Here is a 57,111-nt window from a genome sequence, read left to right as displayed (position 1 = left end):
GCGTGGAAAACTTAAAAAAAGGAGATTTTGTGCATATATTCGGAAAAGAAAAAATCAGTCAGGGAAAGGACGGGAAGGAATATATGTCCCTTAAAGTGTACTCTGCGAAGCTGTTAAAAGCCAAAGAACAGGTCAAAACAAATCAAAAGACAAAGGAAACAAAGAAATCTTCAGCACTTGGCAAGTTAAAGGAATATAAGGAAAAGGCAGGCGAAAAATCAAGAGAACAAAGCGGTATCAAGAAAGAGAAAAATGTAGAGCGATAAAATTATAAAAAATTAAAATAGTGGGTAAATAGCTGATATGGCTGTTTATCCACTATTTTTTTTATTTCTCCAAATGATTATCAAGATACAAATCTGTATTTTTCTTTGCCTGTTGCAGGCTATGAAGCATAGAGTTTTGAGAGGAATATTTTTCCATAAGTGTAGCTTTTTCCTGTTCTAAAAGCATATATTTATCAGATAAATTTTGAATGCTTAATAGTTTATGCTTGGAATTTTCAATCCCTTTCATAGCCATTTCATAGGCGATTATCTGCGGCTTATACTCCTCATGAAAGGCTTTATTTTCCTTATCTTTCCTATACATATCATAGATTAGTTGATTTTTAGAGATTGTATTTTTATTTTCAATGGCAGAATAGATTTCTTTCATAGAGCTTTCTATTTGCTTGATTTTACCTAATGTATCTTGCCTTTTGGAAGCCGTTTCTTGCAGTTTTTTATCAAGCTCATTATAAGAATTTACACCATAGTTTCTCATTTCATTTAAGGCATCTGCCATAGTTTTCATATTATGTTTGCCTGCCCATATTTCATAGCCCTTAGAGGATTTTACCTTTTCATTGTTTTTCATATCTACAATAGTATCCGGTTTCTTGTAGAAGCATTTTTCATAATGCCGTTTCTTATTGGCATAAATCTGATATTTATTCGGCTCTTCGATGCGTTCCTTGATTCTCTCTTTTGTATAATCTTCCCCTAAAGTAGATGCTTTGGCACGAGTAAATCTTCCCTTATCTCTTTTATCTTTATGCCGAAAGGAAAGATACTTGCCAATCTTAATTTCATAACCGAACTCTTCCATTGTCTTTAGAAATTCCTCGTAGGTTTTGGCCTTTAAAACAGCTTTATCAATCGCAAGCTGTAGCATATTTTTCCAAGAATTTCCCCTCTTAAATTCCGTATATTCCATATAGCTTTTGCCATTTGTAGAGTATCTGCTTTTGAATTTTTTGTAGTTTTCATCAATAACGGATAAGCCATTTTCTCTACATAAATCATCACTGACCGTTCGGATTTGATGATAGCTTCTTTTGTTACTTTGATATGCCTTGCCTGTTTCAAAGCTGACATTGTTAAACAGAATATGATTGTGCAGATGTCCTTTGTCGATATGGGTAGTAAGTACATACTCATATTTTCCTTGCAATACTCTCTCGCATAGTTCCAGCCCTATTTGATGTGCCTGCTCAGGCGTAGTTTCACCCGGAGCGAATGCTTGGATTAGATGCCTTGCCAAGATTTTTGCTTTGGAATTACATTCTCTTTTTGTCTGTTCAAACTCAAGATGGGCTGTTTTAGGATTGCAGCCAAAAGAGGAAATAAGGATTTTTCCATCGGTTTTATCCTCATTCATAATATAGTCTAAGGCTAAATATAGTGTTTTTTTAATCGGATGAATTTTTGTAACTGCCATTAGATCTCCTCCGTGGGATTTGTTCATAAGTTCCCTAATTCATACAGCTTTTTGCGAAGAAAATAGATGTCTTTTCCTTGCTTTTCCAAAAGTTTTTTTAAATCATTGATGTCATCTTTGTAGATTACAGCTGTTGAATTTACTCTTTTTGCAATTTGATTGATACTGCCTGTAATTCTTCCGATATTTGCGGACATCTCCTTAAACACTTTCATATCCAGTACAAAAATATCTTTTTCCAATATACATTTCATCATAAACTGACGGAGAGTTTTACAACCGGACAGTTCATATTTTTTGTTCAAAATTTCAAGTTCATCATCGGAAAGCATAAGGTATATTCCGTTTTTTCTTATTCTGTTTGCCATATCATATCCCCCAATTCATAGATGTATTAAAAATTTACAAAAGAAAAAAACCTGCAAAATCAAGTCCAAACTCGATTTACAGGTTTCATTTATCTATATATTTCTTTGTCAAGAAATCTCCTGCTAAGAGATAAAATTATCATATAAAATTACAAGGATAGTATATCATTTTTTGAAGAAAAATTCAATAAAATAAAGGCATCACACGACTGAATTTTTGAAAAAATTTCGATAGAAAAATAAAAAATATTGTATTTTTCATAGGGGTTTGGGGACTTCCCCAACAAGCTGAAATGGACGAAAAGAGCAGTTCTCTTGTGGAACGCTAAAGTCCATTTTTTCGTAAGTGCATATGCACTTACTGTGCTTGCTCATTTTCCATTTTTAGAGTATAATTCTTTTATATAAAACAGCATTTTACTTTATGTTAAATAGATACCCTTATGAAAAGAAATCAAGCATACTCAATCTTACTGTATAAGAACGCAAATATTTTGAGATATAGACTGATAAGAGAAAAGAGTTGATAAACATGAACATAGCCATTATAGATGACAGGAAAGAGGACAGAGAAAAGCTTGGCGGCATTCTCTTAAAGTACGCTGCCGATAGCGGAGAAAAACTGAATATAGAGCATTTTGACAGTGCAGAGGCTTTGCTTGACAACTATCAGCCTTTCCTCTATACGATTCTTTTTCTGGACATCTATATGGATGGGATGAGCGGAATGCAGGCGGCTGAAATTATTCGTAAAACAGATTCCGATGTCATTTTGGTTTTTCTTACAACCAGTGAGGAGCACCATGTAGAAGCTTTGCACAATCATGCCTTTGATTACATAGAAAAACCTGCCGATCCGGCACAGGTTTGTCGGATTATGGACGATATTTTAAAGAGAAAGACAGATTTAACTCAGAGCCTTTCTTTTTCTGTAAATAGGACTAAGTATCACCTTGCCCTTAATGATATTGTGGCAATCAGTGCATCTTCCCACAATATTGAAATTTATGATAAGCATAGCAATACCTATGCACCCCGCTTGACCTTTTCAAGCGTTTGTGATGAGATTTTTCAGGATAAAAGATTTCTCCTCATCCTACGGGGCGTGATAGTCAATATGGATTTTATACAGAGCTTTAAAAGCGGAGTCTGCTACCTTGAAAGCGGGATTGAATTTCCCTGCAATCTCAGAAAAGAAAAGCAGTTTGTATCCACTTGGCAAAATTATACCTTTCAGAAATTAAGAAAAGAAGCTATGGAAAGGAGGCACAAGGCAAAACAATGAATGAACAGCTTGCCCGAAACTTATTGGAATATTTTGTGCTAATCCCGGCGGCTATCCTTTGTTATCTTCCGATGAGAAAGCAGATTAGATACCCGCTTCGCCGGCTTTTGATAATGGCAGTCCCTGCGTTCCTTATCCTTTCTGTTTTAGGCTCTTTTACGGAGATATATTTTCCTTCCGATGCCAATGTCATCCTGTTTCCTGTACTGATAGGGTGCTTTACTTTTTATGTCCACAGTATAAGAGCATCTATCAGCAAGGCAGCTGCAATATTTGTAAATGTGATGGCGGTGATGTCCATACTGGCAAATTTTGCCGCCTGTTTTGATGCGGCAAAACATCCGAATCTCGGTATCAATTCTGCGAGTATGGACTACACCTTTTTCCTCTTAGCGGCAAGTACGATACTGGCAATTCCTGTCGGATTTTTCTTTGGAAAATATGGGAGTAAACTGGTGGAACGACTGCATATTGCAAGGGTATATCTTATGACACTTCCCTTTTCAGGCTCTATCTTGATGATTAATCTTTTTATGCGTCCGCTAAAATACGAAACCTTTTATGTAAACAGGGTCGGAACGGTAGTACGGATTATCCTTTCGATTGTCTTTTTTATCTGGATGGTCATGAATGTCGTGTTTTATTTCATTGTAAGTATATTGCTGGATGCGGCAAAGTCCGAGCAGGAAAGAAAAATCCTGAAAATACAGGAAAAGCAATACGATACCCAGATGAAATATATTCATGACTCTGCAAGGGCAAGACATGATTTCAGACAGATACTGATAACCTTAAAAAATATGGCAGAATTGGGCAATACAGATGCCGTCAATGCCTACCTTGCAGACTATATGAGAGAGCTTCCGACAAACGAAACGCTTATCTATACCAAAAACAATGCCGTAAATGCCGTTTTGAATTTTTATGCGGCACAGGCAAAAAACGAGGGAATAGATGTCAGTTTCAGCATTGACATTGATAAATGGCAGATACTTTCCGATGTTGAGCTGTGTACGATGATTGGCAACCTTTTAGAAAATGCGATAGATGCCGCGAAAAATGCTGACGACAAAGAGCGTTTTATTGAACTCACTATGACGACACACGGAGGCTGTTGGCTCTATATTGTGGAAACCAACGGCTTTGACGGAAATATAAAGAGGAAAAGCGGAGAATATTATTCCACAAAAAGAAACGGCAGAGGTCTTGGGATTGCCTCTATCAAATCCACAGTGGAGAAATACAACGGGCAAGTGGAGTTTTCCCATGACGAACAGGAATTTTATGTCAATATCGCCATTCCGCTTAATGAAGATTAATTTGTCATCTCGTGCCGTTTTGATTGCAACTCATGCCGCTTTTCTTGTATAATTTTCAATTTTATGTTTTAAATAGAATAGACAAATTATGTAGAAAAGGAGTTGACATCCATGGCAAGTAAGAATAGAATTTTCACAGCACAGCACAGCACAGCACAGGGATAATTGCGTCTATTTTTACACTACAATTCCATATAGATCAGGGTAAACGCTGCATTTTCTGAATCATTCGATTCAGGATGCGGCGTTTTTGCGTGCAAAAAAACAGATTGGCTGAACTATATTTTGGTTTAGTTTGAATATTGTTGCAAGGATTGCGAGAAGCGTAAGCCGTAGCAATCCTGTATCAATTAGCTGTAATATTTAAGATAGGAGATGAAAAAATATGGAAAATAACAAAAGGCGAAGAATGTATCAAAACAGGAGAAGTCTGCCGACCCGTCTGCTTTCTTTTACCCTGTGTATGGTATTGACTTTGACCTATTCGGGGGTGAATACTTTTGCCATGTCAGGCGATACAAGAGGGGATAGCGAAAAGGAAATTATCGCCTTTTCTTCCCTACCTGACGGCGTGCGGGAACAGGAAATCCGGCAAGGTGAGGACTTATCGGCAGTAACATTTCCCGATACCTTGCAAATCTTAGTGGAAGAAACTGCCCTTGTAGATAAAAACAGTATGAGCAAGGATAAAGTGCTTCCCAAAGCAACACAAAGCGAGCTTCCTTTAGTAGAAACAAAAGAGGAAGAAGCGGAAAACTCTGTAAAAGCAGATGTAGAGGAAACAGCAGAACCGGCAAAAGATAATACATCGGCAGAAGAATCGGTAGAAGCAGAAAAATCTGATACATCAGCAGTAGAGCCGGCAAAAAACAGCGATGAAAATGAAGTGATAAAAGAAACTACATTAAAAGATGTAACTCTCCAAAATGTAAGATGGGAGATAGACGAGGAAAACAGCAGCAAATCGGTCTTTTCATCCGAAAATGCAGGAGACAGCTTCATATTTGAGCCGGTTATCCCGGAGGAATACTCCATAGCAGCAGATGTCGAGCTTCCTAAGATTCATGTGGCTATTAAGAACAAGGAAACTGCCAAAACAGCCTTTGAAGCCTCAGCAGTTGTAGACGGTGTTAAGATTTCCGTCAAGGCTAACGACGGCGTATTTAAGGACGCGAAGACATTAAAAGTCAGGAAAGTAAGTAATTTAGAGGAAGAAAAGGTCAAAGAAGCCGTCGAGGACAAAAGAGAAGGAGACAGAAAAGTCGCCGTCTCTTATACCTTTGATATTTCGGTATTAGACCATGAGGGCAATGAAGTGCAACCCGATACGACAAAGGGCGAGGTGTCTGTCAGCTTTCAGATGGAAGAGGCAAAAAACCAAAACCTAAGTGCAGACATCTACCATGTGGATGAGGCCAGTCAAGCAGAAAAGCTTGAGACCGAGGTAGAAGGGGAAGAAGTCAGTGCCAAAACAGACGGCTTTTCTTTTTATACCGTCGAGTTCACTTATGGGAATATGCAGTATGTCCTTCTTGGAGATAGTACAATCAATTTATCCGAGATTTTGGCAAAAGTGGGTCTTAGTGGCGAGGTGACAGCAGTCTCTGTCAGCAATAGCGCCCTCTTTTCCGCCGAAAAAACCGCCGACAACAAGTGGCTGATTACAGCACATCAGGCTTTTGACACCAAAGAGTGGATGAAAGTCACGATAAATGGTGTGGTACACGAGATTGCCGTCACAGATAGCCAACATCCTCTAACCGTAACCGGCGGAACGGAAGGCGTAGACTATAAATGGGAAGATTACGCTTATTATCTGAATGGTGACACTGTTGTTAAAGAACCGGTTGGAAAAAAGTATATGCTTCATATTTTAACCTCGAAAGCCATGGTGATTGAGGGCGATGCCACTCAGTTTAAAGACGCAGACGGCACGCCGGACGGAAAAGGCGGTGCCATTGTTATACCTGAGGGGGTAGAAGCAAATCTCACCTTAAGAAACACAAAGATATTCCCCATGAAGTTGATTCCGCCAATGAATGTGATGAAAGATGCTGAATGTAATCTTACCCTTGAGGGAGAGAATACCCTGACCCCGAGGATTATCCACATAACTGCCGGTCAAGGAGCAAAGTTTACAGTGCCTGCCATCTGGGTGCCGGAAGGGGCAAAGCTTACCGTTAGCGAAGCAAGCACCGGTGTGCTGACAGCGAGCTCAGCTTATGAAAATGCCGTTATCGGTGGCTGGAAAGAACACCATTCGGGAGATATTACGATAGATGGCGGAATATTAAAACTAGAGAATTATGGTGCTTTGGAAAGCAGTACTTATGTATCAGGACCCTGTATCGGCGGATATAACAATTGTGGCAATATCACCATCAACGGCGGCAAAATAGAGGCGACCTGTGTACAGAGTGCCCCTATCGGGATGAGTTTCAATAAAGTACCCTACCTAGATGCAGAGGGAAATGTTATTGTAAACGGCGGCACAATTGTGACAAGACATCAGAACTATTTTGGTCCTATTTCTTATTATGCGGATGGCATAGGAGATACGCAGCATAAGACAGCTGTAAATGTTAAAATAAACGGCGGCAATGTGGATACGGATTTTGACAGGACAAGACCAAGAAATGGCTATGCCTATGTCTATAGAGCAAAGATAACTTTGTTAGGTGCAGGGGAAGGACAGACGGTTACAAGTTATACCATGTTTAACGGTGAAACTGTCTATCTGCAAGATACCAAGACCCTGCCCAATGGAGAGCTGTATCTCTGGTTGTCTCCTGCTCAGAATCAGATAATAACCAGTGTTCACTGTGGCGGACAGGACTATACAGGTGTGGTAAAAGCGGTAGATAATGATAATGACGCACAGGCAGTCTTTAGGATAGGCACTACAGGCACAGGTACATTGACAGCAAATATGAAAGCGGAGCATGTTCAAGGGGGGAAGCTTAGCCAGACCACAGGCTTATCCGCAGGGGATACGGTCTATTTGTCTTTTAGTGGAGTAGAGAGCGGATATTTGTTTAAGGGGATGTGCTTGTATAAAGGAACAACTCTTCCCCCTGCACCGAGAGAGGTATCCTCAGATTTCACAAAGATAACTGATAAACTATACAGTTTTACAATGCCGGCAGAAAATGTTACAGTCTATCTAAATGCCCCCAAAATCCGCACAGTAAGTGCAGGAGAACAGACCCATATTGAAAGCGTAAGTTTCAACCCGACAGCTAATTTGACAGTCGGCGATACGGTGAAGCTGTCCTATGTTACAGAAGCTGGCTGGAAAGTATCGGGTATGGCACTGCGCAAGGCGACAGACCCTGTCACCAATCCGCAGGATATCAGCACTGCCTTTACAAAGATTACTGACAACAACTATCAATTTATAATGTCGGACTACGATGTATGCGTAGACTTTAAATGTAAGGAGGTAGCGCCAAGTGGAGCCGAGGCAGGTGATTTTATCATCAGTGATGCGACCTGCACATATCGCTTTGATGAGAGCAGGCATGAGCTTGAACTGTCAGGCGCTGGCAAAGCAACCATATCAATGAAGTCCGGCGTATCCTCCACTACAGACTGTATCAAAATAAAAGAAAATTCAAGAATTACCCTGACAATTAAAGACCTGACCGTTTCCGCTCCCCAACAGGGCGTATCAGGACTAACTTTCTCTAATAATATCGGAGATTGTCGGCTGATTTTAGAAGGAAGGAATACATTTACCTCTGATAAGGGAAATACACCGGCTGTACGCAAACAAACATTCGGTAAGCTGACCATCTCAGGAAAAGGGAAACTAATAGCGATTGCAACAGGGGCTAATAGTAACGGGATAGGGTCAGGTGATTGTGGAAATTTGTATATTGAGGGCGGAACCATCTATGCCAAAGCGAGCCATGATAATATGGCGATTGGACATGCAAAAAATGGTTCTGATTTTGTCGTATATTATACAGGAGGCACCGTAGAGGGCATATGCGAAAACGCTCAACTCTACGGCGGACTGACAGGAAAGGATGCAAAGGTAACTATTACAGGTGGCAGTATCCATTCTATGAATCATGGCTTTTCCAGCCTCTCTGTTCATGATCATCCAACCAACGGTTCTGCCAAAGTATATTGTTCAACTATTACCTTAGGTGAGGGGGCGACCCTTGCCAAACAGGCATATGTAACCGCCTTGACCGGAGCCGGCTCTTACGGTATTAACCATATGCACACCGATGATGAGGGCAAGCTTTATCTCTGGCTGCCGGAGAATACAACCGTTACCAAAGTAGAAACAGATCAGGGCATATATGTAGGCTCGGTTACAACCAATACCGCAAACTATTTTGGAACTGCCCATGCGGTATTTACTTTGGCAGAAAAGCAAGAGGGCAGTGGAAGCGTAGCGATTGAAGGCTGGACTTATGGGGAAAGTGCCAAAGCCCCTGTGCCGACCAGCACGACCAATGGCACGGCTAACGTCAGCTACACCTATTTTACCGATGAGGCTTGCACGATAAAGACCACGACGGAAAATAGCGGTGCAGAAAGCACAGGCGGCGTACCGAAAAACGCAGGCAATTACTGGGTGCAGGCAACCTTTGCCGAAACCCCACGCTATAAAGCGGTGACGGCAAAAGCCGGCTTTGCAATCAAAAAGGCGACGGTATCCTTTACCGCACCAACCCCAAAAACAGGTCTTGCCTATACAGGTGAGGCGCAAGCGCTTATCACTGCCGGCATAGTAGATTCTGCTATAGGAAAAATGCAGTACAGTCTAAGCGAAACGGGAACTTATAGCGAAACGATACCGAAAAAAGAGAATGCAGGCTCTTATAGTGTATATTACAAAGTCGCAGGAACAAATGCCAACTATGATTACACGAATGCTAAGGGCAATGTCAATGTATCAATTGCCAAAGTATCAATCACGCCGACAGTGGCGATTACCGGCTGGACTTATAAAGCAAGCCCAAATGCACCGACTGTTACAGGAAATAAAGGAAACGGTGCGGTAACATACGAATACTTTACCGATGAAAATTGCACGACTAAGACCACAGCGGCGAACAGCCTTTCAAACAGCGAGGGCGGAGTGCCTAAAAATGCAGGTAAATACCGGGTTAAGGCAACGATAGCAGAAACAGAAAATTATAATGGTGCTACTGCGAAAGCAGGCTTTGAAATAAAAAAAGCAAATCAGACGGCACTTAGTATTAAGAGTGTTACTGATAAAAAATACGGCGATGCGGATTTTACACTGGAAACAACAGGCGGCAGCGGAAACGGAGCGGTCAGCTACAGCGTGCCTATGGGTAACGGCATACTGGAAATAACCGGCGACACGGCAAAAATCGTCGGAGTCGGTACGGTAACCGTTACGGCAGTAAAAGCCGGCGGCAATAACTACAACGAAACAAGCGCGACCCTTGATATAACCATAGCCAAAGGCGATGAACCTGCGATTGCTTTCCCTACGGCAAGTGAATTGACCTACGGACAAGCATTATCCGAAAGCACGCTTACAGGTGGAAGCACCCAGTATGGAACATTTGCGTGGAAAGACGGCAGTACCATTCCTACGATAGATAATACAGGCTATGATGTGGTATTTAAGCCAAATGCTACGGCATTAAAAAACTATAATATTGAGGAAAAAACAAGAACAATAGAAGTAAAAGTAAAGAAAGGAAATCAAACAGGCTTTGCAATTACAGCAATACCTCAAAAGACTTACGGCGATAGCGAATTTAAGCTGACCACAACAGGCGGCAGCGGAAACGGAGCGGTAAGCTACAGCGTATCTGCAAATAACGGCGTGCTTTTCATTGCCGGCGATACTGCAAAAATAATAGGAGCCGGAACCGTAGAGATAACAGCCGTAAAAGCAGCAGATGCTAACTACAATGAAGCAAGCAGTAGTATCAGCATTACCATAGCCAAGAAAAAGCTGATAGTAAGAGCCGATGACAAAATGATTGCAAGGAATGACCCGATGCCAACCTTTACAAGTACGGCAGAGGGGCTTGTAAACGGAGATACCTTGATAAATCCAACTTTTACGACAACTGCCGCAAATACAGGCACTAACGGAAAATATGAGATCATAGTAAATGGCGGTACGGTGAAAAATACAGCAGAGGCAGAGGTAACAGGCAACTATGAAATCACCTACCAAAAGGGAGAACTGACAATCGTAGAGAAGCTCTACGAAGCAGAAGTCATAAATGGAAGCGGCAGCGGCAGATACCTTGACGGACAGACCGTTCATATCAAGGCACTTGACAAGTCCGGCTATACCTTTAGCGGCTGGACAAGCCCTGACGGAGTCGTTTTTGCCAAACCATTAGAAAAAGAAACCGACTTTGTAATGCCTGCAAAAGATGTTAAAGTAACAGCAACTTACCGGTCAAACAGCAGCGGTTCCTCGTATGGATATGACAGCAGCGATCCGAAAGACGACGACAGCAGTATAAGCATAAAAACCGAAAAAGCACCGGATTTACCGACAATAGCGGAAATCACTGTCAAAGCCAAAAAAGGAGAGGACAAAACAGCAACGGCGAAACTTTCCGAAAAGACGACCGAAAAAGCCATAAAAAAAGCAAAAGAAGAAGCAAAGAAAAAAGGTAAGGAAGCAAACGGAATAGCCCTTGAAATAAATATGACTATGCCGAAAGGCACAGATAAAGTACAAATGCACCTTTCTGAAAGTACTTTGGAAAAAATGGTAAGTGGTGAAGTAAAACACCTTACTGTAAACGGCTCTTTTGCAAAAGTGGTATTTGATAAAAACGCCATGTTTGAAATCCAAAAGCAAAGCAGTGGAAATGTTACAGTAAATGTCATTCCTGTTAAAAAACTTTCCAAAGCAGCCGAAAAACTCATTGGCAAAAGACCGGTCTATGACATCAGTCTAAGAAGTGGAAACGGCAAGAAAATAACCGCTTTTGGAAACGGCACGGCAACCGTCTTTCTTTCCTATAAGGCAGAGAAAAAGGAAGCAATCGGCGGACTGTATGCAGTGTATGTGGACGAAAAAGAAAAAGCTTCCAAAATAGAGGATTCCGCATATGATGTAAACAGCAGCTCGGTGATATTTAAGACCAATCATTTATCCGTATACGGCGTAGGCTACACCGCACCTTCTGAAAGATTTGATGACATCAAAAACCACTGGGCGAAAGACTTTATCGACTATGTGGCAGGCAGAGGGCTTATTACCGGAAGCACGAAAACCACATTTTCACCGGATGAGAACATGACAAGAGGAATGCTGGTAGCGACACTTGGCAGACTTGCCGGAGTAAATGGTAAAAATTACGATACAAACAGTTTTTCCGATGTGCAAAAGGACAGCCCATACAGACCATATATCGAATGGGCGTACAGCAAGGGCATTGTTTACGGAATCGGAGACGGAACATTTGCACCGGATAAAAGCATAACAAGAGAAGAAATGGCAGTCATTTTTGAAAGATATGCAAAGGCGACAGGCTATCATATTCCCGTAAATCGTCAGGCAAACATCTATGCAGATAAAGAAAACATAGGAAGCGAATATAAAGAGGCAGTTACAGCTATGCAGCAATCAGGAATTATGATGGGCGTAGAGGGAAACAGATTCAATCCGAAAGGAACTGCTACCCGTGCGGAAGTATCTGCAATGCTCGGCCGCTATATTAAGCTGACGATTACACCCGAAACGGCACAAGGATTTGCCATAGACGATGCCGGAAAATACCACTGCTACAAAGACGGCAAAGCTATGACCGGCAAACAGACCCTTAACGGCATGGTATATTTCTTTGATGAAAGCGGAGTGCTTCAAACAGGCTGGGTCAAAGACGGAAACCGCTGGAGATACTATGACGGAGCTAAGGCACATAAAGGCTGGCTTCACTTAAAAACAGACGGAGAAGAAAAAATCTACTATCTGAATAAGGAAGGACTGCTCGAATCCGGCAAATGGGTAAAGATAGACGGAAAATGGTATTACTTCTATCCCGACGGCACACTTGCGGTAAATACCAAAATAGACGGATACGAGATCGACAGTAAAGGAGTGAGGAAAGAAAAATAGCGATAGTAAAAAAGGCGTTCTACGGGATTTATTCCTAACATAAATTAGCTAAACGCATTAGCGGCTGTTTTTGCACACAGGTGCAGGGATAGCCGCTATTTTTTTATGTAATAGAGAATTTCTCTGAAATTCCCTATTACATAAAAAAATCACATTGCGGCAGAACCTGATAATTTTCTTATACGACCCGCCACAGGCGGAAAATCCGGCAAGATTGATTATTTGCTTCTTGAGCAAAACCGTAAACAAGTTGAGGTGCGCAATAAACTTTTGAATGTGATTGGAAAACTTTCGTCAATAACAGAATATAATAAAAATCAAAGAACTTTTCATTGTTTACATCAAAGAGGATTTCGCATGTCAAAATGCCGAGGTCCTCCTTTTTTTGTTCAAAACAGGAATTGCAAAGGTTTGAACAATAAGGAGGATTTTGCAAATGACAGATGAGAACAAATACATTTATGTCAGAGGTAAGAAGATAAAGGTATCTGACGAGGTGTATAAGGCATATAAAAAAGAATTAAATCACGAAGCTCATTTAAATAGACAAAGCAGAAAGCATAAGGTTTATGGATTTGAGGACTATAAGCTCGATTTAAATTCCATTGCAGATGAACATGTGGATATTGAAAAAATCATTGAAACAAAGATGAGGATTGAGGATCTGTATAAAGCACTGGGAAAGTTAAATGATGGAGAGAAAGAATTGATTTATGCAATCTACTTTGAAGAAAAGACACTCAAAGATATTGCAAATACACATGATACCAATCTGATGAAGATCAGCCGTATTAGAGATAAGATTTTAAGAAAGTTGAGAGATATGTTGGACAGGTAGTTTTTGTGGGGAAGGCAAAGAGATTTATGCTCCTTGCCTTTTGTTCTCTTAAAAATAAAATTTTCAAAAAAAGTGTTAAAAGCACTTCTGAAAGTAAGGTTTATATATAGGGGGAAAATTTTACCTTGGAAAAATTGAATATATTCTTTTGAAATATAAGAGCGTTGTTCTTTGACAATTTCATAGACCAAAACAGGACGTTAACCATTTATGGAGCAACCTATCTTAAAACGCCAAGACCTTTCTGCTGAGAAAAGATGTATCATAGCAAACGGATATATCCGTTAAAATCTCGGTTTTAATGAATACTTGCAAATGCAGAGGATAAAAGAAAGTGAGCGACAAATTGCAAGGTAAAAAATAGGTGTGGCAGCCTATGTGCGAAGATATAAATGGGGATAATGATACATCTACAGTTGATTGCCGGCTCATCTGGAAAAGGGGCGGAGGTGAAATTCCTATGTTGTCAGCCAAGACACCTGTTAATGTCATAAAACTTAAAGAAAATGGAAGGAGAAATTTCTTATGAAAGAAAATAACAGAAATCCCACAAAAAAGAAAGCAGGAATGGGACTGCCATATAAAGATAAGCAGAAGATAAATCAAATAGAGGGATATACCGTAACCGTAAGATTTTCCGATAGCGGACTTCACTTAGAATCCTTAATTGACGCATATATCAAAGAAAAACTTTTTGTAACATGATATTAAATCATAATAAAAAGAAAGATATAACGGAAAATAACGGAAACTGACGGAAAATAGAGGAAATTAACGAAAAAGCAGAAGCTTCAGCTTAAAAATCGGTATTGCAATCATTTTTAAGGAGCGGTATAATAAGTGCGTGGAAGCCTAACCTTTGTTTGGTTTATTGTATAAATCAAATTGAAGGAGGCTTTTTTATGTTTAAAAATAAGGCTTGTATGTATTTAAGGCTATCAAAAGATGACGGTATGAATAGCGAAAGCAACTCAATTACCAATCAAAGAGAGTTGATACAAAGCTATGCAAAAAACAATGAAATCGAGCTTGTCAAGGAATATGCAGATGACGGATATTCTGGCACAAACTATGACAGACCGGCACTAAAAAATATGTTGGAGGAAATCAGCAAAAAAGACAGGGCATTTGACATCATCCTTGTAAAAGACCTGTCCAGATTCGGAAGAGATTATATCGGAGCCGGAAAGTATATTCAAAAAATATTTCCGCAGCTTCATATCAGATTCATCTCCATCAATGACAACTACGACAGCAAAAATGCGGATATGAGTGATAGTAACCTGATCTTGCCGATTAGAAACTTTATCAATGACAGCTATGCCAGAGATATATCCAATAAGATAAAAAGCTCACAGAAGATTAAAAGAGAAAAAGGAGAGTACATCGGCTCTTTTGCACCCTACGGCTACAAGAAATCGCAGGAAAATAAGAATAAGCTGATCGCAGATGAAAATGTCAGGGATATTATCAAAAGTATCTTCGATATGAAACTAAAAGGCTATTCTTCTAAAGCCATTGCAGAGGAATTAAATGATTTAGGGATAGATTCTCCTAAAGTATACAAGGAAAAGCAAGGACTAAACTATAAAGGCGGATTTAAGGTAAAAAAGGGAAGAAACTGGTCGGCTAAGTCCATTAACCGAATCATCGAAAATGAAGTATATATCGGTACCATGCTGCAAGGCAAAAGTGCCACAATCAATTACAAAAATAAGAAACAAATTGAAAAAGACAAAAGAGATTGGGTTAAGGTGGAAGATACCCACGAAGGAATCATCAGTAAAGAAGTATTTTACATTGCAAACCGTATGTTAAAAAGAGATTTTTATAATACAAAAGAGAAAAAGACAGACCTTTTTGGCGGAATGCTGTTTTGTAAAGACTGCAACTCTCCGCTTGTAAGAAGGGTTGTCAAATATAAAGAAAAAGAGCAGGTGTTTTATATCTGCTCAAAGTACAACAAAGAAAAATCCTGCACAAGACACAGCATTAAAAACGAAGATTTGGAAGAAATAATGGCAGGCATTTTTGACCATTACCTGATATTTCACGAAAATTTGTATCAAAAAATTAAAGAGATTGATGTTTCCAAAAATATTACAGACACTCATATAGGGATACTTGAAAGAGAAAAAGAAATGACACAAAATCTATTGTCCTCCCTATATGCAGATTTGGAAGAAGATATTATTTCCAAAGAAGAATATCAGATGTTTCGTGCCAGTTACTTGGAGCAAATTACAAAGCTGAATGAAAATATTGAATGCAGGAAGAAAAAACAGGAAACGGTCAAAGAGAGAATTAAAAATAATGAGAGCTGGCTGATAGACATCAAAAAATATAAGGCACTCACAAAACCGGACAGGCTTTCCATTGTTATGCTAATTGATAAAATCCTTGTAGGAGAAAACAAAGAAATTGAAGTCATTTTTAATCATCAGGAAGAAGTCGCCCTGTTGGAAGCTATGGCAAGTAATAGTGAAGAAAAAAACATAACAGATAAAACAGGGATAAAAGATAAAAAAGATAAGGAACAATTCTCTCAAGGCTATAAGCAGCAAACATCATTACAGTTTGTAACAACTCAAAAAGCTGTAGGAAGTGAGGTTTGCCATGGCTAGAACAAAAAAGAGATATGAACTGTCCACTGCACAGGAGAAAACGAAAAAAAGCCCTACTTTCTATCAGGCAGGAATTTATACAAGACTATCGCAGGAGAGAAAAGAAGAATACAGGGATAAAAGCAATTCCCTTGCCATGCAGGAAGAACTTTGTATCAAGGAAGCCAAAGAAAAAGGAATCCGTATCGCGAAAGTCTATCAGGACTATGAATATACCGGAACCAATTTTCAAAGACCGGCTTTTCATGAAATGATGGCAGACATTAAGGAAAGAAAAATCAACTGTATTCTTGTAAAAGACTTATCCAGATTCGGAAGGGAATACTTGGAGATAGGAAACTACATCGAAAAAGTATTTCCGTTCTTGGGGGTTCGTTTCATATCGGTAAACGATCATTTTGACACCGAAAATAAAGAAGATGATAAAAAATCCTTTGAAGTTACAATCAAAAATATCATCAATGACCTGTATGCGAAAGATATTTCCAAAAAGGTAAGCAGCACCAAGCAGGCAAAGATGAAGCAGGGGTACTTTATAGGAACTTTTGCCCCTTACGGCTATAAGGCGGTGAGAAAAGATAAGGGAAGAGTCTTAATTGCAGATGAAAAGGTAAGGGAAGTGGTAGAGCTTATGTTTGACTTAGCCTGCAAAGGAGCATCTCAGGTAGAAATTGCAAGAGAGCTGACGAAAAAGTACACAACCCCATGGCAGTATATGAAAACCGGAGAAGTTTTAAGAAGTCCGGATAATAAAAAACAATGGAATCCCGGTGCGATTGGACAGTTTTTTGAAAATGAAGTCTATATCGGAAATATGGTACAGGGGATGCACGAGAAAAAAAGCGTCCGAAAAGAAAAAGGAGCATATAAGCCTGTAGAAGAATGGGTTAAAGTGGAAGATACGCATGAAGCGATTATTGATAAAGAAACATTCTTTGAAGTTCAAAATCTTAGAAAAGAAAAAGGGAATATTCAAAGAGAAAAATACAATTTATATACAAAGACCGAAACAGCAGATAATAAATACAAAGGCCTTTTGATATGTAAACACTGCGGGCGGTTATTAAAAATGCGGTACAGAAATATTTCCAATGAATATTATTTCTTTTGCAGGGGAGAAGACTGTCTGTTTGAAAGTAAAGTACACTGCAAGATACGGGAAAGTGAAATTGACAAAATCCTGTTTCACACTGTAAAAGAGAGCATCGGCAGTTTAAGCCCAAAAGACGACTGGAAGAATAAGCTGGAATATTTTTACAAATGCCAATTAAAAGATATGGAAAATAAGCTTAAAAAGCTTCAAGGAAAGAAAGAGCATAAATTATCAGAGCTTCAAAGGAAATATGAAGAATACGTGAAAGGAGAGCTTTTATTAGAAAATTACCAAAAAGAAAAAGCTGATATTCAAAGGCAAATTTGTTCTGTTGAAAAAGAAAGTGGGATATATCTTGAAAAGCAAAAAACAGCAAAACAAAAAAGAAGAGAGCTTGAATGTTTTATCAACAGTCTGTTTGATATAAAGTCTAAGGATACGGACAGTATAGACGAGGAGTTTATCCGTAAAATCATTGATTTTATTACCATATCAAAGGATAGAAAAGTGATAATACACTTTAAGTTCGATATAGTAGAAGAAATGGAGCTGTTAGGAGGGCTTGGTTATGAGTAAATTAGCTATTTATCTAAGATTATCCATAGAGGATTATCAAAAAGAAGGAGAAAGTGAAAGCATTCATAACCAAAGGGAATATATCAAAAGTTATATAAAAGAGCATAACGATTTAACAGGATATGAAGTATCGGAATATGTAGATGACGGATTTTCAGGCACCAATCCGAACAGACCGGCATACCAAAGATTGCTTGAGGACTTAAAAAACAATCAGATAGACAGCATTATCGTAAAGGATATGTCCAGATTTTCAAGAGATTATATCGAAATGGGAAACTATTTAGAGAATATCTTTCCATTTATGGGCATTCGGTTTATTGCTATCAATGATGCTTATGACAGCTCAAAAGAAAGAAATAACGGAACAGAAATTGATACCCAGTTTAAAAGCCTGTTATATGATTTCTATTCAAAAGAATTATCCCAAAAAATAAGGGGTATCTCTCAAGAGCTAAAATCGCAAGGAAAAAACACGAATGGCTTGGCACCGTTCGGCTACCTGAAAGACCCGAATAATAAACACCGTATTATCATAGATGAAAAGACGGCATTTATTGTAAAAGAAGCCTTTGAACTTATCTTGCAAGGATATTCTTGCAGACAAATAGCAGGAATATTTAATGAAAAAGGATATATTACCCGCTCCGGAAGAAAAGAAGAGCTGGGAATCATAAGCTATGAGAAGAGTTTAAAAACCGGAACGGAAGTAAAAAAGAGAATGTGGCAGGGAATGACAATTACCCAGATGACCGGTATGGAGCTATATACCGGAGATTATGTGTATAATAAACTGAAAGAAACCCATATAGGCGGACGAAAAGTGGAAAGGCTGCCCAAAGAAGAGTGGAAAAGAGTAGAAAACACGCATGAAGCAATTATATCCAAAGAAATCTTTCTAAAAGTGCAGGAGATAAAAAAACAAAGGAGAGGTGAAAATTTTAATCATCGAAAAGAAGCTACAGATGAGTTTATTCCAATATTCAAAAGAAAAGTATTCTGTAAAGAATGTGGAAGCTCGATGTACTATAGAGGAGAAAGCTATCAATTAAAAAAAGGCGTATATCGGTATAAGCGCTATTATTGTCTATATTGCAAAGAGAATAAAAGAAGTAATAATATAAAAGAACAAACTTTGGAAGAAGCTGTGTTGAAACGGTTGAAGAATGCCCCTGCTCTGACGAGTAAAGAAAACCCTGCACTTGATACAAAAGTAAATCAAAATTATATCAAAGAGATTGAGGATATAAACAGCAGCCTGCAAAAAGAATATGAAAAATATAAAAAGAAAGAGCTATCGAAGGAGGAATATTTACAGGAAAAACAAAATCTCTTGCTGAAAAAACAAAAGTTAGAGCAGGAATTGGAAAAAGAGAGTATTTCCAAACCTGCAAATGAGCTACCCAATTTCGCAGGTGGTAGCAAAATCACGAAAGAACTTGTGGATACTATGGTGGAAAAAATTGTGGTATCAAGATATGGAGAGGTAGAAATTGAATTAAAAGAAAGGGAATAATTTATGACAAAAAATTTTACTTATAAGGATAACAGATATTTTAAGTAAAAAAAGTGATTGAAAATTTTACTTAAAACTGATATTCTGATTGTAAGTAAAAAAAATTTAACTTAGAGGATTGGATTATGAAATTAGAAACAAATAGAGCCGGTATATTGAAAAGGATGCAAAGTGATTATGAGTGCTTTATTCCCCATAATTTAAAAGAATTGAAATTGGACATAGATGATCAGCTTCAGAGTTTGATAAATAAAGCCTATTTGCTTTTAGGAAGGTTAGACGGTATGGCAATTACCTTGCCGGACATTGATCTTTTTGTGTCTATGTATGTGCAAAAAGAAGCAGTTATCAGCTCTCAAATAGAGGGGACACAGGCTTCTTTGATTGATGTTTTACAAAAAGATAGAAATAACGAAAAAATAAAAGACACAGAGGAAATTGTCAATTATATAAAAGCAACAAATTATGCGTTTAAAAGATTGGAAGAGTTGCCTTTATGTATGAGATTGATTAAAGAAACGCATTCTGTTTTATTGTCGGGTGTCAGAGGCAATGAAAAATCACCGGGAGAGTTTAGAAAATCTCAAAATTGGATTGGATATACCGGATGTACATTAAATACAGCAAGCTTTGTTCCGCCCTCTCCGGAGGAAATGGAGCATTCTCTGAGTGATTTAGAGAAATATATACATGAAGACAGTTCTATTTCAAATCTGATAAAGACTGCATTGATTCACTATCAGTTTGAAACGATACACCCATTCTTAGACGGTAACGGGAGAATGGGAAGATTGCTTATTGTATTGTTTTTGAAAGAGCGAGGGTTGATTGAATATCCCGTTTTGTATTTAAGTTACTTTTTCAAAAAAAATAGAAACAGATATTATGAATTATTGAATAATGTTCGTATCAAAGGAGAATTTGAAGAATGGATTAAATTTTTCATAGAAGGAATATGTGAAATATCTGAGGATGCTATTTCATCAATCCAAAAAATTCTAAAATTAAAAAGGATTGATATGGAAAAAATTCGTAATATACCAAAGGGAAATATTTCAAGTCTTCTTTTGGTATATGATTACCTGTTAAAGCATCCATTCTTGGAAACGGAAGACATCAGGCTCTTGTCAGATTTGAGTAAACCAACGGTAAATAAATTACTTGAAACTTTAACAGAACTTGAAATATTGGAACTCGTGGAGGAAAAGAAAAGATATAAGCAATATGTATATAAAAAGTATGTCGATATTCTTTCAGAAGGAACAATATTATAAAGAACGATTAGAAGAATCACTTAAAGAAATTTAGGTGATTTTTTTATATCATATACTTGACATTGTAGGGAAAGACACATTTAGCAGTTGCAACACTCAATAACTTTATGAAATATGGTAAAAGCGGTTTGTATGTAAATTATAAAGACCTTGTAAGAAGATTATCGCAAATAGCACTTGATTACAACGCATACACTTCAGAAATAGACAGATGCATAAACATAGATGTGCTACTAATAGATGATTTATTCAAATCAAGAAGTCTAAAAGACATAACACAAGCACAATTAAACTATATGTATGAGATTATAAACTATCGTTATATGAATAAAAAGACAACAATATTTACTACAGAAAAAAGCAGTGAGGAGCTTTTAGAAATAGATAGTGCAATTGCAAGCAGAATATTGCAGATGACAGATAAAAGATATGTATTGAATATGAATAACATATCAAATTATAGATTAGCGTAGCAATAAATATATACGTAGAATTTAAAATTTGATACCTAAAACAAGATGAAAGGATTGAGCAATGAATACAGTTATTATGATTGGAAGATTAATAAGAGACCCTGAGCTTAGGTATATTACATCTACAGGTAATGCTGTAACGAGATTTTCTATAGCTGTTGACAGAGCATTTGCCGCAAAAGACGCTGAAGTTACTGCTGATTTTTTCAACATAGTTGTATGGGGAAAAAGAGCGGAGACTTGTGTCAATTATCTTGCAAAAGGCAGAATGGTTGCAATAAGAGGCAGATTACAAAACAACAACTATACAGACAAGGACGGAGTAAAAAGATACTCAACTGAGATTATAGCTGAAGAAGTGAAGTTCATAGACTATGGAGATAAGAAACAACAAGGAAATCAAGGTAATCAAAGTGAAGATGATTTTGAGGGAATGGACGAAGAGGGCTACAGAGCTGTTAATGATGATGATGTGCCATTCTAACAAATTCAACTATCGAGGATTTTTAATAAGTTGAGTGGTTATCAACTAAAAGTAAACAACCATGAAAAACATTAAAATAAAGGAGATGTAAAATGTATAGACAAAATAAATATGGGAACAAAAAAACAATTATTGATGGAGTTACATTTGATAGCAAAAAAGAAGCTAATAGATATTCAGAACTTAAATTGTTAGAAAAAGCTGGAGAAATACAAGATTTAAGATTACAAGAAGAGTTTGAGATAGTACCTAAGCAATCGGATGAAAGAAAAGTGGTATATAAGGCTGATTTTACTTATTTTGATAAAGCTAAAAATATTCAAGTTGTTGAAGATACGAAAGGATTTAAAACAAGAGAGTATATTTTGAAAAGAAAATTATTTAAACTAAAATATCCTAATATTCTATTTGTTGAATTATAGGAGATAAAATATGAATGATTTGGTTGTAAAAGCAATTGAAGATGAAATATCAAAATTAAGAGATGATATAGATAATAATAAATATTTAGCTTGGAGAAGTCCAAACTTGAAAGAAAAATTAAAAAATCAAAACGAAAAGATAAAAAAGTTAATAAAACAATATGAAGAAGAGTTAGACAAGATAGAGGAGATAGAATATGAAGAAACAAGTCTATCATAAAGCAAAAGCAAAGCAAGTATATATGACGCAATCACAAGTAACAAGAGCATTAATTCAAAAAGAAATTAGAACTGTTCACAGAAGAAGTATTAAAACAAGTAAAATGCGTAGAAAATAACGTAGTAACACTTGAAGAACTACACGAAGTTATAAAGAAAGAAACAGGAATGGATATAAAGATATAAAAAGAGGTGATGAAAATTTGGATGCGTCAGAAAATCTGGTAACGGATTTTATAATTGAAATAAACGAATATGAGCAAGAAGTAATAAACAGTATGAGAAATATATTATATAAAGTTATATACAACTACAATATATCAAAAAAATCAACAGCACTTGCTAAAAACGATAATACTGATATTGAGATTATAAAAATGTTTTTTGCAGTGAAAAAAATTGAGGGATTATCAGATAGTTCATTGATTGCATATAAAACAGAACTTGAAAGTTTATTTTCAAAAATCAATAAAAGCATAAAAGACATTGCTACAAACGATGTTAGATATTATCTTGCTATATCATCAAAAACCGCCTCATCTGTGACACTTAACAATAAAAGACGTATATTATGTACATTTTTCAAATTTTTAGAACAGGAAGAATATATCATCAAAAATCCTATGACAAGAATTAAGCAAATCAAAGAAGAAAAAAAGATTAAAGCACCTTTTACATCAGACGAGCTTGAAAAGATAAGAGAATCATGTATTGATGAAAGAGACGAAGCATTAGTCGAGTTTTTGTACTCGACAGGATGCAGGATATCAGAAGCATGCGGTGTGGATATTGAAGATATAGCCTTTGATAAAAACGAAGTCAAGGTATTTGGAAAAGGCAAGAAAGAAAGAATTGTATATATCAATGCAAGAGCAAAGATAAAGATAAAAAACTATATACAAGAGAGAAGTTGCGGACCTCTTTTTATTACATGTAAAAGAGCAAATGGAAAATATGAGAGGCTAAACAGTAACTCTTTAAGGATGATTTTTAACAAAATAGGCAAAAGAGCAGGAATAAAAAATTGTCACCCTCATAAGATGAGGAGAACAATGGCAACAAAGGCACTAAGAAGCGGAATGAAACTTGACGAAGTACAAAAGATATTAGGACATGAAGATATACAGACAACAACTATATATGCAGAAACTGATATGCAAGATGTAAAAAGAAAGCATGAGCATCTATTTTAAGGAGAAAAATATGGAGCAAGAAATAAACAAAATATTGGGAGTATCTGAAAGCTTTTTTGCACCACAGAGAATACTTGAATTTATATTTGATAAAGAAAAAAGGGAGCATATTTTCAATGAATTAAGAAGATTAGCAAGATATGACCTGTCATATGATATGTTTCACGAGTATTTTCAAGAAGAACACGCAGACAGAGTTAAGAAAAAACAAGATTTTACCCCTACAAGCATAACGAAACTTATAAACAACATATTAGGAGAAAGCAACTCATATTTTGAGTGTGCCTGCGGAACAGGAGGCATAGTCATAGGAGCTTGGAATAACAACAGAATGAAATATATACCTTGGGAATACGATCCGTCAAGATATTTTTTTGAGCTTGAAGAGCTGTCTGACAGGACAATACCCTTTTTGCTTATCAATCTTATGATAAGAGGCATTAATGCGACTGTGGTACACGGAGATACATTAACAAGACAGTCAAAAGGAGTATTTTTCATACAAAACTTTGATAACAACCCTCTTGGATATAGTGAGATAAATGTATTTCCATATACCAGGCTTACTGAAAAGACATTTAATGTAAATTTCATAGAAGAAAAATATCCGAATCATACTGAAAGTAATGTATTTGATTATATAGAAACTAATATGATTTTTCAAAGATAGAAAATAAGTGAGGAGTAAAAACAATGAATAATTTTGAAGAACTACAAAAATTAATAATAAATTGGGCGAAAGATAAAAATTTGCTACACGCTGATAATACTGATAAGCAGTTTATGAAATTCATAGAAGAAGTGTTTGAATTTAAAACAGAATTAGACAGCGAAAAACATTGGCGAAAAGTAATGGGAAATGATACTTGTAAATCAATAAATATTGAATCATTAATGCTTGAAATTGGCGATATATTCGTGACACTGATTATATTATGTAATCAAATTGGCATAGAGCCTACAAGATGTCTTGATATGGCTTATGAGAAAATAAAAGGTAGAACAGGTAAGACTATAAATGGAGTATTTATCAAAGAAGAAGATTTAAAAGAGTGAGGAGATGAAGATTAATGGCAAAGCTTAAAATGAAATATGAACTTATAGGTGATATACCTGATGAATTTTTGAAAATGGTTAAAATAAATAATACAAGCAAAACAATAGCAGAAATAAAAAGAGAATTAGATAGTGATTATGGTAGTGATTTAGTCAATTTTGAAAGTGATTTACAAATTGAAATCATAGATGAGGTGCAAGATGACTAAAATACAAAAACACTTGGATATATGCGAACAGCTAACACTTATGTATATAAATAAAAATGCGGATTATGGGGATAGTTTTGGAGATACATTCAATAAGTTAGGCATGATATCCGCTGTAACAAGGATTACAGATAAGACTAACAGATTGCAAAGCTTATGCGTAAATCAGCAAAAGGTCAAGGATGAAAGCATAAAAGATACGCTGATGGATTTAGCAAACTATGCGATTATGACTTTGATTGAATTAGATAGTGTAGAAGAGTGAGGTGATTATTATTCGAGATTATCAAAGAAAAGGCAAGTATATATTGCCGCAGGCTGTGTATCATACGGCTATATGGAGAATAAGGGACTATTACAGAATTAAAAAATTAGCAGATGATATAATAAGTGAAAATAATGCTGTTATGGACGGAATGCCTAAAGGAAATGCAACAAGTGATACAGTAGCTCAAAAGGTAATTAAGAGGGATAGATATTTAAAAGAAATAGAAAATATAGACAGTGCACTACTTGAGATACCTCAAGAATATAGAAATGGAATTTGGAACAATATTCAATTTAGGCAATCATATCCTATGGATGCAACAAGAGTAACATATTCAAGATATAAAAGCAAATTTATATATTGTGTAAGCAGAAATTTAAAATTAATATAAAATTTTTAAATGTTGATACACCAGTGCAAACTATATGTGATACAATAGTATCGTGGAAAACTTCCTAAATATATATTTTTATCTACGAAAAAGACTTCTTAAATGGGGTCTTTTTTGTTATAATGTGGTAGATAAAAATAATTTTAGGAGGGCAAGCTATCATGGAAATTAATAGAATAATCGAATTGATAGAAAAATCGAAAAATGGCGATTTATATTTTATTAGGAAAATGACAGATGGGTATAAAAGTTATAAACCTAGAACAAGTGACACATTAATAGAAAAAATAACCGATATGATTTTACATTATTTAAAATTTTTTTCAGAAAAAGAACAAATAGTTTTCAACCCAATGGGGTACAGAGATGAAACTATTGAGAAATATAAAGTAAAAGATATTGAAGATTACAAAAGTTTAATTGAAAGTTTTGAATATCCCAAAATAGAAGGATTAGAAAAAGAAATTGATAATCTTAAAAGTTATTGTATATCTTATGACGTAATAGATAATAACCAAAATGAAAAAATATTGTTATTAAGAAGAATAAATAAATTGAAAAAATTAAGAAACAATGGGTTCTTGATTCATTTTAGAGGAGAAGAATTAGTTGATATAGACGATGAAGTTTTTGGAATAGATAATGAAATAGATTTGATAATTTATAAAGATGAAATTTTAATTTTAAATCATATAGCTTTAGAAAGAATATTTGACTTAACAATACAATATAAAAATAAAGCAAAAGAAACCCTTAAGATTTTAAGAGATAAGGTTAGGATATCAAATTTTGATAAATTTGAAGAAGATTGTTTAAACGATTCTAGATATAAAAAAGCTTTAACAAAAATGTTGAATGAAAAAGAATTAATTGAAAAAAGTTTTGATAATCATAGAAATCTCATAGAAATAATTGATACTTTTGATTTACAAATTGAATACGAATTATATCCAGAATTTATTTTAGTATATGAATACAAGAATCAAATAATGGATTTTCTAAGAATAATCAGAGATTCTTACTATATTAGTATTAATCAAAATAGACCTGGATGTGATGAAAAAATTTAAGCTTTAGGAAAGGAGAGTAAGTATGTATAAAATATTAATGTTTATTTCTTCTTATTTTCCGTTATATATGATAATTATAATCACTAAATACAGATATTTAAATGAAAGTAAAATTGGAAAATTGTTTTTGTTAATTATTTTTATAATGATGATGTCATCTATTATTAGTATGTTTATAGTATTGACTTCTTCAGCCAACACATACAGAAATATTTCTTCTATAGAAAAATCAGATGACTCAGTAATAAGTTATTTAATGAGTTATGTAATACCACTTTACTCTATACAAGATAATACTATTGAATATGTAATGATGAATACATTATTATTTTTTATTATATCTGTATTATACATTAGATTAGATTTATTATATCTTAATCCAGTATTTGCCTTACTTGGATATGTACACTATAATTCTGAAAATTTTGTAATAATATCTAATATAAAGTACATAGATTTAATAAATGTGATTAACAATAAAAATGATTTACATGTTTATGAAGTTACAGACACTATTTTTTTAGCAAGAAAGAAAGATAATAATATATAAAAAAGACAAATAGAACATATTACCCAAGAAATAATAAATATGAAAAAAAATAATTAACTAAAACCAAAGAACTCTTAACGGGTTCTTTTTTATTGAAAAATTAATAAAAATTTTAAAAATAATTATTGATATACACGTGCATACGTATTATAATATAATCAGGAGGAGAGGTTGTGAAAGATAAAGAACTTTTTAAAAATGTTTCTAAGAAATGGTTGGGAGATTAGAAGAATAAAAGGAAGCCATCATCATCTATTCAAAGATGGAAAAAGAGAAACAATAGCAGTTCATAGCGATGAAATAAATCCAAACCTTGCCAAAAAAATAATAGAGAAACATAACCTAAAATAAGGTTGTGTTTCTTAACAAAAAAAGGAGTGCTGATTATGTTATTTAATTATCCGTTAATTATTCATAATGAAGATGGTTATTGGGGAGAATTTCCAGATGTAGATGGTTGTAATGCACAAGGAAAAACCTTAGAAGAAATACTCAAAGATGCAAGTGAAGCTCTTGATTTACATCTTTTAAGTATGTTAATCGATGGAGAAAAACTACCAAAGCCAACATACCCGAAGGATATAAAAACAGATAAAAACTCATTTGTAACTATAATATCCGTTGATTTGGATATTAAAAAGAAAGATACTGCAATTAAAAAAACTTTAACAATTCCCAAATGGCTTAATGAAAGAGCAGAAAAAGAACATATAAATTTTTCTAAAGTTTTACAAGAAGCCTTAGTAGAAAAATTATCTGTTTAAAAAACTAAAACCGTTATGTAAAAAGCATAGCGGTTTTTTTAATGCAAATTTTTAAAAAAGGCGGTGAGTTTGTTTGGCAAAAGGGAAATATCAAGAATGGTTAAAAGGAGATAATTTAATATTGCTTGAAGCTTGGGCGAGAAACGGACTTACTGATGAGCAGATAGCACATAATATGGGAATTTCTTATTCCACATTAAAAGATTGGAAAATTAAGCATTCGGCTATTTTGGCTACCCTAAAAAAAGGAAAAGAGGTAGTTGATTATGAGGTTGAAAATGCACTGCTTAAAAGAGCTTTAGGATATAAGTATGAAGAAATTACGAGGGAGCGCATTATAGATACAGGGCAGAAGAAAAGACATAATAATGATGTTGAATTAACTCAGTATGAATGGAATATATGTTTGGCGTATTTCGAAAAATCTTGTGCTTATTGCGGAGTATCTACTTCAGATATAACAAAAGACCACTTGGATCCGCTTAATAATGGGGGTAAGTTGACTTTTACAAATACTGTTCCTGCTTGCAAGAGTTGTAATTCATCAAAAAAAGATAATCAATGGCTATTTTGGTATCAAAAACAAAAATTCTATGATAAATATAGGGCTAAAAAGATAATGGATTATATTAACTTTGCACTTCAAATGCCTAAGAGTAAATATGTCGGTGAGTTAGTTGTAACGAAAGTTGTTGAAAAAGAAGTGCTGCCGGATACAACTGCTCAAATATTTTGGCTTAAAAATAGAAAGCCTAATGATTGGAGAGATAAAAAAGATGCTACTGTATCAATAGATAAACCTATAATAATTTCAGGGGCTGATCATCTTGAAGACTGATAAAATTTATTTGCCTGATATTGTTGGCAAAGGATATGGTAGTTTTTGGAATTTCAAGGGCAGGTATAGAATATGTAAAGGTTCAAGAGCAAGTAAGAAGTCTACTACTGCTGCTATTAATATGATTTATAGAATAATGGAGTATAAAAGCAGTAATGCTCTTGTTATAAGAAAAACATACAGGACTTTAAAGGATTCGTGCTTTGCACAACTCAAATGGGCTATTAACAGGCTTGGAGTTGATAGATATTGGAAAGCTACAGAGAATCCTTTGGAGTTAATATATATACCTACAGGACAAAAAATATTATTTAGAGGTTTGGACGATCCTTTGAAAGTAACTTCTGTTACTGTTGAAGTTGGAGTTTTAAGTTTTTTATGGATAGAGGAAGCTTATGAAATTTTAAGAGAAGAGGATTTTGATATGCTTGATGAGTCTATAAGAGGAGAAGTTCCTGATGGACTTTTTAAGCAGATAACTTTAACTCTCAACCCTTGGAATGAAAAACATTGGATTAAGAAAAGATTTTTTGATACTGTAGACAGTGATATACTTGCAATAACTACTAATTATATGTGTAATGAGTATCTTGATGAGTCTGATAGAAAAGTATTTGAGAGGATGAAAATAAACAACCCTAAAAGGTATAAAGTGGCAGGTCTTGGAGATTGGGGCGTTGTTGAAGGGCTTATATATGAAAATTTTGAAGAAAAAGAATTTGATTTGGAAGCCATAAGAAAATATAAAGCCTATTTTGGACTTGATTTTGGATATACTAATGATCCGTCTGCTTTATTTTGTGCCAATGTGGATTTGAATAATAAAATTATTTATGTTTTTGATGAAATGTATGAAAAAGCTCTATCTAATGAAAAGATAGCAGAGCGTATAACAGATATGGGATATTCTAAAGAAAAGATAACTGCCGACAGTGCAGAGCCTAAATCTATTGACAGGTTATATGAGCTTGGTATAAGGCATATAAAAAGAGCAAGGAAAGGAAAAGACAGTATAAATAACGGGATTGATTATATTCAGGATTTTAAAATAATTATACATCCTAAATGTGTAAATTTTATAACTGAAATATCAAATTATACTTGGGATGAAGATAAATTTGGTAACAGGATAAATAAACCTATAGATGATTTTAATCATCTTATGGATGCAATGAGATATGCTTTGGAAGATTTATCAAAAGGCAATCTGTTCAGTTTTAACTAAGTGGGAGGTGAGATTTTGCAGTTAAGTAAATTAAATGATAGTCAGTTAGTTAAATATGTTGAATATCAAATATCAAAGTATGCCGAAACTCATGAAAAAATGATAATAGGCAAGAGTTATTATAAATATGAACATGATGTTGATAGAAAAATGAGGGTTGTAATCGGGCATAAGGGAAAACTAAAACCTGTTTACAATCTGCCTAATCAAAGGGTAAAGGATAATCAGTATGCAAGGGCGGTTGACCAAAAAGTAAATTATCTGTTTTCTAAAACTCCTAATATCAATTGTGATGATGAGAATGTAGTTAATTATCTTACAGAATTTATGAATAAATCATTTATAAGGGTTTTAAATTATATAGCTATCGATTCCTATAACTGCGGGATTGGATGGCTTTTTTTATACACTGACGGTAAAGAAATTAAATTCAAAAAAGTATCCCCGGATAAAATAGTTCCGATTTGGTCTGATGATAGTCACGAAAAACTTGAAGGCGTAATTTTATCTGTATCTAAAGAAGAATTTGAGGGCGATACGCTTGTAACTAAAAACTATATATATCTTTATACTAAAGATGCTATCAAGACATATAAATATGATAACGGATATTTAGAGCATGTAGAGGATAATTCTTATTTGACTAAAGGTGATAAGGCTTACAGTTATGGGAAAATACCTTTTGTATATTTTAAAATGCCTATGGAGCAGGCGCTAATTTCAAGGGTTAAATGCTTACAAGATGCACTTAATGTATTGGTATCAAACTATGCTGACGGTATGCTTGAAAATCCCGGTAATTCAATTATGATTATAAAAAATTATGATGGTGAGGATTTGGGGGAGTTTAGGCAAAATTTAGCTACTTACGGGGCTGTTAAAGTAAGAACTGCGGACGGCTCACAAGGTGGTATTGACACTTTGGAAATTAAGGTTAATGCTGAAAACTACAAAATTATAATCGAACTGCTTAAAAAGGCTATAGCACAAAATGCAAGGTCTTTATATCTTGATAATGACAGAACTACGCAAGCACCCAATTCGCTTAATATTAAATCTATGTACAGTGATATGGAGCTTGACGCAAATGCTTTGGAGTTAGAATTTACTGCGAGTTTTGAGTATCTTTTTAAGTTTATAAATCAAATTACTAAGATGAATATAAAAAACTGTGAAATATCATTTAAGCGTAACATTATGGTTAATGATGAAAGTAATGTTGAAATGATTAAAAATTCTATAGGTATTGTATCTGATGAGACATTAAGGGCTAATCATCCTTTTGTAAATGATTTAGAGCTTGAGGAACAAAGAATTAAAAAGCAAAAAGATGAACAGCTAAAATCATTTGACGATTATGCTGTAGGTGATAAGTAATGAACTACTGGCAAAATAGAAGCTTTGAGATAACAAAAGAAATATTCACTGACAGTGAAAGTTATGTGAAATTTATCCATAATGAATATGAAAAGGCTATAGCTGAACTTGATGGAAGAATATTAAATCATCTTAATGCTATGAGTAGTGAGCAAGGTGTATCACTTGCAGAGGCTAACAAATTACTTAGTCAAGCTGAAAGAATGGACTTACAGGAGTTTATAAACAAAGCAAAAGGCAAAATAACACCGGATATTGAAAAAAGCTTAAATCTTGCGTCAAGGAGAGTGAGGATATCAAGATTGCAGGCGATGGAGCTTGAGATAAAAACTTCTGTGTCTAAATTGTTAAATACTGAGGAAAAGAGATTGTTTGCTCATTTGACGAATACTTTTAATAAAAAGTATTATAATGAGTTATATGGTTTGCAGCGTATAACGGGGTATGAGAATATTTTTAAGATTAATGATGATGAGCTGAGACAAATAATATTAAATCCTTGGGCGAGTGACGGGAGTAATTTTTCAAATAGGATTTGGAAAAGGCGAGATAAGCTTGTAGGTACTCTTAGGGCTAATTTAACAAGAAATATTATAGCAGGGCGTTCTAATGATGATATTATAAAAAATATAAGCTCTGCAATGAATGTGTCCAAGGCTAATGCGGGGCGATTGGTAATGACCGAAAGTGCCGCTATGAATTCTATAGCTACTCAAAAAGCATATAATAGGATGAAGACCGAAAAATATGAGATACTTGCAACGTTGGATTTGAAAACTTCGGACATATGCCAGGATATGGATAGCAAAGTATTTGATGTCAAGGATTATTCTGTTGGAATAACGGCACCTCCTTTTCATCCGAACTGTAGAACTACTACCATTCCTTATTTTGATGATGATTTAGGTCTTGAAGATACAAGGGTAGCAAGAAATATAGATACCGGTAAGAATGAAAAAGTACCTGATATGTCTTATAAGACTTGGTATGATAAATATGTTGTTGATAAGAATGATAATAGTGGGTATAATAAAAATAGGGAAAATGCAGACTATATCTCAAATAAACTAATAGAAAAATTCAAAGGTATAGAACCTAATATAACAAGTACATTAAAGTATATTTCTTCAATTACAAATGGAAAAATGGAAGGTCTTGACTTTAGATTAAAATCTGTTGATAGTTTAAGTAGAAAAATAACTATGGATGCCAAGGAAAAAGGGGTAACATTAAAAGAAGCATCAAAAGAAATAAAAGATATTTTAAGGTATACCATAGTTTACAATGAGAATGAATTTACTAATTCGTATTTTAATGCTATTGAAAATTTAAAAGATAAAGGATATAATGTAGTTAGAATAAAAAATAGCTTTAAAGATAATCAAGTATATAAAGGTCTTAATACTCTTATAAAAGATAAGGATGGAAATATATTTGAATTACAATTTCATACTCCTATGTCTATTGACATAAAAGAAGGTGGTCTTCATGAGTTATATGAAAAACAAAGATTGTTAGATATTAGAGTAGACAGGGAAAAATACAATAAATTAAAAATGGAAATGATAAAATTAAGTGATAAGATAAAAAATCCATTGAATGTTGAAAAAATAAAGGATGTGATATTAAATGGCTGATTTTAGAAAGGATATCCAATATTTTTATTGTCCAGATTATAAAAAATATGTAAAATGTGAAAATGGTATTTTTTATTCTATCGAAAAAGATGGAAGCGAAGTACAAAATAGTTTTTATGACAAAATTTTTATAGGGGATATTTATACTGTTGATATACCTGGAGATGAATATAATTCTAAACTATTTAAGGGCACTATTAGTAATGTTAAAAGTGCATAATGGCAGAAATAAAGATGAAACTACATTAGAAATGCAAGAGATAAAAGAACAAATTAGAAAAATATATTACTCAACAAGAACAAGTTTTGTAGATGAAATAGTATTATTTAAAAATAGTAAAGTTATAAAAGCATACAAAAAGAAATAAAAAAAGATGTACCCACTCCCGTCACATTTAAGGCTATAATGGGGGAACAGGACAAGATTTCTATGTGATATTAAATCGTGGCGCATTAGTTACTAAAAAGAAATATATTACCACAGAATTATAGGGGGTGTAGATATGGATAAAGAAGATTGGCCGCCATTGACAAAAGAATTTTTTGAGCCTGGTTCTCCGTATAGTTGCTGGTTAAGAGAACAGCTGTATGGAGAAGGTACTAACGGTTCATTTGGTGGTAAAACACATGGATTATTTAAAAAACATAATGTGCAAAATTATAGTGATGATAATCTTAGAGAAATCACTATGAATTTTCGTGGGCTTGACGGCTTACCCGAAGACTTGAGAAAAGTTGCAGTAGATATAATTAAATTAGAACTTGATGAAAATTTTGAGTTTTTATTTAGGGAGGTATAGAGTATGAAATTTAATGATGAATTAGTTGATGAGGATTATGCTCATGAAAAAGACTATGATCCCAACAGTGATTATGCAAAATATTGTGCTACTCTGTCCCTTGAAGAAATAGATAATAAATTAAAAAAACTTACGTATGAAAACAAACAAAGATTAAATTTATTATAAGCATCTTGTAAGGTGCTTTTTTAATGAGAAACAGGTATACGCTACTTTGAATTACAATATCATGGAGTACTGAGGGCTGATTTTATTAAAGAAATATGTTTTATAGATGATTTGCCGAGTGATGATGTAATAAAAAAATTAAATGATAAAAATATAAAGGTATATAAAATTATAGGGGAGAGTAAAAATGAAAAACTCGTTAGAATTAGATGAGGCATTGGGATATTATAAAAGCGGGACGTTATCGGTGAGATTAAAAGACGGAAGATATGCAAGAATTCATACACGTTATCCTAAGGTGTTTGTCAAGGAGCCTGGTCTATGGGTTTTTAGAGGACCGATAATTGTGGAAAATATACCTGAAGAACTGATTGAAAAGGCTAAAAGAGTGTTGGAGGATCCTGATACTTATATTAATGGGGCTTATGATATTAAAATTAAGGATTAAGAAGAAGTAGGTTGTTGTATTAGTATGGTGAATAATAATATATGTGATTTAAGTTCTATATGGTATATGTGATGAGGTACAAGGAATACAAGGAATGTAGTTACCGGTAAAAGTGAAAAAGTACCTGATATGTCTTATAAGACTTGGTATGATAAATATGTTGTTGATAAGAATGCTGTTAAGGGGTATAATATAAATATAAATTTACAGTTGTTCTCCAATAAGGACTTACAAAAACAGACAACTAAGCAGATAGAAAAAGGTATTAAATCTTATAGAAAGCAAATTCATATACACAATGATAAAATAAATAATCCCCAAAAGTATGTTGAAGATTGGGATAAAATGAACAAATTAAATCGGGATGGATTAATTAGGCATTGGAATAAAGAAATAAATGTATTTAATAAAAATATCAATGATAATATAGAAGAGTTAAAGAAAAGAGGTGTTAAAATTGATTAAGAATGAAGATTGGACTTGGACTCAAGAAACGCTAAAGGCTATTATCGAGAGGGTAATTGAAAGGCGAGATGAATACGAAAATGAAAAGAAAAATGATTTTGATGCCGGAGTAGTTATGGGCTATAATTTTGTCCTTGATATGTTTAAAAATGATTTGGAATGTAGAGGCTACAATTATGATGAATTTATGAAAGATTAATTAAAATCTTTTTATGATGAAGAAGATGAAGATAGATTTTGATAATAAGCAGATGGATTTATTAAATAAGATAGGATTTCCTTTTTCATTAAGTGAAGATTTGTCGGATGATGATATACTCCTTATTGATGAAAAAGTGTCAGAGTATTTTCAATTAAACGGTATAGATAATGATAGAGTTAATGATATAGGACTTGTGTGCGAGAGTATTATCGATTGTATATCATAAAAGAATATCTATATGATTAAGCTAAGAAAATGATTAAAATGTTAAATTGTAAAAGGTGCTTTTTTAGCATAATAAAATATAGTTATTTAGACAATTACAGATGTAGTTGTCTTTTTTTATACAAAAAAATTAATTATCAGAAAGGAATGATTAATTATGACGTTAGTGCAAATTACGGGTAAAAAGAATGAGGAACAATTGACTACTACAAGCAGACTTATTGCTGAAATATTTGAAAAAAGACATTCAGATGTAATAAGAGCTATCGAAAATTTAGAGTGTAGTCAAGATTTTACTGAACGCAATTTTGCGTTGAGTGATTATAAAGATGACAGTGGAAAATCTAACAAAGAATATATAATTACAAAAGACGGTTTTGTAATGCTTGCTATGGGTTTTACAGGAGAAAAAGCATTCAAATTTAAGGAGCAATATATCAATGCTTTTAATTCAATGGAGAGAGAATTAAAGCGTATATATGAGGAGCGTCAGCAATGGGTTATAGAAAGAGAAAAGGGAAAGTTGGTAAGGCATATTCTAACTGATACTATAAAGATGAAAGTTGCTGATAGTCCTAATAAGAAGTTTATGTATCCTAACTATACAAAGCTTATATATAAAATTTTATTTGGTAAGTCTTTTAATGAATTAAAAGAAATATATCAAATCAAAGCGAAAGAGAGTTTGAGGGATTATATTTCAAGTGAGGAATTAAAGGAGCTTGAACAAATGGAAATGCTTATATCTTCACTTATTAATTTAGGGTGGAGTTATGAGCAGATAAAAGAATTTATAATGCAAAATCAAATTAAAAAATTAGCTTGCTAATTGTCTTTAGACATCAGACGTTAAACAGGTCTATTTTTTATGCTTAAAATTCGCAGTGCTATGCGTTAATATAGCGTTCATTCGTGGTTGATACACACGTAAAAATATCGTAAATGAAAGGTGGTAAATTATATGAAGAGAGAATTTTTAAAGGAACTTGGTCTTAGTGATGAACAAATCGATAAGATTATGGCTGAAAATGGCAAGGACATAGCAAGGGAGCAGGAAAAAACAGGTGAAAAAGATAAGGAAATTGAGCTTATAGGCTCTCAGCTTAAGGAGGCCAACAAGACTATCAAATCTTACAAGGATATGGATATTGATGGAATTAAAAAGTCTGCTAATGAGTGGGAAACTAAAGCCAAACAACTTGAAAAGGAAAAGGTGGTTTTAAAAAATGATTATGCTTTGAAATCTGCTATTAATAATGCAAACAGTATAGATGGCGACTTACTTATGAAGATTATCAACAAGGAAGATTTAAAATTTCAAGATGATAAGATAATAGGCCTTGATGAGCAGATAGCAAGTATAAAGGAGAGTAAACCATATCTATTTAAATCATCATCTGATGATGGGGATGACAGGTTTATACCACATAAACTTCCTGAAGGTGACGGTGATGGTGCGAATGCTATGGAGAGCCAAATTTCAAGTGTATTTGATAATTAAAGGGGGATTTAAAAATGGCAATAAATACTTTAGAGTATTCTAAAATAATGATGAAAAAATTAGACCAACATGCAGTTCACAACCTAACATCGGGTTGGATGGAGGCTAATGCAGGGCAGGTTATTTATAATGGCGGGGATGAGGTTAAGATTCCTACTATGAGTACGTCAGGTCTTGGTAATTATGATAGGGATAAGGGCTTTGTGCAGGGTTCTATTTCTTTGAAGTATGATACTTATAAAATGACACAAGATAGAGGCAGAACATTCCAAATAGATGCTATGGATGTGAATGAGAGTGGTTTTATTGCTACTTCTGCTAATGTTATAAAGGTATTTCAAGAAGAAAATGTTATTCCTGAAATAGATTCGTATAGATATGCTATGATTGCGGATATTGCTGATAAGGCTGGTAAAAAGGAGTCTGTCAACCTTACGGCTGATAATGCATTATCTAAGATAAGGGAGCATATAAGAGCGGTACAGGATATAATTGGTACTGATGAAACTTTTATAATTACTATGCCGTCTAATGTTCTTGCTCTTATTGAGGATAGTCCGAAAATCGGTAAATCAATAAATGTTGCTGATTTTAAGCAGGGTAGTATTAATTTTAAAGTTAAAACTATAGATGATAATCCTATCAGAGTTGTACCGTCTTCAAGATTAAAAACTAAGTATGATATTCTTGACGGTGTTACTTCAACTCAAGAAAAGGGCGGATTAAAACCTGCTGCTGATGCTAAGAATATAAACTGGTTACTTACTCCGCAAAATGTACCTATCGCAATATCTAAGACAGATAAATTGAGAGTATTTTCTCCGGATGTCAATCAAAAGGCTGATGCGTGGAAGATTGATTATAGAAAGTATCATGATTTGTGGATAACGAGGGGGAAGCAGGAGCAAATATTCTCTTGTGTAAGTGTTTAGGGGGTGTATTATGATATTAGAACTTAATTGTTTAAGATATACTACTGATGATGCGGAAAAAATAGCGTATTTAAAATCTTTGGGGGCTACCGAAATAGGTAGTTCCAAAGATGAAACTGATTATGAAAATATGAAATTGGATGATCTTAAAAAACTTGCTAAGGATAAAGGGATAGGTGGATATCTTGATATGAAAAAATCTGAACTTATAAATGCTCTTAGGGGTGTTTAATATGCTTGATAGGATAAAAGATTTTATAAAATTTTTAGGATATAAGATTAAGGATGTTGATAATTCTTTAATTGATTATATCTTGGGAAATGAGACTGACAGACTTAAAAATGATATAAATCAGACTGAAATACCTGAAAAGCTTGAATTTTTATTGATTGAAAGGGTGGTTTCCGCTTTTTTTAACATGAAGATATCAACAAACAGTTTAGGTGATGATTTCAGTTTTGAGGAGTCTGTTAAGTTAATAAAAATGGGTGATACTTCTTATGATTTCGGGGATGTATCGTCTCAAAAAGATATGTTCGTCAATTATATAAACTCTCTTGGCAAGGGAAGTGATTATATATGTTATCGAAAATTCAAATGGTAAATAGTAAACTGTTTTTCATCGGCAGTGCAACTTTATATATAAGGGAAGGTGTAAAAGATGCAGTAACTAAAATATCAAGCTTGCAAGAGAAAAGTACACAAAATTTTAAATGTAGGCTTTCGTTCAGTAAATCTGTCAGTGAAAATGATAATGGTGCTGTATCTACTAAAAAGATATTAACTTTGTTTACTCCTCCTGATATTATAATTAGTGAGGGTTCTAAGATTGTTGTCAATCAAAATAATAGTGACTATGAGCTTAAATCGTCATCAATACCTTCTGTATATTCAACACATAGAGAATATACTGTTGAGCAGTGGGAGAAATGGCAATGAATAGCGGTATTGATGTTAGCGGTTTTATTAGTTACAGGAATCAATTGCAGAGCTTAACTGATAAGATTGATGATATATTTATTCAAGCACTGTATGAAATAGCTCAGAGGGAACTTAGAATTGCTAAGAAGAACACTCCTGTGGGTGATTATCCTGACGGAAGTGGTAAGGTTGGCGGAACTCTTAGACGTGGTTGGGCTATAACAGATATTACTAAAACAGAGGACGGTTATTTAATCAAGGTAAAAAATGATGTTGATTATGCATCTTATGTTGAATTCGGTCACAGAACAAGAGACCATGCGAAATGGGTAGACGGTTATTTTATGATGACAATAGCTGAAAGTAAGGTTAAGGCTAAAATAGATGAAATAGTCGAAAGACATATACAGGAGGCTTTTAAGAATCTATGAATTTATTACAGATGGTTATTGATAGGATTGACAGCTTATATCCTGATGCAAATATATATGTTAAAGATATGGAACAAGGTGTAGTGGAGCCTTGTTTTTTTGTGAAAAATATTAATAATTCGCTTTCTATGGAATTTGATAAAAGATATAAATCTACAAGTCTTATTAATGTTGTGTATCTTGATAACAGTGCATCTGCTGAAAAACTAAATAGCATGACTATTAACTTATCGGCTAAGTTATCTAATGTGGGTGTCTATGCCGATAATGTGGAATCTAATATAAATGATGATAGTTTTTCTCTTGCTGTTACTTATGTGTATATGTTGAAAGAAGTTAAAATTGCAGATGTATTGATGATGAAAAATAAGATTGTGCAAAGGAAGGGTGATTAATATGTCTAAGGCAAAAACGGATGAAGCTTTTAAATATACTAAAAATGCTATTTTATCTGCTGAAAATATAATCTATAACAAAGATGTATTATCAGTATTGTTAGAAGATAATAGGCGATATACTCTTGATGAAGTTGAAAAGCTTGTTGATGATTTTAATAAGAAAGAGGTGAAATAAATGGCTTATGGTGCTTTGGGTGGTGGTACTTTTCTTGTTCAAAATAAGATTTTACCGGGTTCATATATAAATTATGTATCTGTTCCAAGAGCTGCTAATCAATTTAGTGATAGGGGTTATTGTACAATAGGTCTATCACTTGATTGGGGACCTGTGGGTGAAGTAATCATAATTGAAGCTGCTGACTTACAAACTAAGTCACTTGAAATACTTGGATATAATTATACTGATGATAAGTTAAAGCCTATAAGGGATATAATGCTTGGTGCTAAGGTGTTATATCTATATAGAATAAATGATAGTGGCGGTGCTAAGGCTACTGCTGTTGTTGCTGATAATCTTAAAGTTACTGCTAAATATAATGGTACTGTCGGTAATGAAATTATGATAACTATAGAAAATGATGTTGATGTAGAGGGTAATTTTATAGTTACAACATTATTAAAGGGTAAGGTTATGGATAAGCAGTCTGTAAAGAATATAACAGGGCTTAAAAATAATGGTATAGTTACATTCTCTGCGGGGAGTGCTAATACTTTAAGTGCCAATGCAGGAACTTTTCTTGCAAACGGTACAAGTGGTACTGTGAGTGGCAGCTCTCACTCTAAGTATTTAGAACTTATTGAAAAGTATGATTTTAACACAATCGGGTATGCGGGAGATGATGTATCTATAAAGGCGTTGTACAAGGCTTTTACTGTTCGCCTTCGTGATGATGAGGGTGTAAAGTTTCAATGCGTACTTTACAATGTGGATAAGGCAAAAGCTAATTTTGAGGGTCTTATAAATATAAAAAATAAGGCTGAGGGTGATGATGTAGGTGCTTTGGTATATTGGGTTCTTGGTCAAGAGGCAGGTTGCAGCGTCAATAAATCTATCACAAATAAAAAATATGACGGTGAGTATATAGTTAATACTAAGTACAAGACAAGAGAAGCTAAACAGGCTATAATAGACGGTTTTTTATTTTTTTATGAGAAAAATTCACAGGTTAGAGTATTGGAGGATATAAACTCTTTTACTGAATTTACTTTGTATAAAAATAAGGATTTTTCTAAAAATCAAGTTATGAGGGTGCTTGATCAAAGGGCTATTGATATTGCTATAATTTTTAATAAGATGTATCTTGGTAAGGTGCAAAATAACAGGGACGGCAGGATTGCTTTTTGGAATGAGCTTGTTAATCATGCTAATACTCTTATAAAGCTTGGGGCTATTGAGGATTATGAGGGTGAAAGGGATACTGTTGTTGAAAAGGGTATCGAAAAGGATTCTGTTGTTGTGCAGGATTATTTAACTCCTGTAATGGCAATGCAAAAATTGTATCAAACTATATGGGTGAGATAAGGGGGTATAAAATATGGCTCAGGCAATAATGCATGCGAGGGAGCCTCTTCATGGTGCATCAGGCAGTGCTTATGTTACTATAGATGGTAACAGATATTTATGGATGCAGCTGATTGATTTTGAGGCTACGTTTGATAAGAAAAAGACTGAGGTTGGACGGCTTGGTTCTAAGCAGGCCGGTAATCGCTCGGGATATGGTGTCGGTAAGTTTAAGGCTAAGGCTTATTATAATACGGACATATTCAGGGATGTTATTATGGAGTATATCAAAAGGGGTAGGGATATTTATTTTGATATTCAGATAACTAATGATGATCCGAACAGTACGGCGGGAAGACATACGACTATTTTTAAGGATTGTAATCTTGACGGCTTGGTGCTTGCTAAGTTGGATGTCAACAAGGAGACTTTGGAGGAGGATATTTCGGGTACTTTTGATGATGTGGAAATGCCTGAAAAATTTAATGTATTGGAGGGGATGAGATAATGAGTTTAACAGCTTTTTTGAAAGAAAATGTGCCTAATCCTTTTGATGAGGTGAATTTTGTGGTGTCTGAGAGGTTTAGGGATGAAAATGGGGATCCTGTTGCTTGGAAATTAAGGGCTATGAATCCTGAAAAATCTCTTTTAAGTTCTGATAATGCTATGTGTATTGATAAGAAGGGGAATGCTGATTTTAAGGTGTCGGCTTATTATAAGAATATTGTTGTAAATTCTGTTGTTTTTCCTAATTTATATGATAAGTCTTTGCAGGACAGTTATAATGTTATGTCTCCTGATGATTTGTTGAATGTTATGCTTAATTCGAGGGAGTTTAACAGGTTGCTGAAAAAATGTCAGGAGATAAATGGGCTTGATAAAGATTTTGATATTCTTAAGGATGAGGTAAAAAACTAATTGGGGAGGATAAGGAGACCTCCCTTTCGTATTATGTATTTATTTGCAGTAAGTTTACTATCAGACCTACTGAGTTTATAAAAATGGATAGGGCTGTTCAGGCTATGTATGTGGCTATGTTTGAAAAATATGGCGAGGATTTGAAAAAATAACTTTTTATGTAATTAATTTTGTGATATGATTATCTATAATATTAATTACATAGGAGGTTTAGAATGAAGAAAAAAATTTGTATATTTTTATGTTTTGTATTTAGCTTTATGACAACTAATAATGCTAATGCTATTAGCAGTTTAGGAGAATTAAAAGCATTTGAAAAATTCAGTAATGAAAAATTTGAAGTTCAAGAAGTAGATGAGAAAGTAGAAATTACTGAACAGATAAAAGATGAAACAGATATCCAAGATCCTTTAAATATTGCTACTTTATATAATAAAAAAATTGATATGGATAAAATAAAAAGAATTCCGGGAACAGGAGAGTATAAAGGGTATATAGTATTGAAAGGGTATCTTGGAGAAGATAAAGTTTTATTAGCATATAAAGGTGATTTAAAGAGTGGCTCTTATTCTACAAAAGTTGTTAATAAAAAGCCACTTAATGGAAATGATAAAGTTACTTGGCAATATGAAGGCAAAAAATTAATATCTAAAAGAAAAGATATATATAAACTACTTTCTGATATTACAGGAAATGATAATATGGATTTATTGAGAGAAGTTTTTGGAAAAACTTTTGATGAATATTTAGATGAACAATATATAATTAATGATGCAGAAAGCTTTTTGACTATATATCTTGATTATAAGAGTGGATTATCTAAAATGCTAAGAGAAAGAAATACAAGAACTCTCCCAGATGTTTTACCTGATTAAAGGCACTTATTTAGGTGTCTTTTTTTATTGTCCAAAAAGGAGGTGGGTAAATGGGATATATTGATAGCACGATTAGACTTAGAAATGAGATGTCTCCTGTACTGAGTGGTATAGTTCAAAGTATGAACATGGTTGTTGGTGCTGCTTATGATATGAACAGGGCAACCGGTGCGTCTGTGGATTTGTCTTCTCTTAATGCTGCACGTGACAGATTAAGGGAAATTGAAGCTGAAATTGAAAGAGCAAGTCGGGAACAGGAAAATTTTAATAATGAGATTGCTAATGGTGCTAATCAGGTTAATAAGTTGGGCAATTTTATTAAGTCTGCTGTGGGTGCTTATGTAGGATTTAGGGGTGTAAATGCTTTTGTAAATTTGTCTGATGATATGACGAATATCAGAGCAAGGCTCGATATGATTAATGACGGCACTAAGACTACTAAACAATTGCAGGATCAAATTTTTGCTTCTGCTCAAAGGGCAAGGGGTGAGTATAAGACTACTCTTGATATAGTTACTAAATTAGGTATGCAGGCAAAAGACGCATTTAAAAATAATGGGGAGACTGTTGCTTTTGCTGAGAATTTGAATAAACTTTTTACTATTTCGGGTACTTCGGCTCAGGGCATGGAGTCTGTTATGTATAACTTGACTCAGGCTATGGGCAGCGGTGTTCTCAGGGGTCAGGATTTGAATGCTGTTATGGCGAATACTCCTTTGCTTTTGAAAATTGTGTCTGATTATATGGGGGTTAGTATAGGTGAGATAAGGGGTATGGCGTCTGAGGGTAAATTATCGGCTGATGTTATAAAAAATGCGTTGCTTGGCGCTGGTGATGAGATTAATGCTCGGTTTGAAAAAATGCCTCTTACTTTTGGGCAAATTTTTGTTGATATTAAAAATAGATTTATTTATGCGTTAGAACCTGCTCTTGCAAAGTTGAGTGAGTTTGCTAACAGTGAGGGTTTTCGGGTTTTTGTCAATAATGCTGTAAATGCTGCTGTTTTGGTTGCGGATGCTATTGGAACGGGTGTAGAGTATGTGGTTATGTTTGCTAATATGATTGCTGCTAATTGGGGGACGATTGAACCTTTGATTTTCGGTATCGTTATGGCGTTTTTGGCTTTGAAGGCTGCTACTTTGTTGCAGGCGGCGGCTATGGCTGTTTTAAATGCTAATCTTCTAATTTCTCCTATTGGTCTTATTATTACGGGTGTTGCGATTATAATTACTCTTTTTGTGAGTTGGGCTAATTCTGTTGGTGGTGTGAGGGTTGCTGTTTTGATTTTGCATCGTAATTTTATTGTTGCTTTGAGGGGTATGCATTTGTTTTTGGCTGATTTTATAAGTAAGCTTTTTAGTTTTTGTGATATGGGTGTACTTTATTTTCACGGGTTTGCCAATGGTATTACGGATGCTATTTCTAATGCTAAGGTGCTTGGGCTTTTTTTGCTTGAGGAGTTTGTAAATGGTGCGATTGATGGGCTTAATTCTTTGATTAATGTTGTTAATTCTGTGCCGGGTGTATCTATACCTGCTTTTAAACATTTTAGTTTTGCTGCTGAGGCTAAGATAAAATCTGAAGCGGAAAAGCAAATTAGGGACAGGGAACTCAAAGAGCATGAGCGTAGGGTTTTATCTAACAGAATTAAAGAGGATAAGTATCTTAAGGATTTGGAGATGTCGTATGATAATAAAATTAATGAAATGAATAAAAAGATTGCTGATTTGAAGGCTGAAAAACAATCTGATGCTAATGAAAATATACCTAAGTTTGATATACCGAATTTTGATGAGATAAAGGGATTGGTCGATGATGTGAAAAGTGGTGTACAAGGCACGCAAAATAATACTTCTTCTCTTGCTGACGGAATTAAGGTTAAAGATGATGATATATCTTATTTAAAGGATTTGGCGGAGATTAGAGCTATTACTAATTTTAGTTTTGAGAAAATACAGGTCAATGTTGATAATAAATTTGGGGATATCAATCAAACTGCGGATCTTGACGGTTGGATGGAAAGTTTGACTGACAGCTTGACTGAGGCTGTAAATTCTACTATGGGAGGTGTAATTGCTTATGGTGTATGATTTTTATATTGACGGGGTATTACTCCCTATTACTCCTGCAAGAATTGTAACTAAAATAGGTAATAAGAATAAGGTTGTTACTTTGATTAACGGTGATGAGCTTAATTTGCTTAAAAAGCCGAAGTTGACTGAGTTTGAGTTTGAGTTTCTTTTGCCTGCTGATGATTTTCCTTCAGTTAAAAAATTCATCAAACCTATTGAAATGCTTGATAAACTTGAAAAGTTAAAGGTTAATAAAAAGCCATTTCAGTTTATTATAATTCGTACTCCTACTCAGCCTAATCTAAGTAATTCAATGAATATGTCCGTTACTTTAGAAAGTTATACTATCGATGAAGATTTTAAAAACGGATCTGATTTAATTGTTGAAGTTAAACTAAAGCAATATATCTCCCTTAAAACTAAAATAGCTAAATTGGGTGTAAATAAAAAGATTACTACTTCATTGCAAGAGAAAAAAATATCTGTGGAAAGATTATCTGTAAAAAATCTTGAAAAGGTGTTCAAATGAAACTTAAAGTTGTTATTGAAAATAAATCAAGGGGTCTATTGCAAATACCTATTATTGATGGGGATATAGAAGTTACTTTTAATAGACAGGGAAGTGCGGGCAAGTTGCAATGTAATATCGTTAAGGGTGAGGGGCTTGACTATCAGGAAGGTAATGCTGTTGCTTTTTATGTTGATGATGATGTGTTTTTCTATGGATATGTTACAAGTAAAAAAAGAACTTCTGATCAGATTATAAAGACTACTTGTTATGACCAATTGTTTTATTTAAAAAATAAGGATATTTTACAATATAGTAATTGGAGTTATAGTGATTTACTTAAAAATATATGCAAGAAAAATCATTTGCTCATTGGAGCCATTGAGGATACTAAATTCAAAATACCTTCAAGGGTTGAAAATGGAAAAGAGTATTTTGAAATGTTAAAATTTGCAAGTGATATAACTCTTGCTAATACTAATAAAATTTATGTTCTTTTTGATGAAAAAGGCAAAATATCATTAAAGAGTATAGAAAATATGAAACTTGATACTGTTATTGACTATGATAATACGGGAGATTTTGACTATCAGACGAGTATTGAAAAGGGTGTTTATAACAGGGTTTATCTGAGATTGCTTGATGATGATAAGAAGGAGATTGCTCATGCTAAGGCTGAGGATTTGTCTAATATTTCTAAATGGGGTTTTCTTAATTATATTGATACTACTAATAATGAGTTGCTTAATTTGGATGGAAAGGCTAAGGAGCTTTTAAAATTATTGAATAGAAAGCATAGAAGTTTGAGGATTAAAAATGCGGCCGGTGATGTGAGGGTGAGGGCGGGAAGTTTAGTTACTGTAAATTTTAAGGATATAGGTGATATAAGTATAAATTCGTGTATGCTTGTGAATTCTGTAACTCATAGTTTCAGTGAGGGATGTCATTTTATGGATTTGGATGTAATAAATAATGATATTGCTCCGTTAATATTGCCTAAAAAACTTGGTAATAAGGCTAAGGATAACTCGGGGGTTGGTGGCGATAAGTCTATTTCGTCCGGTGCGAAGGTGGCTATTAATTATATGGTTAAAAATATCGGAGCTCCTTATTCTCAGGATGTTTCTTTGAGATTGACTACTCATTTTGATTGTTCGTCGGCTGTTATGAGGGCGTATCAGGAGGCAAATTTACTTCCTAAGCGTAATTATAATTTGACTACTTATTCTTTGATTAATGATGGGAATTTTTATGAGATTAACAAAAATCAGTTAAAACCGGGTGATATTTGTTGGAGGATTGATCATATGGAAATGTATGTGGGAGATAACAGGACTATAGGTGCTCACAGTCCTTATGTTCCTTTGGGATATTCGGTGCTTGACGCAAGGGCTAAACCTTTTACGAGATTTTTCAGGGTAAGGGGTGTTTAGTGTATGGATGTGGGTTATAGGCTGAAAACGGTAATTGTGGAGATTGTTAAAAAATATATTGATACTCTTAGTTTTAGCTGTGTATTTCATGCTAAGCTCGTCAGTATAAATCCTCTTAAATTTATTCGTAGTGATGGTATTGAAATATATGAAAGTTTGCTTGTGGTGCCTAAGTATAGAAAATTTACCGATTATGAGATTGGCAATTGTTTTGTTTTTATATCAAATCATGAGGGGCAGGTTTTTTATTATTTGTATGAGGCAAGTTCTCCTCAAGGTAGTAACGGAGTGGATTATCATTGGCAGGGCTTAATAAAAAAGGGGGAGATAAGGGGTAAGTTGAGGACTGAAACAAAAGAAGTTGAAATAACGGATATTGTAGGGGATACACAGATAATAACTAAGCAGGTTATGGAGGTTGATGTTTTTAAAATCATTGAGGGTGATTTGGATGATGTTGTGCATGAGAAGGGGATTATAAAAAAGGAGTGATATTGTGATACCTGATACTGATGAATTGAATTTATTAATGCTTGAGGGTGTGAGAGATGATATTGCTCCTTCTTACACTTATAGGATTCATGTGAAAAGTGACAAGGTGTATGCTCATATTGATGATAGGGAGGCTTTAAAGCAGACTATATATAAGGAGCTTAATACACAAAAAGATGTGTATATAATATATCCTAATTATGGTATTGATATTGAGGATTTATTCGGTGAACCTAAAAATTTTGCTTATATTGAGCTTGTAAGGCGTATTGAGGAGTGTCTGATAAAGGATGACAGGATTTTATCTGTAAATAATTTTTATTATGATATAGAAAAGTCAAAAAGGGATGAATTAAGCATTTCTTTTACTGTTAATTCAGTTTATGGAGGTATTAATATAAAAAATGTATGGAAGTTTGATTATGATAATATTGGGGGTGATTGATTATGTATGAGCAGTATAGAGCGGATTTTTTACTTGAAAGAATGTTGTCAAGAGTTGATGATAATACGGATAAGCGTGAGGGCGGCATAATATATGATGCTTTGGCACCTGCGAGCGTGGAGGCTGATATATTATATCAGGAGCTTGATTTTGTGTTGAAAAATATTTTTGCTGTGACTGCCGGCAGATTTGGTCTTGTAAGGATTGCAAATTCTTTCGGGATAGATGTTTTTCACGCTACTTGTGCTATAGTTAAAGGTGAGTTTGATATTGATGTTGGTATTGACAGTAAGTTTACTACTGAGGGTTTAATTTTTACTGTGAGAAAATTTATTGAAAAGATAAATAACAAATATTATTTTGAACTTGTATGTGAGGATGTTGGGGAGGTTGGGAATATCCCACATACAAAGCTGCTACCTTGTGAGCTTATAGAAAATCTTGAGCATGCATATATTGTCGGGATAATTACTCCAGGTATTGAAGAAGAGGAAACGGAGCATTTAAGAAAAAGATATCTACAAAGAGTAAGAGAGCCTGCAACAAGCGGTAATATATACCATTATAGAAGATGGGTTATGGAAGTGCCTAATGTAGGCGGTGTTAAGGTGTTCCCTCTTTGGAACGGTAACGGGACTGTTAAACTTGCTATAGTAAACAGCAAGATGGAAGTAGCTGATGCTGCACTTATAAATGAAGTCAAAAAACATATTGAAAGTGTCAGACCTATAGGTGCAACTGTCAGTGTTGTAAGTGCTAAGAATAAAGATATAACTATTACAGCTAAGATATCAATTATACAGGGTGCAAGTATAACTGAGATAACTAATAATTTTAAGGAAAAGGTAAAAGATTTTTTCAAAGAAAATGCTTTTAAAGTAAATTATGTGTCTATTGCAAAAGTAGGTAATATTTTGCTTGATATTCCAAATGTGCTTGATTACAAAGATTTGAAATTAAACAATTCATTTGCAAATACTGTACTTACAGATGAGGAGATAGCATTATTATCTGATGTGAAATTAGAGGTGGTTTAATATGAGTAAATGTAACAAGGACTTGATGAAGTATTTACCTCTATATTGGCATAATATAAAGGAAATGGTAGCTTTGCAGGGAACATTGGGTATGGAACTTGGAGAAATTGAATGTAAATTAAAAGATTTATTTTCACAGTGTTTTATAGAAACGGCGACTTGGGGGCTTGGACTATGGGAAAGAGAGCTTGATTTAAAAACGGATTTATCTTTGTCTTATGAGCATAGACGTGAGATGATTAAAGCCAAGCTTCGTGGAAGCTCTACAACTACAAAAGAAATGATTGCAAATGTGGCTAAGGCATTTTCAAATGGCGAAGTTGAGGTAATAGAACATAATGAAAAATATTTCTTTGAAATAAAATTCGTTGGAACAAGAGGAATACCTGCAAATATGGCGGGTCTAAAAAGTATTTTGGAAGAGATAAAGCCTGCTCACTTAGGTATCAACTATGTGTTTACTTTTGCAACGTGGGGCGAGGTGAAAAAAAGAATATGGGGTGAAGTGAAAAAGCTTACTTGGGACGGTGTAAGGCACTTGCCTATGAGTTAAAAAAAAGAGGTGATTAGATGCAAGAAACTGATAAATTAAAACTAAGAAAGCCTGAGTACAATGAATATGCAGATGTCATGGACTTAAACTACAATATGGATATATTGGATAATGCTGTATCTGACAAACTTGGAAAAACTGAAAAAGCAGTAGACAGTGAGAAACTTGACGGCTTAGACAGCTTGAAGTTTTCAAGGAGTTATTCTTTAAGTAATGGAGAAACTATTCCAAGAGATGTGCTTAGAACTACTAATATAGCTAATGCCTATATTGGAATGATTAATTATGGGACAGAAGATGGATTGCCTTGTCCTCACTCTAAAATAATATATATGCCTCATAATACTGATGGATATGGTACCCAAATAGCAATACCTTATGACGGCGGAAATTATTATGGTGTATATTATAGAAATGCCACAGGAGGAAACTGGGGTGCATGGATAGAACTGCTTGATACAAGGGATAGAAATACAATACTAACCAATAATGCAAATACTTGCTTTGAAACCGGAAAAGCATACTATTGTGTATACCAACAAACTAAAAATCTACCACTCGGTGATAATATAGATGATGGAATAATAATACCATATATGTACATTAAGGGACAATATGGTTTTCAAATATACATGACATGGAATGGTACTGCAATATATTGGAGAAAATTACATTCTGGTAATTGGGACAGGTGGTACTGTATAGGCGGAGGCAGTTGGAATCAAGAGGTAATAAAAGATAGTGAACAAGTGGGAAAATTTTTACGTTGGGGAAATTATGGACAAAATCATGTTATATTTGATGCATCCAAAGGAGTGCGACCTGACGGACAAGCTTGTAGTAGTGATAATCCTGCTGTTTGGTGGCAAAACACATACCCTTATCTAATGGGGTTTAATGGGACTACCACTTATGGAGTAAAAGTAAATATGGCTCAGTGGGCAGACGGAGCAGGCAGTATACATGGTTTTCAATTCAGAAACAATAACGGAAGATTGGAAGCATTGATACAAGGAGTGTGGTTGAGTGTGGGAGGACAGATATATAACAGGCTAAAAGAGTATAATTCTATAGAAGTTTTGGGAGGAGCAAGAGAAGGTATACAAAGTCAATATCAAATGGGGCAAGAAGTAGTATTATTTGATATGTGGAAACCTTTAAAAATTACAAGTTTGACTTGGGGTAATCCTCAGGTTTCTTCAAGCTTAGGATATAGTTATAGAGGTATTAGTTTTTCAAGAGTAAGAGTTTGGTTAGATGAAGTTTTAGTATTTGATGATAATAATATACCGAGTCCAACTAATTATACGGATAGAGGACCATTAAGACCCTCTCAATATACAGAAACAAGATATGTAGAAGCAAGAAGTCATTTAAAAATAATTGCTACCATTGCAAATAATGCAGGTAATGTTCATCCGGCTTTAGAGCTAAAAATGATGTATTATGAATAAAAAGGAGTGAGTATATGAAAATATTAATAAGACTAAGAGGCAATGAGTATTTGGGATATTATGTATTAGAAGATACAGAGACTGTAAAAGAACAGGAGTTTAAAGAGTTACCATATAAGAGCGGGTACTATAACGAGACATATTATGATGAAAAAGAAAAGATATTAAAGCAAAGATATATAGAGATGCCTAAAACAAAAGAACAATTATTAGAAGAAAAATTGAAAACAATGCAGGAACAGGTGGAGCAGGCTAATAAGGCAATAGAGGATTTGATAATGCAAAATATGCAGTAGGTGATGTTATGTTTGCTAATTTTATAGCGAAAGTAAAGCAATTACGATTTATTATATATATTTTATTTAAGTTTAGAGGAGACCGTATTATGTATGAATTTTTAGCGTATCGTGTTATCACAGGGCATTTGACTTGTATACCTGAAAAGGTGACAAAGACAAAAAGACTTGTACCTGAGAGGTTAAGGTCGCCTGTACTTGAAATACTTGAAGAGTCAGGTTTTGATGGAGACGGACAGCCACTTGCAAGTGAACAGTCAGGTGAATAATAAGTATAGTAATTTTATGATTGAGTAGAGTTGAGAAAAACGAACAAAAGTTGAGTAAATTTACATTCCAATATAGTTGGATGAAAAGGTGGATGTAAACTAAAGAGTTTATAACCACAACGTAAAGGCAATAAATGAGGACTGATAAGGTCTTTTTTTATTGCCTTAAAATTTATAAAAAGAGAGATGTATTATATGAATGAAAATCAACATAATGAGATATGTGATGAAAGACATAGAAGAATAGAAGAAAGGCTAACAGACAACAAAAATAGATTAAATAATCACGCAGAACGGATAAAAGCGTTAGAAGAATTTAGAGCGGGAACAGACCAAAAAATTGACAATTTAATTGACAAAATGAACAGCTTAATAGTAACAATGAGATGGTTAATGGGCTTGTTTGGAAGTGCTTTTGTAGGTTTTTTCTTTTATGCAGTTCAGCAAGGAGTATTTAAGTAGGTGATAAAGATTGAATTTAAGTAAGGATGAAAAGAAAATCATTGAAAAACTAAGACAAGAACAGGAAATAAAAAAAGATAAAAAATATATTGAAACAAGTAAAAAATTAATGTTTGCGATTATGTTACTTGTATTTATAGTCTTTTTTATCTGTCTATATCTTAGTTTAAAATTAAATGACTCTAACCTTGCAAGTCATACATTAGACAGAGCAGTTATATTTTCGGCTCCGGTTTTAACAGCACTCATAACCAAATCAGGACTTGAAAATAGGCAAAAAGGCAAGATTAGAGAGCAGATAATAAAAAAAATGGATAATGTTGAGCTTGGAGCTGAAGATTTTAGGAATGGAGTATGATTTTTTACTTTAATAACTAATTTTGTAACTACTTTGTAACCTTTTTTGTGATATAATAATGCCAAAGGAGGAATTTGTATGGAGGATATATATGATATAGCTCAATGGTTTTTAAGTAAATCATCTATGACACCTAAGAAGTTACAAAAAATGGTTTATTACGCATATGCTTGGTTTATTGCTTTAATGAATGAAGATGCAAATAATATAGAAAATAGGCTTTTTAATGTTAGTCCACAAGCGTGGGTACATGGTCCAGTATTCCCAAGTTTATATCAAAAGTACAAGGATTATGGATATTCAGACATTCCTATTGTAAAAGAGAAGTTTGATTTTAATGAAGATGTGGAAGATGTTCTAAATCAAGTTTGGGATGTATATGGCAAATATAATGCTAACGAACTTGAAAGTCTTACACATCAAGAATCACCGTGGATAAACGCAAGGACAGGATGCTCACCTTTTAGCGTATGCACAAATGATATTAGTGATAAAGATATATTTGAATGTTATTCTGCAAGGCTTGTATAATATGGGTAAGAAAAAAATTAAAAATAGTACAAGTCCTAAAAAACAAATTAAAACTGAACAACCTACTGAAAATACTAATAATACAGGCTTTTTTATTGATTTATCGTTTGAAGGGCTGTATTATTCTGTAGATGATGGAGATTTTACGAATTATTTACAGAATAGTGAAGATTTTGTAAAGAAATTTAAAGAAATAAGAAAACTATTATCTAAAATATCAGGCAAAAACTTTATAAAAGATTTAGTAAACATGAAACATTGCCATATAATAGAAAATGATAAAAGAAATAAGGTGGTATCTTGTATATGCGAATCTTTAAAAAGATATGATAGTAATAAAAATATTGAAGACTTTAAAAACCAACTGCTTGATGGCAAGATTTATCAAATGGGTTTTGAGGGTCCTGTCAGGATTGTTGGGACATATAACAATAACGGAAATAACGGATTATTTAGGGTGTACTTAATTGATTATCATCATAGGTTATTTTTTGATGAAAAAAGAAACACCATGAATACTAAAAATTATCGGTTTTGCCCGATGACAAGTGAATAAAAAAGAAATTAAAGACACTGTAAAAGGTGTCTTTTTTAATGCGAAAAAATAGGAAAGGGGTTGAAATATGCTACCAAAGATTGAAAAGGCTGTAAGGTTTATGATAGACATAGCTCAAGACAATTCGCATGGATACGACCAAAATCAAAGATGGGGTGAGCGTGGAGATTATGACTGTTCATCACTTACAATAACAGCATTTGAAAAGGCAGGATTTCCAGTTAAGTCTAATTATGGAGCTACTTATACAGGCAATATGAAACAAGCATTTATAAACTGTGGATTTAAAGATGTGAGAAACGTTGTAAATCTCTATACAGGTGCAGGATTGATAAGAGGTGATATACTCTTAAATGAAGTTCACCATGTCGCAGTATACATTGGCAATGGTCTAATAGTACAGGCGAGTATAAACGAACTTGGACGAGCTACAGGTGGAAGACCTGGCGACCAGACAGGCTACGAGATTAATATATCTAAGTATAAAAATTATCATCGTGGCGGTTGGGATATTGTACTTAGATATGAAGAAAAACTTGATGAGAAAGTAATTGATAAGAAAGGTGAGATAAAAAAGATGAGTGAAAAAGAAAAAGAATATGCAGTACAAGCAATCAATAAATTAGCGGAATTAAAGCTATTAAATAGTCCTGATGTGCATATAAAAAATATTGACAAATCAAATTGGGCATTGTGGGTTATGATAGCTAAAATGAATGAAAAAATAGATAATAAATAGAGAGGTAAATAAAATGAATAATATATTTAATAGTGATACAGTATTAGCTATACTTATCACTTTAGGATTTGCAATAACTGTAGTAGTAATGAAGAAAACTAAGTTTAAATTTGATTACTACTCAGAGCTGAAAATGGCATTACTTTTAGCAAGCATATCTTTTAAAGATATTAAGCTTAAAAAGTTAGCTGATATATGTATGACTATTGTTATTGCTCTTGAAAAAACTAATAAAACAGCACAAGAAAAGAAAGCAATAGCTATGAAAGAAGTTATGAAAGAGTTACACGAAAAAATGAATTTAAAATTAGACGAAGAAATAGTGAGCATAATAATAGATATAGCTGTATCATATATGCAAAATGAAAAGTAGGGATTAGTTCCCTACTCTTTTTTTGTACGAAAATATTAAATCGGCAAAAATTCGTCAAAAATAATTGATTAAAATTGATTAAATTTGAATAAACATTTTATTTTGATATGCAAGTATATATATTGAAATTTCAATATTTGATAGTAATTAAAAAAATATTTGATTATGATTGAAAGATGTATATTTTATTCGATAATTTTCAAACCTTTTGGTTATTTTTTGCAAATCGAAGTATTCAAGAACTGTTACAGATAATTTTCTTGATAGATTTGTATATGCCTTAAACTCTGATATGTCAAGAGTTTTATTTATTTTGAAATGAGTAAAAATTATATTTTTATAGTTATTTAACATTTTTTTTGAGCATATGTAATCATCCGATATTTTTACAAATTTATCTTTGAGATTATTGTGCAGTATTTCTTTTGACAGTTCATCAGAAGCTATATTTTTTAATTTTATAGGGGCTTTTGAGCTTTCGATTAAAGTTTCCAAATTGTCAGACAATTTTTTCATTTCATTGACTGTATTTGAATTTTTATTGTCTAATATTAAACAATCACTTTGAATATTATAACCCATATCTATAAGCATTGGAAGTAGATATTTTCTATCTACAAAATTCAGTTTTGAATGTAATATGTTTAAATTTATGGATTTCTTATATATAAATTTTTGCGAAAAATCTTTTATGATGATTTTTATTTTTTCATAAACTTTGATATAAAAATTATAATCGGCTACATATTTTGAATTTTTGTTATATTGCAAATTGTGTTGTGTATAATTATCAAAACTTATTAATTTGATATAATTTGTTTTTTCGAGTTTTTTTAAACAATTCAAAAATTTGTCGCAGTCTATATTATATATATCTTTAAGTGTTGATACATCTGTTATTTTTTTTTCTTTTATTGCAAACAAAAATATTAATTCATCTATATCAAATATTGAGATATCAAAATCTATTTTGTTTTTTTTATGATTTGATACGTTTATTATCTTTCCGCCTGATATGATTTCGTTTGATGATGTGTCAAGCAGTATAATATCATCTGATATGAATGGCATAATATTTTCTTTCAATCTTAGCTGTACCAATAATTTTGAGTTTGGATAGATTAATTTATCTTGTAAATTTACTATTTTGGCAGTTATGCTTGTCGTACCTGTATATAGTTTTACGAATTCGTGATTTTTTATATTTTTTGAAATATTATCAGTATATATAAGTGCATTTATAATATTTGAAGGCTGTAAATTTGATGATGTGGATAATACATTGCCTCTAAATACGTCTTCTTTTTTTATATTCGGAATGTTTATTGCCAATCTTGTATTTGCATATGCTGTTTCAACAGTTTTTGAATGTGATTGCATATTTTTAATCTTAGATTTTAAATTTTGAGGATATATTGTTATTTCATCATTTTTTGTTAAATTTCCTGATATTAAATTTCCGGAAATTACTGTACCGTAGCCTTTTACAGTGAATGAATTGTCTATTTTAAAAATATTTTTAGATGTATTTTTTTGATTTATGTCTTTTGCAAATTCGTATATTTTTTCTGATAGTTTTTTTATACTCTCTTTGTTTTCATAGTCTATTATCAAAGTAGATATATTTTGGATATTGCTTGAATTTACAAGCTCATTTATTTGGTTAAGTGTGTTTTGTATCTGAACTTCGCTTGCAAGGTCAATTTTTGTTACAACTATTATCAAATGATTGATAGATGTTAAATTTATTATATTAAAATGCTGTGTTGTTTGTTTGCATACACCGTCTATTGCAGATATTACCAAAATAGACATATTTGAATTTAAAATTCCACATATTGTATTTTTGAGATAATCTTTATGACCCGGAACATCTATAATACTTACATTTATTTCACTTTTAAGAGTTATATCAGCATAACCGAGATCTATTGTTATATTTCTCAGCTTTTCTTCTTTATGGTGCATAGTATTTTTTCCGGTAAGTTCCTCTATTAATCTTGTTTTACCGTGGTCTATATGGCCGGCCGTTGATAATATTATATTTTTCATATTTTATCCCATAATTTATTTTATAAGTTTAATTTACACTATTTTAAAAATGATTTTATAGAATACTGAAATCAAATTAAAATAAATAATGTAAAAGTAAAAAATTAATGTAATAAAAATTTTTATTCAAATTTAATTAAAATATGTTTTTGGTATCTATAAAAAGTATCTTGAAAAAATATATTTGAGCATTATATTAAAAAATCAATCTGCAATAAAAATAGAAGTAGGTCCATCTTTTTTGTCTAAAATTTCAATCATAGACTTTAATGAGTTTATTTTTTGTGCTATTATTTCTATTTGATCATCAAATATGCAAAGCATATCTAAAATTAGTTTATCATCTCTTATATATCCTATAATATGTTCTTTGCACATTCTTAGTATATCTTCAAAGTTGTTTGTAGAAATATTAGTACATTTTAAAACTAAAGAATAACTGTTTATATCTGTGTTTGAAGATACTCCACCACCTATTTGGGCAATTGATTTTTCAATCTCTATATATTCAAACAAATTTTTATCCAAAAGATTATATAATTTTTGTGCTTTTTCATATAATTTCTCTTGTTTTGTAAATATCATGTTTAAAATAGGGATTTGCTCATTAAAATCTTTATACATATATAGTTTTAATGTTTCAAATATTGTAGTTATAACTGTTTTACCTGCTCTTAAAGCTCTAAATATCGGATTTTTTCGAAGCTTTTGTATATACTTGCTCTTTCCGATTATTATACTTCCCTGACAAGCTCCTATTAATTTGTCTGTGCTGAAACATACTATATCGGCACCGTCATCTAAGACATCTTGAACATTTTTTTCATAATTGAAGCCAT

At 33.5% G+C, this 57,111-nt stretch carries 71 protein-coding genes and 1 pseudogene (2 of these 72 running past the window's edge); 67 read left to right on the top strand and 5 right to left on the bottom strand.

The window, feature by feature from the left end; all coding sequences use genetic code 11:
• Positions 1–266, top strand: partial view of a conjugal transfer protein gene (locus HMPREF9629_RS03235; RefSeq protein ID WP_009524901.1) — the 3' end only. The gene continues 1,177 nt to the left of window position 1, outside the view; 266 of the gene's 1,443 nt are visible here — the last part of the coding sequence; its start codon lies off the left edge, out of view; the stop codon is at positions 264–266.
• Positions 267–327: 61 nt separating this feature from the next.
• On the opposite strand, the gene HMPREF9629_RS03230 is transcribed toward HMPREF9629_RS03235, so the two are convergent.
• Complete coding sequence (locus HMPREF9629_RS03230; RefSeq protein ID WP_009524900.1) at positions 328–1,701, bottom strand: relaxase/mobilization nuclease domain-containing protein; 1,374 nt, start codon at positions 1,699–1,701, stop codon at positions 328–330.
• Positions 1,702–1,724: 23 nt separating this feature from the next.
• The gene (locus HMPREF9629_RS03225; protein WP_009524899.1) at positions 1,725–2,069 is read right to left on the bottom strand and encodes a plasmid mobilization protein; all 345 of its coding nucleotides are present in this window, start codon (positions 2,067–2,069) and stop codon (positions 1,725–1,727) included.
• Positions 2,070–2,601: 532 nt separating this feature from the next.
• Between HMPREF9629_RS03225 and HMPREF9629_RS03220 the strand changes: the two genes are divergently transcribed.
• On the top strand, positions 2,602–3,354 hold the full coding sequence (locus tag HMPREF9629_RS03220) for a LytR/AlgR family response regulator transcription factor (protein ID WP_009524898.1): 753 nt from the start codon (positions 2,602–2,604) through the stop codon (positions 3,352–3,354).
• Between the two features lie 226 nt (positions 3,355–3,580).
• On the opposite strand, the gene HMPREF9629_RS12435 is transcribed toward HMPREF9629_RS03220, so the two are convergent.
• Positions 3,581–3,712 carry a hypothetical protein gene (locus HMPREF9629_RS12435; RefSeq protein WP_278224202.1) on the bottom strand — a complete coding sequence of 44 codons (132 nt, stop codon included), beginning with the start codon at positions 3,710–3,712 and terminating at the stop codon, positions 3,581–3,583.
• 97 nt (positions 3,713–3,809) lie between these two features.
• Here HMPREF9629_RS12435 and HMPREF9629_RS03215 point away from each other — a divergent pair, with 97 nt between their 5' ends.
• The 65 genes and pseudogenes from HMPREF9629_RS03215 to HMPREF9629_RS02915 all read left to right on the top strand — a co-directional run bounded on the left by HMPREF9629_RS03215 (position 3,810) and on the right by HMPREF9629_RS02915 (position 54,220).
• Positions 3,810–4,673, top strand: coding sequence for a sensor histidine kinase (locus HMPREF9629_RS03215; protein WP_242822004.1), 864 nt, complete (start codon positions 3,810–3,812; stop codon positions 4,671–4,673).
• A gap of 505 nt (positions 4,674–5,178) precedes the next feature.
• Positions 5,179–12,759, top strand: a complete 7,581-nt coding sequence (locus HMPREF9629_RS12730) for an S-layer homology domain-containing protein (RefSeq protein ID WP_242822006.1) — start codon at positions 5,179–5,181, stop codon at positions 12,757–12,759.
• A 436-nt stretch (positions 12,760–13,195) separates the two neighbouring features.
• Positions 13,196–13,597 (top strand): sigma factor-like helix-turn-helix DNA-binding protein, encoded by a 402-nt coding sequence (locus HMPREF9629_RS03205; protein WP_009524895.1) that lies wholly within the window; start codon positions 13,196–13,198, stop codon positions 13,595–13,597.
• A 376-nt stretch (positions 13,598–13,973) separates the two neighbouring features.
• Positions 13,974–14,126: a hypothetical protein gene (locus HMPREF9629_RS11875; protein ID WP_009524894.1), complete on the top strand. Its 153-nt coding sequence runs from the start codon at positions 13,974–13,976 to the stop codon at positions 14,124–14,126.
• Complete coding sequence (locus HMPREF9629_RS03200) at positions 14,123–14,302, top strand: hypothetical protein (protein WP_009524893.1); 180 nt, start codon at positions 14,123–14,125, stop codon at positions 14,300–14,302. The genes HMPREF9629_RS11875 and HMPREF9629_RS03200 overlap by 4 nt, the downstream gene beginning before the upstream one ends.
• 197 nt (positions 14,303–14,499) lie before the next feature.
• On the top strand, positions 14,500–16,221 hold the full coding sequence (locus HMPREF9629_RS03195; RefSeq protein ID WP_009524892.1) for a recombinase family protein: 1,722 nt from the start codon (positions 14,500–14,502) through the stop codon (positions 16,219–16,221).
• On the top strand, positions 16,214–17,890 hold the full coding sequence (locus HMPREF9629_RS03190) for a recombinase family protein (protein WP_009524891.1): 1,677 nt from the start codon (positions 16,214–16,216) through the stop codon (positions 17,888–17,890). The genes HMPREF9629_RS03195 and HMPREF9629_RS03190 overlap by 8 nt, the downstream gene beginning before the upstream one ends.
• Complete coding sequence (locus tag HMPREF9629_RS03185) at positions 17,883–19,406, top strand: recombinase family protein (RefSeq protein WP_009524890.1); 1,524 nt, start codon at positions 17,883–17,885, stop codon at positions 19,404–19,406. Before HMPREF9629_RS03190 ends, HMPREF9629_RS03185 begins: the two co-directional genes overlap by 8 nt.
• A gap of 125 nt (positions 19,407–19,531) precedes the next feature.
• Positions 19,532–20,680, top strand: coding sequence for a Fic family protein (locus HMPREF9629_RS03180; RefSeq protein WP_009524889.1), 1,149 nt, complete (start codon positions 19,532–19,534; stop codon positions 20,678–20,680).
• An 80-nt stretch (positions 20,681–20,760) separates the two neighbouring features.
• Positions 20,761–21,153: pseudogene (locus tag HMPREF9629_RS03175) on the top strand (ATP-binding protein); the annotation flags it as partial.
• A 61-nt stretch (positions 21,154–21,214) separates the two neighbouring features.
• A complete protein-coding gene (locus tag HMPREF9629_RS03170; protein WP_009524887.1) occupies positions 21,215–21,637 on the top strand; it encodes a single-stranded DNA-binding protein in 423 nt (140 codons plus the stop codon).
• A 92-nt stretch (positions 21,638–21,729) separates the two neighbouring features.
• Positions 21,730–22,059 (top strand): DUF1064 domain-containing protein, encoded by a 330-nt coding sequence (locus HMPREF9629_RS03165; RefSeq protein ID WP_009524886.1) that lies wholly within the window; start codon positions 21,730–21,732, stop codon positions 22,057–22,059.
• Between the two features lie 10 nt (positions 22,060–22,069).
• A complete protein-coding gene (locus HMPREF9629_RS03160) occupies positions 22,070–22,279 on the top strand; it encodes a hypothetical protein (RefSeq protein ID WP_009524885.1) in 210 nt (69 codons plus the stop codon).
• Positions 22,257–22,397: a hypothetical protein gene (locus tag HMPREF9629_RS03155; RefSeq protein ID WP_009524884.1), complete on the top strand. Its 141-nt coding sequence runs from the start codon at positions 22,257–22,259 to the stop codon at positions 22,395–22,397. Before HMPREF9629_RS03160 ends, HMPREF9629_RS03155 begins: the two co-directional genes overlap by 23 nt.
• Positions 22,398–22,481: 84 nt before the next feature.
• Positions 22,482–23,471 carry a tyrosine-type recombinase/integrase gene (locus HMPREF9629_RS03150; protein ID WP_009524883.1) on the top strand — a complete coding sequence of 330 codons (990 nt, stop codon included), beginning with the start codon at positions 22,482–22,484 and terminating at the stop codon, positions 23,469–23,471.
• A gap of 10 nt (positions 23,472–23,481) precedes the next feature.
• The gene (locus tag HMPREF9629_RS03145; RefSeq protein ID WP_009524882.1) at positions 23,482–24,141 is read left to right on the top strand and encodes an N-6 DNA methylase; all 660 of its coding nucleotides are present in this window, start codon (positions 23,482–23,484) and stop codon (positions 24,139–24,141) included.
• 23 nt (positions 24,142–24,164) lie between these two features.
• A complete protein-coding gene (locus HMPREF9629_RS03140; protein ID WP_009524881.1) occupies positions 24,165–24,527 on the top strand; it encodes a MazG-like family protein in 363 nt (120 codons plus the stop codon).
• A gap of 14 nt (positions 24,528–24,541) precedes the next feature.
• On the top strand, positions 24,542–24,736 hold the full coding sequence (locus HMPREF9629_RS03135; protein ID WP_009524880.1) for a hypothetical protein: 195 nt from the start codon (positions 24,542–24,544) through the stop codon (positions 24,734–24,736).
• On the top strand, positions 24,729–25,001 hold the full coding sequence (locus HMPREF9629_RS03130) for a DUF1599 domain-containing protein (protein WP_009524879.1): 273 nt from the start codon (positions 24,729–24,731) through the stop codon (positions 24,999–25,001). Before HMPREF9629_RS03135 ends, HMPREF9629_RS03130 begins: the two co-directional genes overlap by 8 nt.
• Position 25,002: 1 nt before the next feature.
• Positions 25,003–25,395: a hypothetical protein gene (locus tag HMPREF9629_RS03125; RefSeq protein ID WP_040012658.1), complete on the top strand. Its 393-nt coding sequence runs from the start codon at positions 25,003–25,005 to the stop codon at positions 25,393–25,395.
• Positions 25,396–25,556: 161 nt separating this feature from the next.
• A complete protein-coding gene (locus tag HMPREF9629_RS03120) occupies positions 25,557–26,465 on the top strand; it encodes a Kiwa anti-phage protein KwaB-like domain-containing protein (protein ID WP_009524877.1) in 909 nt (302 codons plus the stop codon).
• Between the two features lie 22 nt (positions 26,466–26,487).
• The gene (locus tag HMPREF9629_RS03115; RefSeq protein WP_009524876.1) at positions 26,488–27,015 is read left to right on the top strand and encodes a hypothetical protein; all 528 of its coding nucleotides are present in this window, start codon (positions 26,488–26,490) and stop codon (positions 27,013–27,015) included.
• Between the two features lie 198 nt (positions 27,016–27,213).
• Positions 27,214–27,366, top strand: a complete 153-nt coding sequence (locus tag HMPREF9629_RS03110; RefSeq protein WP_040012657.1) for a type II toxin-antitoxin system HicA family toxin — start codon at positions 27,214–27,216, stop codon at positions 27,364–27,366.
• A gap of 35 nt (positions 27,367–27,401) precedes the next feature.
• On the top strand, positions 27,402–27,779 hold the full coding sequence (locus HMPREF9629_RS03105) for a type II toxin-antitoxin system HicB family antitoxin (RefSeq protein WP_009524875.1): 378 nt from the start codon (positions 27,402–27,404) through the stop codon (positions 27,777–27,779).
• A 73-nt stretch (positions 27,780–27,852) separates the two neighbouring features.
• Entirely contained in the window at positions 27,853–28,617 is a 765-nt protein-coding gene (locus HMPREF9629_RS12500; protein WP_009524874.1) for an HNH endonuclease, read from the top strand.
• Complete coding sequence (locus tag HMPREF9629_RS03095) at positions 28,607–29,842, top strand: PBSX family phage terminase large subunit (RefSeq protein WP_009524873.1); 1,236 nt, start codon at positions 28,607–28,609, stop codon at positions 29,840–29,842. The genes HMPREF9629_RS12500 and HMPREF9629_RS03095 overlap by 11 nt, the downstream gene beginning before the upstream one ends.
• Before the next feature lie 15 nt (positions 29,843–29,857).
• On the top strand, positions 29,858–31,219 hold the full coding sequence (locus HMPREF9629_RS03090; RefSeq protein ID WP_009524872.1) for a phage portal protein: 1,362 nt from the start codon (positions 29,858–29,860) through the stop codon (positions 31,217–31,219).
• Positions 31,219–32,856 (top strand): minor capsid protein, encoded by a 1,638-nt coding sequence (locus HMPREF9629_RS11290; protein WP_009524871.1) that lies wholly within the window; start codon positions 31,219–31,221, stop codon positions 32,854–32,856. The genes HMPREF9629_RS03090 and HMPREF9629_RS11290 overlap by 1 nt, the downstream gene beginning before the upstream one ends.
• The gene (locus HMPREF9629_RS03080) at positions 32,849–33,076 is read left to right on the top strand and encodes a hypothetical protein (protein ID WP_009524870.1); all 228 of its coding nucleotides are present in this window, start codon (positions 32,849–32,851) and stop codon (positions 33,074–33,076) included. The genes HMPREF9629_RS11290 and HMPREF9629_RS03080 overlap by 8 nt, the downstream gene beginning before the upstream one ends.
• Positions 33,060–33,224 (top strand): hypothetical protein, encoded by a 165-nt coding sequence (locus HMPREF9629_RS11745; RefSeq protein WP_009524869.1) that lies wholly within the window; start codon positions 33,060–33,062, stop codon positions 33,222–33,224. Before HMPREF9629_RS03080 ends, HMPREF9629_RS11745 begins: the two co-directional genes overlap by 17 nt.
• 135 nt (positions 33,225–33,359) lie before the next feature.
• Complete coding sequence (locus tag HMPREF9629_RS03075; protein ID WP_009524868.1) at positions 33,360–33,656, top strand: hypothetical protein; 297 nt, start codon at positions 33,360–33,362, stop codon at positions 33,654–33,656.
• Positions 33,657–33,659: 3 nt separating this feature from the next.
• A complete protein-coding gene (locus tag HMPREF9629_RS11740; RefSeq protein ID WP_009524867.1) occupies positions 33,660–33,824 on the top strand; it encodes a hypothetical protein in 165 nt (54 codons plus the stop codon).
• A gap of 187 nt (positions 33,825–34,011) precedes the next feature.
• The gene (locus HMPREF9629_RS03070; RefSeq protein WP_009524866.1) at positions 34,012–34,272 is read left to right on the top strand and encodes a hypothetical protein; all 261 of its coding nucleotides are present in this window, start codon (positions 34,012–34,014) and stop codon (positions 34,270–34,272) included.
• Between the two features lie 129 nt (positions 34,273–34,401).
• Entirely contained in the window at positions 34,402–34,737 is a 336-nt protein-coding gene (locus HMPREF9629_RS03065) for a hypothetical protein (protein WP_009524865.1), read from the top strand.
• Positions 34,730–34,936: a hypothetical protein gene (locus HMPREF9629_RS03060; protein WP_009524864.1), complete on the top strand. Its 207-nt coding sequence runs from the start codon at positions 34,730–34,732 to the stop codon at positions 34,934–34,936. Before HMPREF9629_RS03065 ends, HMPREF9629_RS03060 begins: the two co-directional genes overlap by 8 nt.
• A gap of 25 nt (positions 34,937–34,961) precedes the next feature.
• Positions 34,962–35,165 carry a hypothetical protein gene (locus tag HMPREF9629_RS03055; RefSeq protein WP_154646050.1) on the top strand — a complete coding sequence of 68 codons (204 nt, stop codon included), beginning with the start codon at positions 34,962–34,964 and terminating at the stop codon, positions 35,163–35,165.
• A gap of 156 nt (positions 35,166–35,321) precedes the next feature.
• On the top strand, positions 35,322–35,993 hold the full coding sequence (locus HMPREF9629_RS03050) for a Rha family transcriptional regulator (protein WP_009524862.1): 672 nt from the start codon (positions 35,322–35,324) through the stop codon (positions 35,991–35,993).
• A gap of 132 nt (positions 35,994–36,125) precedes the next feature.
• Positions 36,126–36,665 carry a phage scaffolding protein gene (locus HMPREF9629_RS03045; RefSeq protein WP_009524861.1) on the top strand — a complete coding sequence of 180 codons (540 nt, stop codon included), beginning with the start codon at positions 36,126–36,128 and terminating at the stop codon, positions 36,663–36,665.
• A gap of 14 nt (positions 36,666–36,679) precedes the next feature.
• Positions 36,680–37,597: a hypothetical protein gene (locus tag HMPREF9629_RS03040; RefSeq protein WP_009524860.1), complete on the top strand. Its 918-nt coding sequence runs from the start codon at positions 36,680–36,682 to the stop codon at positions 37,595–37,597.
• A gap of 10 nt (positions 37,598–37,607) precedes the next feature.
• Positions 37,608–37,829 (top strand): Rho termination factor N-terminal domain-containing protein, encoded by a 222-nt coding sequence (locus HMPREF9629_RS03035; protein ID WP_009524859.1) that lies wholly within the window; start codon positions 37,608–37,610, stop codon positions 37,827–37,829.
• A 1-nt stretch (position 37,830) separates the two neighbouring features.
• Entirely contained in the window at positions 37,831–38,202 is a 372-nt protein-coding gene (locus HMPREF9629_RS03030; RefSeq protein WP_009524858.1) for a hypothetical protein, read from the top strand.
• Positions 38,178–38,537 (top strand): hypothetical protein, encoded by a 360-nt coding sequence (locus HMPREF9629_RS03025; protein WP_009524857.1) that lies wholly within the window; start codon positions 38,178–38,180, stop codon positions 38,535–38,537. The genes HMPREF9629_RS03030 and HMPREF9629_RS03025 overlap by 25 nt, the downstream gene beginning before the upstream one ends.
• A 44-nt stretch (positions 38,538–38,581) precedes the next feature.
• The gene (locus HMPREF9629_RS03020) at positions 38,582–38,950 is read left to right on the top strand and encodes an HK97 gp10 family phage protein (RefSeq protein ID WP_242822003.1); all 369 of its coding nucleotides are present in this window, start codon (positions 38,582–38,584) and stop codon (positions 38,948–38,950) included.
• Entirely contained in the window at positions 38,947–39,345 is a 399-nt protein-coding gene (locus HMPREF9629_RS11285) for a phage tail terminator family protein (protein WP_009524855.1), read from the top strand. Before HMPREF9629_RS03020 ends, HMPREF9629_RS11285 begins: the two co-directional genes overlap by 4 nt.
• Before the next feature lies 1 nt (position 39,346).
• Positions 39,347–39,523, top strand: coding sequence for a hypothetical protein (locus HMPREF9629_RS11870; RefSeq protein WP_009524854.1), 177 nt, complete (start codon positions 39,347–39,349; stop codon positions 39,521–39,523).
• Positions 39,524–40,870 carry a phage tail sheath C-terminal domain-containing protein gene (locus HMPREF9629_RS03010; protein ID WP_009524853.1) on the top strand — a complete coding sequence of 449 codons (1,347 nt, stop codon included), beginning with the start codon at positions 39,524–39,526 and terminating at the stop codon, positions 40,868–40,870.
• 28 nt (positions 40,871–40,898) lie between these two features.
• Complete coding sequence (locus HMPREF9629_RS03005) at positions 40,899–41,357, top strand: phage tail tube protein (RefSeq protein WP_207635490.1); 459 nt, start codon at positions 40,899–40,901, stop codon at positions 41,355–41,357.
• Complete coding sequence (locus HMPREF9629_RS03000; protein WP_009524851.1) at positions 41,357–41,767, top strand: phage tail assembly chaperone; 411 nt, start codon at positions 41,357–41,359, stop codon at positions 41,765–41,767. Before HMPREF9629_RS03005 ends, HMPREF9629_RS03000 begins: the two co-directional genes overlap by 1 nt.
• A gap of 215 nt (positions 41,768–41,982) precedes the next feature.
• Entirely contained in the window at positions 41,983–42,642 is a 660-nt protein-coding gene (locus HMPREF9629_RS02995) for a hypothetical protein (RefSeq protein ID WP_009524850.1), read from the top strand.
• A gap of 50 nt (positions 42,643–42,692) precedes the next feature.
• Positions 42,693–44,732, top strand: coding sequence for a tape measure protein (locus HMPREF9629_RS02990; RefSeq protein ID WP_009524849.1), 2,040 nt, complete (start codon positions 42,693–42,695; stop codon positions 44,730–44,732).
• Positions 44,722–45,243 carry a hypothetical protein gene (locus HMPREF9629_RS02985; protein WP_009524848.1) on the top strand — a complete coding sequence of 174 codons (522 nt, stop codon included), beginning with the start codon at positions 44,722–44,724 and terminating at the stop codon, positions 45,241–45,243. The genes HMPREF9629_RS02990 and HMPREF9629_RS02985 overlap by 11 nt, the downstream gene beginning before the upstream one ends.
• On the top strand, positions 45,240–46,655 hold the full coding sequence (locus HMPREF9629_RS02980; RefSeq protein ID WP_009524847.1) for an XkdQ/YqbQ family protein: 1,416 nt from the start codon (positions 45,240–45,242) through the stop codon (positions 46,653–46,655). Before HMPREF9629_RS02985 ends, HMPREF9629_RS02980 begins: the two co-directional genes overlap by 4 nt.
• Positions 46,656–46,658: 3 nt before the next feature.
• Positions 46,659–47,147 carry a hypothetical protein gene (locus HMPREF9629_RS02975; protein ID WP_009524846.1) on the top strand — a complete coding sequence of 163 codons (489 nt, stop codon included), beginning with the start codon at positions 46,659–46,661 and terminating at the stop codon, positions 47,145–47,147.
• A gap of 4 nt (positions 47,148–47,151) precedes the next feature.
• Complete coding sequence (locus tag HMPREF9629_RS02970) at positions 47,152–47,592, top strand: DUF2634 domain-containing protein (RefSeq protein ID WP_009524845.1); 441 nt, start codon at positions 47,152–47,154, stop codon at positions 47,590–47,592.
• 2 nt (positions 47,593–47,594) lie between these two features.
• Positions 47,595–48,629 (top strand): baseplate J/gp47 family protein, encoded by a 1,035-nt coding sequence (locus HMPREF9629_RS02965; protein WP_009524844.1) that lies wholly within the window; start codon positions 47,595–47,597, stop codon positions 48,627–48,629.
• 1 nt (position 48,630) lies between these two features.
• Complete coding sequence (locus HMPREF9629_RS02960; protein ID WP_009524843.1) at positions 48,631–49,182, top strand: YmfQ family protein; 552 nt, start codon at positions 48,631–48,633, stop codon at positions 49,180–49,182.
• Positions 49,183–49,199: 17 nt separating this feature from the next.
• Positions 49,200–50,636 carry a pyocin knob domain-containing protein gene (locus tag HMPREF9629_RS02955; protein ID WP_009524842.1) on the top strand — a complete coding sequence of 479 codons (1,437 nt, stop codon included), beginning with the start codon at positions 49,200–49,202 and terminating at the stop codon, positions 50,634–50,636.
• A 14-nt stretch (positions 50,637–50,650) separates the two neighbouring features.
• Positions 50,651–50,932: a hypothetical protein gene (locus HMPREF9629_RS02950; RefSeq protein ID WP_009524841.1), complete on the top strand. Its 282-nt coding sequence runs from the start codon at positions 50,651–50,653 to the stop codon at positions 50,930–50,932.
• Positions 50,933–51,021: 89 nt separating this feature from the next.
• Complete coding sequence (locus tag HMPREF9629_RS02945; RefSeq protein ID WP_040012655.1) at positions 51,022–51,201, top strand: hypothetical protein; 180 nt, start codon at positions 51,022–51,024, stop codon at positions 51,199–51,201.
• 195 nt (positions 51,202–51,396) lie between these two features.
• Positions 51,397–51,663 (top strand): hemolysin XhlA family protein, encoded by a 267-nt coding sequence (locus tag HMPREF9629_RS02940; RefSeq protein ID WP_009524839.1) that lies wholly within the window; start codon positions 51,397–51,399, stop codon positions 51,661–51,663.
• A 10-nt stretch (positions 51,664–51,673) separates the two neighbouring features.
• Positions 51,674–52,021 carry a hypothetical protein gene (locus HMPREF9629_RS02935; protein WP_009524838.1) on the top strand — a complete coding sequence of 116 codons (348 nt, stop codon included), beginning with the start codon at positions 51,674–51,676 and terminating at the stop codon, positions 52,019–52,021.
• Positions 52,022–52,099: 78 nt separating this feature from the next.
• Entirely contained in the window at positions 52,100–52,552 is a 453-nt protein-coding gene (locus tag HMPREF9629_RS02930) for a Panacea domain-containing protein (protein ID WP_009524837.1), read from the top strand.
• A gap of 1 nt (position 52,553) precedes the next feature.
• Positions 52,554–53,108: a ferritin family protein gene (locus tag HMPREF9629_RS02925; protein ID WP_009524836.1), complete on the top strand. Its 555-nt coding sequence runs from the start codon at positions 52,554–52,556 to the stop codon at positions 53,106–53,108.
• Positions 53,109–53,175: 67 nt separating this feature from the next.
• Positions 53,176–53,847 (top strand): endolysin-like domain-containing protein, encoded by a 672-nt coding sequence (locus HMPREF9629_RS02920; RefSeq protein WP_009524835.1) that lies wholly within the window; start codon positions 53,176–53,178, stop codon positions 53,845–53,847.
• Positions 53,848–53,860: 13 nt separating this feature from the next.
• Positions 53,861–54,220, top strand: a complete 360-nt coding sequence (locus HMPREF9629_RS02915; RefSeq protein ID WP_009524834.1) for a hypothetical protein — start codon at positions 53,861–53,863, stop codon at positions 54,218–54,220.
• Positions 54,221–54,367: 147 nt separating this feature from the next.
• Here HMPREF9629_RS02915 and selB read toward each other — a convergent pair whose 3' ends face one another.
• Together selB and selA are read right to left on the bottom strand one after the other, a co-directional pair.
• Entirely contained in the window at positions 54,368–56,272 is a 1,905-nt protein-coding gene (gene selB / locus HMPREF9629_RS02910; RefSeq protein WP_009524833.1) for a selenocysteine-specific translation elongation factor, read from the bottom strand.
• A gap of 204 nt (positions 56,273–56,476) precedes the next feature.
• Positions 56,477–57,111, bottom strand: partial view of an L-seryl-tRNA(Sec) selenium transferase gene (gene selA / locus HMPREF9629_RS02905; RefSeq protein WP_009524832.1) — the end only. It continues 826 nt past the right edge of the window; only the last 635 of its 1,461 coding nucleotides appear in the window; the start codon falls outside the window, past its right edge — the gene reads right to left on this strand; its stop codon occupies positions 56,477–56,479.

Source organism: Peptoanaerobacter stomatis (genome assembly GCF_000238115.1).
Classification (GTDB): domain Bacteria; phylum Bacillota; class Clostridia; order Peptostreptococcales; family Filifactoraceae; genus Peptoanaerobacter; species Peptoanaerobacter stomatis.
The sequence above is the reverse complement of the archived record's forward strand: the minus strand, read 5'-3'. Positions and strand labels throughout refer to the sequence as shown.

Bases quoted from the DNA above. Each gene is read 5' to 3' on its own strand.
- HMPREF9629_RS03230 (WP_009524900.1), bottom strand. From the start codon at position 1,701: ATGGCAGTTACAAAAATTCATCCGATTAAAAAAACACTATATTTAGCC.
- HMPREF9629_RS03225 (WP_009524899.1), bottom strand. From the start codon at position 2,069: ATGGCAAACAGAATAAGAAAAAACGGAATATACCTTATGCTTTCCGAT.
- HMPREF9629_RS03220 (WP_009524898.1), top strand. From the start codon at position 2,602: ATGAACATAGCCATTATAGATGACAGGAAAGAGGACAGAGAAAAGCTT.
- HMPREF9629_RS12730 (WP_242822006.1), top strand. From the start codon at position 5,179: ATGTCAGGCGATACAAGAGGGGATAGCGAAAAGGAAATTATCGCCTTT.
- HMPREF9629_RS03205 (WP_009524895.1), top strand. From the start codon at position 13,196: ATGACAGATGAGAACAAATACATTTATGTCAGAGGTAAGAAGATAAAG.
- HMPREF9629_RS11875 (WP_009524894.1), top strand. From the start codon at position 13,974: ATGTGCGAAGATATAAATGGGGATAATGATACATCTACAGTTGATTGC.
- HMPREF9629_RS03200 (WP_009524893.1), top strand. From the start codon at position 14,123: ATGAAAGAAAATAACAGAAATCCCACAAAAAAGAAAGCAGGAATGGGA.
- HMPREF9629_RS03195 (WP_009524892.1), top strand. From the start codon at position 14,500: ATGTTTAAAAATAAGGCTTGTATGTATTTAAGGCTATCAAAAGATGAC.
- HMPREF9629_RS03190 (WP_009524891.1), top strand. From the start codon at position 16,214: ATGGCTAGAACAAAAAAGAGATATGAACTGTCCACTGCACAGGAGAAA.
- HMPREF9629_RS03185 (WP_009524890.1), top strand. From the start codon at position 17,883: ATGAGTAAATTAGCTATTTATCTAAGATTATCCATAGAGGATTATCAA.
- HMPREF9629_RS03180 (WP_009524889.1), top strand. From the start codon at position 19,532: ATGAAATTAGAAACAAATAGAGCCGGTATATTGAAAAGGATGCAAAGT.
- HMPREF9629_RS03170 (WP_009524887.1), top strand. From the start codon at position 21,215: ATGAATACAGTTATTATGATTGGAAGATTAATAAGAGACCCTGAGCTT.
- HMPREF9629_RS03165 (WP_009524886.1), top strand. From the start codon at position 21,730: ATGTATAGACAAAATAAATATGGGAACAAAAAAACAATTATTGATGGA.
- HMPREF9629_RS03160 (WP_009524885.1), top strand. From the start codon at position 22,070: ATGAATGATTTGGTTGTAAAAGCAATTGAAGATGAAATATCAAAATTA.
- HMPREF9629_RS03155 (WP_009524884.1), top strand. From the start codon at position 22,257: ATGAAGAAACAAGTCTATCATAAAGCAAAAGCAAAGCAAGTATATATG.
- HMPREF9629_RS03145 (WP_009524882.1), top strand. From the start codon at position 23,482: ATGGAGCAAGAAATAAACAAAATATTGGGAGTATCTGAAAGCTTTTTT.
- HMPREF9629_RS03140 (WP_009524881.1), top strand. From the start codon at position 24,165: ATGAATAATTTTGAAGAACTACAAAAATTAATAATAAATTGGGCGAAA.
- HMPREF9629_RS03135 (WP_009524880.1), top strand. From the start codon at position 24,542: ATGGCAAAGCTTAAAATGAAATATGAACTTATAGGTGATATACCTGAT.
- HMPREF9629_RS03130 (WP_009524879.1), top strand. From the start codon at position 24,729: ATGACTAAAATACAAAAACACTTGGATATATGCGAACAGCTAACACTT.
- HMPREF9629_RS03120 (WP_009524877.1), top strand. From the start codon at position 25,557: ATGGAAATTAATAGAATAATCGAATTGATAGAAAAATCGAAAAATGGC.
- HMPREF9629_RS03115 (WP_009524876.1), top strand. From the start codon at position 26,488: ATGTATAAAATATTAATGTTTATTTCTTCTTATTTTCCGTTATATATG.
- HMPREF9629_RS03110 (WP_040012657.1), top strand. From the start codon at position 27,214: ATGTTTCTAAGAAATGGTTGGGAGATTAGAAGAATAAAAGGAAGCCAT.
- HMPREF9629_RS03105 (WP_009524875.1), top strand. From the start codon at position 27,402: ATGTTATTTAATTATCCGTTAATTATTCATAATGAAGATGGTTATTGG.
- HMPREF9629_RS11290 (WP_009524871.1), top strand. From the start codon at position 31,219: ATGAACTACTGGCAAAATAGAAGCTTTGAGATAACAAAAGAAATATTC.
- HMPREF9629_RS03080 (WP_009524870.1), top strand. From the start codon at position 32,849: ATGGCTGATTTTAGAAAGGATATCCAATATTTTTATTGTCCAGATTAT.
- HMPREF9629_RS11745 (WP_009524869.1), top strand. From the start codon at position 33,060: ATGTTAAAAGTGCATAATGGCAGAAATAAAGATGAAACTACATTAGAA.
- HMPREF9629_RS03075 (WP_009524868.1), top strand. From the start codon at position 33,360: ATGGATAAAGAAGATTGGCCGCCATTGACAAAAGAATTTTTTGAGCCT.
- HMPREF9629_RS11740 (WP_009524867.1), top strand. From the start codon at position 33,660: ATGAAATTTAATGATGAATTAGTTGATGAGGATTATGCTCATGAAAAA.
- HMPREF9629_RS03070 (WP_009524866.1), top strand. From the start codon at position 34,012: ATGAAAAACTCGTTAGAATTAGATGAGGCATTGGGATATTATAAAAGC.
- HMPREF9629_RS03065 (WP_009524865.1), top strand. From the start codon at position 34,402: ATGTCTTATAAGACTTGGTATGATAAATATGTTGTTGATAAGAATGCT.
- HMPREF9629_RS03055 (WP_154646050.1), top strand. From the start codon at position 34,962: ATGAAGATAGATTTTGATAATAAGCAGATGGATTTATTAAATAAGATA.
- HMPREF9629_RS03050 (WP_009524862.1), top strand. From the start codon at position 35,322: ATGACGTTAGTGCAAATTACGGGTAAAAAGAATGAGGAACAATTGACT.
- HMPREF9629_RS03045 (WP_009524861.1), top strand. From the start codon at position 36,126: ATGAAGAGAGAATTTTTAAAGGAACTTGGTCTTAGTGATGAACAAATC.
- HMPREF9629_RS03040 (WP_009524860.1), top strand. From the start codon at position 36,680: ATGGCAATAAATACTTTAGAGTATTCTAAAATAATGATGAAAAAATTA.
- HMPREF9629_RS03035 (WP_009524859.1), top strand. From the start codon at position 37,608: ATGATATTAGAACTTAATTGTTTAAGATATACTACTGATGATGCGGAA.
- HMPREF9629_RS03030 (WP_009524858.1), top strand. From the start codon at position 37,831: ATGCTTGATAGGATAAAAGATTTTATAAAATTTTTAGGATATAAGATT.
- HMPREF9629_RS03025 (WP_009524857.1), top strand. From the start codon at position 38,178: ATGTTATCGAAAATTCAAATGGTAAATAGTAAACTGTTTTTCATCGGC.
- HMPREF9629_RS11285 (WP_009524855.1), top strand. From the start codon at position 38,947: ATGAATTTATTACAGATGGTTATTGATAGGATTGACAGCTTATATCCT.
- HMPREF9629_RS11870 (WP_009524854.1), top strand. From the start codon at position 39,347: ATGTCTAAGGCAAAAACGGATGAAGCTTTTAAATATACTAAAAATGCT.
- HMPREF9629_RS03010 (WP_009524853.1), top strand. From the start codon at position 39,524: ATGGCTTATGGTGCTTTGGGTGGTGGTACTTTTCTTGTTCAAAATAAG.
- HMPREF9629_RS03005 (WP_207635490.1), top strand. From the start codon at position 40,899: ATGCATGCGAGGGAGCCTCTTCATGGTGCATCAGGCAGTGCTTATGTT.
- HMPREF9629_RS03000 (WP_009524851.1), top strand. From the start codon at position 41,357: ATGAGTTTAACAGCTTTTTTGAAAGAAAATGTGCCTAATCCTTTTGAT.
- HMPREF9629_RS02995 (WP_009524850.1), top strand. From the start codon at position 41,983: ATGAAGAAAAAAATTTGTATATTTTTATGTTTTGTATTTAGCTTTATG.
- HMPREF9629_RS02990 (WP_009524849.1), top strand. From the start codon at position 42,693: ATGGGATATATTGATAGCACGATTAGACTTAGAAATGAGATGTCTCCT.
- HMPREF9629_RS02985 (WP_009524848.1), top strand. From the start codon at position 44,722: ATGGTGTATGATTTTTATATTGACGGGGTATTACTCCCTATTACTCCT.
- HMPREF9629_RS02980 (WP_009524847.1), top strand. From the start codon at position 45,240: ATGAAACTTAAAGTTGTTATTGAAAATAAATCAAGGGGTCTATTGCAA.
- HMPREF9629_RS02975 (WP_009524846.1), top strand. From the start codon at position 46,659: ATGGATGTGGGTTATAGGCTGAAAACGGTAATTGTGGAGATTGTTAAA.
- HMPREF9629_RS02965 (WP_009524844.1), top strand. From the start codon at position 47,595: ATGTATGAGCAGTATAGAGCGGATTTTTTACTTGAAAGAATGTTGTCA.
- HMPREF9629_RS02960 (WP_009524843.1), top strand. From the start codon at position 48,631: ATGAGTAAATGTAACAAGGACTTGATGAAGTATTTACCTCTATATTGG.
- HMPREF9629_RS02955 (WP_009524842.1), top strand. From the start codon at position 49,200: ATGCAAGAAACTGATAAATTAAAACTAAGAAAGCCTGAGTACAATGAA.
- HMPREF9629_RS02950 (WP_009524841.1), top strand. From the start codon at position 50,651: ATGAAAATATTAATAAGACTAAGAGGCAATGAGTATTTGGGATATTAT.
- HMPREF9629_RS02945 (WP_040012655.1), top strand. From the start codon at position 51,022: ATGTATGAATTTTTAGCGTATCGTGTTATCACAGGGCATTTGACTTGT.
- HMPREF9629_RS02940 (WP_009524839.1), top strand. From the start codon at position 51,397: ATGAATGAAAATCAACATAATGAGATATGTGATGAAAGACATAGAAGA.
- HMPREF9629_RS02930 (WP_009524837.1), top strand. From the start codon at position 52,100: ATGGAGGATATATATGATATAGCTCAATGGTTTTTAAGTAAATCATCT.
- HMPREF9629_RS02925 (WP_009524836.1), top strand. From the start codon at position 52,554: ATGGGTAAGAAAAAAATTAAAAATAGTACAAGTCCTAAAAAACAAATT.
- HMPREF9629_RS02920 (WP_009524835.1), top strand. From the start codon at position 53,176: ATGCTACCAAAGATTGAAAAGGCTGTAAGGTTTATGATAGACATAGCT.
- HMPREF9629_RS02915 (WP_009524834.1), top strand. From the start codon at position 53,861: ATGAATAATATATTTAATAGTGATACAGTATTAGCTATACTTATCACT.
- selB (WP_009524833.1), bottom strand. From the start codon at position 56,272: ATGAAAAATATAATATTATCAACGGCCGGCCATATAGACCACGGTAAA.